Source organism: Methylobacterium sp. CM6257 (genome assembly GCF_054611515.1).
This window is the reverse complement of sequence record NZ_CM137735.1, coordinates 3,682,103-3,739,079: the sequence shown is the minus strand read 5'-3', so window position 1 is coordinate 3,739,079 and position 56,977 is coordinate 3,682,103. Positions and strand designations below refer to the sequence as shown.

Sequence of the window (56,977 nt, the reverse complement as noted above, 5' to 3'; positions counted from 1 at the left end):
ACCCGCCGATCAGGGAATTTTCGATGCCCATAATTGCGGAGACTTCGGTGCCCGTTGACAGGCAGGCCTGCCTGACCCCACGCAGTATGAGGGCATGCGCGCCGGCCATGAAGGGCGCGCGGCGCAAGGTCGGCGCCGCCCCGACACAAAAGGCCGCCGCCACCGCGGAGGTTCTGGCGGCCCTACTGATGCGCACGCCTGACACCCTGACCGGCAAGCGGGACCGAGCCCTGCTGGCGCTCGGGATCGCGGGCGCCTTTCGCCGGTCCGAGTTGGTCGCTCTCGACGTCGCGGATCTGGTCGAGGATCCCGAGGGCCTGCGGGTGCGGGTCCGCAAGAGCAAGACGGATCTGGAAGGCCGCGGTTCAGAAAAAGCGATCCTGCATGGCCGCTTTAGCCGGCCCGTCGCCCTCGTGCGGGAATGGCACGATGCCGCCGGCATCACGGACGGGCCAGTGTTCCGGCCGGTCTCGCGGTCGGGCAACGTTCGCAGGGGGAGGGCGTGCGACAGACCACCCAAGCCGTGGCCGACATCATCAAGAAGTACACGGCCGCCGGCCTCGACCTTCGGAGCTCACTCGCTGCGGGCCGGGTACATCACGACGGCGGCCGAGCGCGGCGCCGATCTCGCCCGGATCATGGATCAGTCTGGCCACCGGGATCCTCGCACGGTGGTCGGCTACATCCGGAGGGCGAACGCCTTCAAGGGACACTCGGGGAGCGGGTTCCTGTAGCTCGGCTCAAAACCTGAGTTCCACAAGAGCGAAAATCAGGCATCAAAATGCGAACGCCCCCTGAACGGGAAGCTCCTGAAACGTTGCCGACGTCGCGGCCAGTCTGATCGGGCCGGGTAAAGGCTCTACCCCAGCAGCCTATAACTGTCGGTCTTACAGGCGTCAAAGCCGCATTGCAGAAAAACAGACACGACGTTGATGACGCTGAGCATGATAACGTACAGTCCTGTCCAACGAGCGATGCGCACCACTTTCGGGGACAGATCACCGCGTCGTAGCTGCAGCTCGCCGACAACAGCAATCTGTATAGACAGAGCCGAAATTATACTCAGGGCGATCAGCACCGACCAGACCGGCATGTGAAGTCCAAGCACGGCACTTCCGACGTAGCTATGACCCGGCCGTGGGTAGATGTCGATTAGGGTTTGACGCCCCGAGATGAACAGCAAAAAGACAGCAGAGACGAGGGCAAGACCGACGCCCCTTGCCCCGTTTTCCAACTGGAGATGGTGTATCAGGCCAAAGCAGATGCCGAACATGGCGACGCGCTGCAGAAGACAGAGCGCACAGGGGATTTCACCATATCCGTACTGTAGAACCATGGCTGCAGTGAGAATGGCGGCAAGCACTAAGAGCAAGCCGATAAGACCTAGATTGCTCAACTTGGCGATGAGTTTTCCGCCTTTGATATTAGGTTGAAGCACCGATGTACCTACCATTGCAGCCATGGCATGCGAAAGCCATGAGATGGGCTGTAGATCTCAAATAAATATAGCCCCAATGACATTAACATACTGATAGCAAATGCGGCTAGAGACGTCCTGCGGCCGCCGCGTTGCAAAATTGATAGCGCCACCATCATGGTGGCGAAGCACAGAACCATCACAACGGACTGCCTTCTCTGGCCCTCGTAGAAGGATGTTGTGGCTCGAGCGGCCGCCTCACCTGGGGTGGAGTTTGGCCCGGTTTCGCAGGATGCACTGCGGCTTAGCAGGGCGAAGCACGACTTATCTACAACGCTCAGTCCTCAGGCGCGACGCAGGTCCCCATAAAAGCCTTCCGTTCTGGCCCTTCCTTGAGCTTCTGATCGTCTGCCCGCTGTCGACAGCGATCTAACACGGCAGGGTCAACAGCCGGTGCAGCCTCCTCGCCGGCAGAGGGCGTGCGTGCAACGGGCTTTCGAAGCAGCTCAGACGTGCTCTGTGCGCCTCCTGCGGTAGGAAGACAGGTGAGGGTGGCCAGAGCGGCGAGGAGCGCGAAGGAGCGTCGCATGGGTGTCCGCGGGTGCTTCGAGTGTCGAGCCAGCATCGTGAGCACTATCTGGCGCAAGGTACAGCCCCCGCCGCCTCGCTCGGATCCTGGATCAGAGCGGCCATCTCGATCTCTCTACGATGGTCGACGATCCCCGGCAGGTGAATGCCTCCAGTGGCCACTCAGTGAGTAGGTTCTTGTAAGAACGTGTCTTGGATGACAGCGTTCCAGAATTTTGCTGCTTTTCTGAACCTACAGCATAAAAATTCCGTCGTATCTGCAGACGCATCCGGCATAGCATATTTTGCGCTGCTGAAAGCCATTTTCAGCCAACGGCTACGCCTGCCTCATCTCACACTTAATCGGCTAATCTATCAGCATCGAAAATCTCGTTCTGGAACGCACAGCGGCGTCGATGTGTTTCAAGCATCTTAGACAGACGGAGCCCGTGATGCGTATCCCTATCGCTGCCATCCTCCTCGTGAGCACGCTCGGCTCGGGCGCGCTCGCCCAAACGACGACGACAGGTTCGCCCGCCTCGCCGGATGCGAAGACCAGCCAGCAATCCGGCGGTCAGCAGAGCGTCACGCGACCCAACACCGACAAGATGACCCCGGACAGCACCGCCCCCGGGAGCACCGCCAACACGAAGCTGGAGAAGGGCGCAAACAGCTTCACGGAAGGCGAGGTCCGGTCGCGGCTCGACAAGGCCGGGTTCAAGGATGCCAAGGACCTCAAAAAGGATGCCGACGGCATTTGGCGCGGCACCGCCACGCATGGCGGCCAGCAGGTGAGCGTCGGCCTCGATTTCAAGGGCAACGTCGCCGCGCAGTGATCCAGAGCTCACCGAGGAGATTTCCCATGGCCCAACAGACCATCACCGCGCTCTTCGACCGCTACGAGGATGCGAGCACCGCCGTCAGCAAACTCGAGGCTGGCGGGATCCCGCACGCTGACATCAGCATCGTCAGCAACAACGAAGGAGACCGCCACAGCCATCTGCTAAGGGGCGACCGTCACCATGTGAGTGACGACACCCGTGAGAAGGCCAAGGATGGTACCGGCACAGGCGCGACGCTCGGAACTGTGGTTGGCGGAGCGGCGGGTCTGCTCGCGGGTCTCGGCCTGATCGCAATCCCCGGTGTCGGGCCGGTTGTCGCCGCAGGCTGGCTCGTCGCCACGCTGACAGGAGCCGGTATCGGTGCAGCAGCTGGCGGCCTCGCTGGCGGACTGACCGGTGCCGGTGTCAGCGAGAAGGATGCCCATGCTTACGGCGAGGGGGTCCGCCGCGGTGGTACGCTCGTCACGGTACGCGCGGACGAGGCACGCGGTCCGATGGTGATGGACATCCTGGAGCAGCATGGTTCGGTCGATCTCGACCAAAAAGCCAGTGCTTGGAGGGCAGAAGGGTGGACGCCGCCGGTTGCGACAGATGCCGGGGCTCCATCTGGTGTGGGTTTGCCCCCCGGCCGGGAGCGTGTTCGCTCCTACCCCAGCGCTGGCGGGTCACTCTGAACTGAGGCTCAAAAACCGTACAGGCTGACCCGTGACACCGTCGCTTCAGAGGCGAGATGCTTCTGATAGCAAACGCCTCAGGAGTACCAGCTCCTGAGGCGCTGCCAACCTCCGGCCAGGATCGGGGGCTTCATAGCTTTTCCGTCTGGATAAAACGACGTGGCATGCACCCGCGCGGGTTTCTGCGGCGTCGATTTGGTGGAAGGCACGTGCCAGGACCGACCTACGCTTCGGCAGCCGCCTTGGCCTTCCGCGGATGACTGGCACGCTTCGGCTTGTCGGAGGTGGTCTCGGAGGCCACAGCAGCCTTCGGAGTTGCCTTCCTGCGCTGCTGACCGAGGCCGAGGCTCTTGGCCAGCGCGGAGCGCGCCTCGGCGTAGCTGGCCGCCACCATCGGGTAGTCGCGCGGCAGATCCCACTTCTCACGGTAAGCTTCGGGTGTGAGGCCCCTGATCGTCAGGTGACGGCGCAGCGTCTTGTAGGGCTTGCCGTCCTCGAAGCTGATCAGCGCGTCGTGCCTGATCGACTTACTGATTTGAGCCGGCGTCAGGTTTAGGGCGGCCCGGGCTTCGGTCGCACCGCCTTCTCCGAGCCCGGTGAGCGCCGCGTGAACGCTGCTAAGTAGCTCCGGGACGTCGACAGGCCGGACGGAATTGTTCGACACGTAGGCGGGGACGACATTGGACGCCAGCGGGGACGAAGTCGGCGCTCGCCACATCCCAAATTTTATTCATCTCATCTATGCGACACCTACCTAAGTCAGCGTTGGACTATCGATTTACACCAAATCAAAAATGTTGACCGAGATCGACGGCGGCAAAGATCAAAACAGCTTCCCGCCATCACCCTAGGTAGCGGCTGAAGATCGGTACAATTCAGGCAAGCAGCCTAGGCTTAATATTTCGTTAACCATGTTTTCGGCACCTTACTCGTGGTCAGCCCACAGGTGCCGCCATGAACCGAGCCTATCCCGCCAGCGTTGAGGTGTCGGCCAGGGATTGTCCGGTGCCGCTCGATACGCTCCGCCAACTCTATCATGCAGCCCCGAAGGCCCTGCCCGAGCAACTCGACGGCATCCCAGAAGCCACTCGGGCGCGACTGGCCGTCTACCTCTACGGCCGCAGCCACATGCGCCAACTCGGGGTGCGGATCGCGGCTACTTGCGGGGGTGTCAGCCTGCGTCGAGCGGCCGGCTTTGTCGGGAACGCGCTCCACCAGCTCTCCCGGCAGAACCAGAGCGTATGGTTAGACGCGAGTCCTTTGATCGGCGATCGGTGAGGAGCCAGCCTCGCAGGATCACGCATTGGAGTGGCTCGTGCTGGCGCGTGACCTGAGTACCGGGTCCTCCCTTTAACAGACGGCCTCGATGTCCTTTGGCCAGGAGGGGGCTAACTCAGGACATTCCTGAGTATGGCAGCAGACGATTTGTTCGCTGAGGCAGGATGGATAGCCTGCACCTCCCGAGCCGATGATGGCGCGTACTCGGCGCGATAGGTTCGCTCCAGCGTCATCAGTGCACGTAGGGGTGGCTCCGCCAGATCCAGAAGCGTTGCATCGCGCCAGAACAGCTTGGGTCCGCCACCCTTTCGAAGCCAGCGGCGCTTCTCTTCCTCGACCAGCAAGACGACTTTGCCTGACCAGGTTCTGCGGAACCAGAACCGACCTGTGAGAGCCATGGCTGCACTGCCTCCAGGAACACCCCGGAGATAATGCTACGCCGCTCTTGATGCTTTGATTACGGCCAAGGTTAAATCGAGCGGTGTCGCTTCAGTGCTCGGTGACGAACTGCGCGGCCCAATCGTCGTCCGTCATCTCCGGACCAAATCGTCCATAGGACGGTCCGAGAGGAGGACGGCTGGCGCGCCAGTGCGGCGGCCAGCCTCGATGCGGGCGCGCCGCTTGGTCAGGCCTGTGGTTCTCACGTATTTGCCATCCAGAATGCTTCGATGAATGCCCGGGAGCGCTCGCGGACCATCGTGTTGGGCTCGGCAGCCGCGGCGGCGAGAGCAGCACCCCTGGCGCCGGGGCGGGCCAGCATGGCCGCTACCGCGGCATCACGCTCTGCCTTGGCTGGCCGCGAGTGGAGGACAGACTTGGCGCGTCGGCCCCCAATCCTGCGCAGGCGCTCGGTGAGCGTCCTCATGCGGTGGCCTCCGGGCGGGCAAGGCGGTCCTGAACGTCGGTCACTTCGATCCCGCGCAGGACGGTCTCAATCAGCTTACCCAACTCGGCGGTCTCGGGAGGGGGGGTGAGTTCGCCGTCAGCGACCGCGGTCACGAAGGCGGCACTGGCCTTCACGGCATCGGCCACACTGGTGATTGGCGGCAGGGCGAACGGCACATGGCGGTCCCGGCGCGGCGGGCATAACCGGTCAAGGCACAGCCGCATGGCCGGCCCGTCGCCGTCCAGTGAACCGCCCCGAGATTTTCGGAGGCTCCAACTCTTAAGAGACTGGAGCCATGACGAAGCGAACCCCACCGTTTTCCCCTGAGGTCCGCGAACGGGCGGTCCGGCTTATCCGGGAGCAGGAGAGCCAGCACGGCTCGTACTGGGCTGCAATCCAGTCGATCGCGGCCAAGATCGGCGGCTCGGGCGAGACGCTCAGGAGCCGGGTCTGCCAAGCCGAGCGCGACCGGGGCATACGGGTCGGACCAACGACGGACGAGCGCGAGCGGATCAAGGCGCTGGAGCGGGAGAACCGCGAGCTCCGGCAGGCCAACTACACATCTGTTGAACTGGACACGATCACCACGGGCGCCCTGACGTTACATTCAAGCACCTTCGGTTGAGACATCCAGCCCGGATCCGAGGCCGTGCCGCACGGGCACCATGCTGGCCGCTCCTCACCGCCGCACTGCACTCGGCGAGGTGTTGAGCAGCCTCTGTCGGCCCTCACTGTGCACTAAATCGCCACACGTCAGTGGACGCCGCATGATCCTGCTTGCCGCTGAGGCTGAGTCCGGCTACGAACCGCATCCCTAGACAAGAAAAAGCCGCCCTCAAGGAGCGGCCCGAAGTCTAGGGAGGAAACGCCCAAGAAGGGCTGCGGGACGGCGACACGTCGCCGTCCCGCAGTGCATTTCTAGGCTTGGGCGCCGTAGCAAGCAACCTGCTAAGGCTCATTACCTCTCGGAATGAGCGGTGAAGCTTGACTCTCTTGTGCGCTGGCGCACCTGAGTAGTTCCCGATGACCACGGTCCCAGAGCAACTCCCGGAGACCGGCTCGAAGAACGAGGGCGCCAATACCGCGGCTCAAGCCGGCCAGATTGTCGGGCCCTTATCCGGCGACTACAGCTGCACGATGTCAGACAAGCTCCACGCCCTCCTCAAGCGCCAGATCCGGGAACGTGACGGGCGCGGGCGGCCGATTGCCTAAGGATGAGTGCGGCCTGGCGCAGTTGTCGGTATTTTGCCAGAGGCCGATCACGGCCTGCGCTTCTCATAGGGAGTAAAAGGCCTCCTGGCTTAGACAGTCGTCCCGTAGCTCTGCTCGGGAATAGCTGCCTCCTTGCAGGCAAGGGCCAAGCCCTTCCCCTGTGCGATCTGAACCTCGATCTGGCGCAGAATTGCCCCGTGAACGCCCATGGACGTCTCTCGCGCCATCCTGTACTCCCTGGGGCTCCGCGGGCGCCCAGGGGGCCATTTCTCGCGATGCCCTGAGGCCGACAGCTCGGCCACAGGGCCGTTCAGATGACCGCGATATCAAGGTCGACCAAGATAGCCGCGAGCTCCGTGCGGCAATCCACGAGGCGCGGTGTCGCGATGCCCTCGAGCTTGCCGGCCGCCCGCCCGTGGAGGGCGATGCAGCGCTCCTCGTTGAGCCGGGACGGATAGTACACGCCGTCGGGCTGGTCAGAGTGTGCGTAGAAGGCCGCCGAGTAGGCTCGAGCCTCAGTCTGGTCGCGCGCGCCGGCGACGTCCGACGGCACGCCCATCCTCAGCGGACCGTCGCCCGTCAGATCGACCAGTCGGAGAGGCTCCTTCACCCGGATGCTAGCCAACGTGCGGCTGTCAATCTCGGCCTGATCGATGATGCAATCGGCGCCGCGGCCATCGGCACGATCGCGCAGGATGGTCTCGACGAAGCACACCTTCGCGCTCGAACCGAGGTAGATCAGCTCGAACGCTCGACCTGCGGGGTCGCTGAAGCGGCTGAGGCCGGGACCCGTGCCCAGGGGGTCGGGATAGCGGGTCTCGTACAGGCGCCGCCAGACCTGGCCGACGGGAAGCGTTCTCAAGACCAGAGGGCGCCCGGCCAAGGCCGCCCCCGGAAAGGCCGAAGTCGCCGGGGCCGGGGAGACGGCCGGCGCCGGCGGAGCAGACGCCGTCATGTCAGGCGAAGTGGCCGGCGACCTGGTTCCGGGCTGCGCCCAGGACGGCCTCGACTTGCCCCGCCTTCAAGGCTTCAAGCGCCGTGCGACCGCCGAGCTCCGCGTGGGCGGTGCGCAGGAAGCGGTGGACGGTCCAGGGCTGCGGACCTAGGACGGCGAAGAGCTGGGGCAGGCCAGGCAGAGGCAGACCGTCGTCGGTCACCTGCCAGCGCGGATACCGCACGCCGCGGGTCGCGCCTTCCAGCCCAAGGAGCTCGAACCGTTCGCGCTTGACGCGGACAGTCTCGTGGGACGCGCCGATCAGCGGACCGAACTCGCGGGCGGTCAGCATGTCCTCGCCCTTGAGGATCTCGGCGACTTTCGCCTGTCCACGCGCCTTGGCCGCGGCCAGGGCGATGTCGAGCGCGTCGCGCTGCTCGGACGCGGCGATCGTGGGCGCGGCCGCGACGGCCGGTCCCGAGACGGCAGGCCTCGAGACAGCCAGGCCCGCAGCGGCACTCTCCGACAAGTCAACAGGCGCAATCTCGCCGGACGGCAGGACCCGGAGGACCACGGTCGTGGGCTGTCCCGTCCGGACGGCGGTAGCCACGCTGTCGGCGTAGTTCGCCACCAGCTTGCGAAGGTATTGGCTCTTACCAGCGATCCGCTTGAAGCGCGTCTCGGAGACCGGCACCTCGGCGACGTCGGGGTTCGCCTTAGAGGCCGCGGCCTTGCCGGCACTCGTGTGCACCACTATCCGCTTCTGACCGCGCTCACCCTGCGGCGCTGAGGGCCGATCCTGTTCGCGAGCGTGAGCCATCGGTCTCTCCTAGACCCGATATGTGGCCGCTTGTCAAGTTGGTCAAGTTCGTCAAATTCATCAAGGCCGTCGACCGGTCGCAGCCCTGTCCTTTTTCGCGGTCGTCACAGACTCGGCGAGGCTTTGACTGTCGGCACTCGCACGCTGCCTGAGAGCCGATAGGGAAGGGGAGGACAGGGGAAGGGAGGCGCAGCCCGAGGTCTCCTCTTTTATGGCGCCGGCTTGGCCCAGGGCCGCAATCTCTACAGTTCCGCTGGACTTACGTGCTCGAGGGGAGGGCGCCGAATGGTGCCATTCGCACATGCGGCCATGCGCGCATGAGCCAATGCAGCCTCTGGCGCCCCCACGCAACGACCTGCTCGCTTCCACGACCCGTTGAGAGCCGGACCGCTGCAGCGCGGGTCAGTGATTAGCTGCCGCCCGAGGCGCCGTCCCGTGGGCTAGGGTAATCCGGAGGGCGGCCTACGCCACAAGCTATCCCTGGTCCGCCAAGACAGCGGGTGGCCGGCGTTCAGCGAGCGTGCGGAGCCGGAACTTGGCGCTGTCCGTCTCGCGCTTGAAGGAGAACCGCAACTGTTCCAAGCCTGCCCGCCCCCACGTCCAATCCTTACCGCAGGATCCGAGCAGCCACGCGTGAGACAGGCGCTCCGGAATCGTTTCGTCGGTACAGGGGACGATGACGGTGTGAGGGAACTCGGGCGACAACAACTTCACAGCCACTGGTCGACCCTCCCAAGTCGTTGCAGGAAATCTAGAAATCCGCCGCGCCCAACACGGCCTCCGATCCCAAAAGGAAAGTACCATTCTCCTTGAGAAATGCAAGATGGGTTTTTGGCCCTGCAGCGGTCTTTGGCAAGCTGACCTGATCGGGATATTTTGGACCGGGCCGTTTGCGACGCTACTGCATGGTGGCTGTGCCCGTACCTGCTGATGTCGTGGCTGCCGCTGTCAGGTCCGCTTCTCACGTCTGAACAGACCTCAGAACGGCAAGGCGGGAGGTTTTGATGGGGTCAAAGTCTGCCAGCTTTGATGACAAGTGGGTGTATGCCACCCGACAGCCCGACGCGCCGCGCCCCGGGCCGGCTGTCGCGATCGAACTCAACCTCGGTGCATAGGCCTTCCCGCCAGGCCGCTGATGATCGACCGCAGCTGCCATGGCCGCTGTTCTACATTACAATCGCCGCAGCGGAAGGGTCCAAGCAAGCACAGCGTTCACTACAGCGAAGGCTGTGATGGCCAGAAAAGCGGCGGAAAAGCTGTTGGCGATGTCGGCCTCTGCCACGGCGCGTTGTGCCTCGGGCAAGTTCGCCAGGAAGGCGGGGCCGTGTCGCACCGCATCGGTGAACGCATCGGCTATCCCGCCTCGTCGGCCCAGCGTCACAAACAGTACCCCGATCGCCATGGTGACACCAATCGCCGAGCCGACCGACCGCGACAATTGCACGGATGCCGATGCGGCCCCCAGCATGGCGGGTGGGGCCTGGGATTGCATCGTGATCTGAGCGACCGGCATTGCCGAACCCTGGAAAACGGCCACGAGCGCCAGCATCGCCGGCAGACCCCACGGGCCGAGCACCGCGCCGGCGTGGCCGCCTCCAAACGCCACGACCAGCAAGCCCAGCGCCGCCGCCGTCTGCCCGGCCGCAGGGAAGATGGCGACGCGCCCGGTGCGCGAGATCAGTCGCCCGGTGATCAGCGAGCCCAGCCCCACCGTCGTCGTCAGTGGCAGCATCATCAGACCGATCTGGCCGGCCGAGGCGCCATCCACGGCACGCAGATGGATCGGCAGGATCGTTGCTTCGCTGACCATCAATGCGCCAGAGCAGGCGGCCATGGCGTTCGCCCGCCACATGGCGGGGCGGCGGAGCAAGTCCAATGGAAACAGCGGCTGCCTCGCTCGCCGCTCTTGCCGCCCCAGCAAGACGAGGCAGAGCAGTGACAGCCCGATCTCGCCCAGCGCGCGGAGCAGCGTGGTGGGCTCGACGCGTTGCAATTCCTCCAGCGCCAAGAGCAGCGGCACCACCGACCCGGCGAACAGTAGCAGGCCCGGCCAATCGAACCTGCCACGGTCGCCGCTGCCGCCACGTCCGGGTAGCCGCATAGCCAGCAGCATGGCCAGCAACCCGAGCGGCAGGTTCACCAGGAACACCGAACGCCATCCGAAGGCCTGCGTCAGAGCCCCGCCCGCCACCGGCCCGAAAGTGGATGAAGCCACGATAACCGCGGCCATGACGCCTTGAGCCCGGCCGAGCTGGTGGCGCGGTACGTTCTCGGCCAGCAGCGCCTGGCTCAGCACCATCAGGCCACCGCCGCCGAAGCCCTGCAGCACGCGTGCCCCCGTCAGCGACAAGATGCCTTCTGCCGAAGCGCACAGTGCGGACGCCGCGACGAACAGCGCCAGAGCCGTCAGTAGCAGGCGGCGCCGACCGAGGGCGTCTCCAAGCCGGCCGTAGACAGGCGCCGCCACCGTGCTGGCGACTAGGTAGGACACGACCACCCAGGACACCCGCTCCACGTCGCCGAACGCACCGGCCATGGTAGGCAGCGCTGCCGTGACGATGGTGCCGTCCACTACGGCGAGGAAGGTTGGGAGCAGGATGGGCGGAAACACCCGCCGCAGAGGTAGGTCCATCGGCGCCATTCTTAGATCGGACCCACCACGATGGGTACGGCAGGCTGAAACGGTCGGAGGAAACCGGTACACGGGCGTGGCGGGTGGCAATGTCGTGCCGCTGCTCGCCGCGATCGCGCGACGGCATCGCGCTCTGCGGCATATGCGTACTACCCTGTCCTGTGAACCCGAGAGCCCGAGAGAAGGAAGCGCGGCGGGCCGTTTGTCTGATCGGCGCGAACAAGTGCCTCCGGCTGCGCCTCGTGTAGAACGGAACCGAGAAATCACGGGCCTCGGCTTCAAGAGCCCTGAGCAGGTCGCCGCCGGAGCCGGAGCAGCGGCAGGGACGTTGCGCGGCGAGCTCATCGGGATCGTGGCTCAGCCGCGCCTATGCCCTTTGAACCTGGCTTGACCCTGCCAGGCTTCGCCTTCGCGCGGCCCATTGCGGCGGCTTGGAAGAGGCTCACGACGCTTCCCCGGACGCTCCAGCCGCAGCACCGGCTCGATCAGCTCCTGGCGGCTCGATCACTTAAGATCATTCCGTTCCTTTCACTGAGGGAATCAGCGAAATCCAAACTGCACATGGGGTGAAGCCCGATACGAGATGCGGCCGAACCGCGTGTGCCCGGCCGGTGCCAGAACAGCCCATGAGAAACTACAGACGCGCGTTCGGCATGCCGCCCCGCACCTGGATCTTTCGGCCTCGCCTCACCGAGACTGAAGTCTGCCACATCACACCAGCGGATCAAGCATTCAGCCCAACTAATCGAAATTTCCACGCTACGCGCCCAATCTTTTAGGCAAATGCTAGCCAGCATCGATCCCTGCTCATGTTGTCGAGGCACTATCTTATGATTGCCGGGATTCTTGCACGCGCGACGTAACCCGGGTGTGCTAATTATCTTCTAGGGTAGGCAATAATCGAAAGATACGTCATTGGCGTTTTGACCAATTTCGCAGGTCCATGCAAGGCTCCCGAGTCGAACATGAGCGAATCGCCCGGCTCCAGATGGTAATCTTGATTAGCATGTCGGTACACCACTTCCCCCGTTAGCATATAAATGAACTCAACGCCCGAATGGCGGAAGCTGGTGTAGGCCTCAGCGTCTTCTTTCAAGGTAATCAGGTAAGGCTCTATGACAAGCTCACCTCGCAAACTAGCACCAAGCAATTCGTAAACGTGCCCAACTTTCGTTCCGCTGCGCTCTATGACCACACCCTGTTCGCGTTTGACGTAGGAGCAATCCCGATTTTCCTCGAAGGCCGAAAACAAAGCCGTAATGGGTACGTTGAGCGCGCTGGCGATCGCGCTGATCGACGAAAGCGAGGGAGATATTTGCCCATTCTCCATCTTCGAAACCATGCCAGGCGATATGCCGGCCGCCGCGCCCAAATCGGCCACCGAAAGATCGCGCTCACGCCGGAGTAGACGGATTTGATGGCCTAGAGCCTTCTCGAGAGTCCGTCTCTCATCGAGAGGCGCGTTGGACGCGGTGTTCAGCATCTGACTAGTTGGCCCAGCCCACGAAATTGAAGCGAGACTCAAGAGTAGCACTAGGGCGAGGAACCTTAAAGTTCGTAGTTAAGCGCCGGCGAGGAGCTTGACGCTGGCCAGGAGGCCGCCAGGATCCGTGTAGCAACCTGAGACGGTGGCGGGGAAGTGTTTGACCCTGATGAGGAAAGACGCTTGTAGGGGGCGGTACTCGCGGGTAAACAGAATGATGGCGGGCGCGCGAGGTTGGGCGTTTACCTCAGGTTGGCCCACGCACTCTACGCAGCATCTCAGCTCAAAGCGCCAGACTCCGTCCGAGAGGTCGGTCTGAGCGGGCAAGCCGCCTAACGAAGATCAGGACGGCTACGGCGTAGAGGAAGGCTATGAGGCGAGCGTTGCCTTGGGGGCCTTCCAGAGGCGGAGATTACGGCTGATCCAGGCGGGGAACCGCTCGCCCCCCCCCCGCGGATGCAGGGCGAAGCCGACCTGATTGGGCGGCTCGCGCACGATCTCGACGGCGATGATCGTGGCGGTCGCCGGCGTGTCATCGGCATGGCCCGCATCAGTGAACGCCTCGGCGATGATCGGGAAGGTCTAGCGCGACAAGCGCAGTACCGGCACCGCTCCATCCCGATCCTGCAGGTCGGCCGGCTGCGGATCGAAGACGAGTGCGCCCGTCCATGTCCAGAAAATTCAAGTATACATCCGCACTCACTGAGACCGGATGAACGTGCCCGGTCGACGGCGCATGAGTCCACCGACGCCTGACGCATCGAGCTCGGTGGCAGGCCAAACGTGCAGCTGCTTGACGGCCACAAAACTGAGACCGCGTTCAGCGCAATCTGCAAGCAGCGTATTCTGGAGCAAACCACGAGGGCGCCGTTGCGGCCAACACCGAGCGACATGGAACTATCCGTGCATCATGACGGGTCGCCGATACGCGTCCGTTCGTCGCAGGAACGCCGGCTTACCGTTAAGAAACTTCGAGGCCTTCTACTCTCTTATCGACAAGCAGGTTCGCAGAGGTTGCCCATAGGAGCGTTTTCAATCCGCGCACGCTGGCATGCCGGGAAGTAGCTGAGCCATTGAGAGTTCTCGATAGGACACTACGAGGCCAGGCTAGCAGAGCGGCGGCTTTGATGGACGACCGCGCGGGCTGCCACAACGTACGGCCATTGGTCAGGGCACGCGGTGCTCCTAGCTCAAGGCCTTCCCCGGAATGTGTCAGCCAAGAAGAGCATCAGCATGTCGGCCAACCAAGAAGCCACCCATATTGAAGGCGAGCACGCGGACATGCTGCGGGATGCGATATCAGGCTTGATACGTCGGCCGAAAGCGCTTCCGGGAAAATACCTTTGGGATGATGTCGGATCTGATCTTTATGACCAGATATGCCACAATGTAGAATATTATCCCAGTTGCCAGGAAATGGTCTTATTGTCGAATGTAAAATCCGACATCTCGAGCCGTGTTGGACCAGGCGCAACTGTTGTAGAGTTTGGCAGCGGCGCGAGCCGTAAAATCCGCACTCTCTTGGACACTTTGATCCAACCAGACACCTATGTTGCCGTCGACATTTCTCGCGAATATCTAAACGCAGCCGTTCAACAGCTCCAACTTGACTATCCCGGAATTCGGATGATTCCGGTCTGCGCCGATTACACCGACGCTGTTCGTGTCCCGTTGGACCTATCTGGTCGTGCAGTTCTAGGCTTTTACCCCGGCCCGAGCATTGGAAATTTTCATCCTTATGATGCGAGAACCTTCCTCGAGCGTGCAAGAGCAACGCTTGGACCGAGTCTCTTTCTGATTGGTACAGACGGAACCCAGGATCCCGTGCGATTGAAACAGGCCTATGCGGGTGCGGACGGCTTGATGGCCGCCTTTCACCTGAACGTACTCGCACGTTTGAACCGCGAGTGCGGCGCCGATTTTGATGTCGAGAATTTCGAGCACACGATCCGCATTTTTCGCGACCCCAACCGAGTAGAGGCGCACCTTGTGGCACGCACCTCGGCAGAATACCACCTTGGCACGCAATCGATAATCTTTGATGCCGGGGAGAGTATTCTCACCGATGTATCTTACAAGTACACCCCCGAAGATTTTCATGCCCTTTCTTCTCGCGCAGGTTGGACCATCCTCGATTTCTGGCAAGATAACATTGGAAGCTCCTGTTTACATTTACTACAATGCTAGGTGAGATCAGCGTGGTTCTCGCCATGTGAAGTGCACAGTTGGTTCACGGAGGCCGGTTCCAAAGCGTGCGAGAGATAATCTGGGGGGTTGGGCGACGGGCCGGCATTATGATCACCGCAGTAATTTCCGAGACAGGTCCACCCCGGTCGCATTCCACATCGATCAACTCTGGTGATATCTTCGGTCCGAAGGCGGAGAGAATTTTAAAGCCAAGGCTTTCGCACGAGTCGCACGCGTCCTGCAGCATGAGGACTGGGCTAAGGTCGTAGATCCCGGTCTGCGGTTTGGACAGATCCGCCGCAATTCCTGCAGGGTAAAGCACCTAGGCCATGGGCGCGTCGTGTGAGACCGGCACCAACGGCGTGCGCGCGGTCAAGAGCTTCGGCTTCCACCAGACCAGGACAGGGCCGCCGCCTGTATCGCACTACTCCCACCCTGAAGCGACGAGGCGGGCCGAGGAGCGGCTCAACCGCCATAAGCTGCCGCACTCCACCAACAGCTGGGTCGAGCTCGACCTCCTCCGCCAACGCCCTTTCCTCGCTGCCAGCTCGACTGAGGTAGACGATGAAGCAATCCGCTGGCGGATGCACCTCAGGACAGAGGCGATGCGCTTGCCAAACATAAAATCACCGTTGCCATCGTTCCTGCGAGGAATATATATTTCTCATATGCGCCGTTGGGGAGGCCGAAACTGCGGAGTTCCGGGAGCGAACTTCGCAGGTCAGTATAAAACGGCGATCCGTCCGAAGGAATCGTGAAGTTGTTTAGGATAGTATCGCGTCAGCAACCCATAAATTCGGAAATTCGCGATACTTGTTACGCAAGACAGCGGCTTGTAGCAATTTACACATGTCGATAAATTCTGCCGTTGTAATTTAGCACGAGCTTTGATGCGGAAATGTGATGACTTTATGCATTTTATGACGAAAATATCGAGCTATGGTCGTCTGCCAAACGTTCGGCGCAACATAAAACGCGGTTAATCTCGCTTTATACTGTTAGCTCACATTGCCGTGTTGGCTTGAGGTGAGAGGCAGGATTGGAATCGTGCCTGAACATGACCGCATTCTCAGCCTCTTAGGTGAGGCAGAGCTTTTGGACCAGATTGCCGATGCCTTCATGAGGGCGGGCGCAACGAACGCGGTTGAGGGCAGACGGGATTCCGCTCGTAACCTACGGCGCGTAGCCCGTGATCATCGCGTAAAAGCTATGCTGGCTCGCGGGCGCGCCGCTGGGCTATTGGGACATGAGTTGCCCGACCCGGGCGCCTGAATTCGACAGGGCAGATTTGATCCAGGAAGTCCACAGTGAATGGGCGGACGCATCCTGCGGTTTGCAGCTTCTGGCGCCGTCATTCAGCAAAGGCTTTAAAGGTTGTCGTGACGATCTCGACGAGGGCATCAACTATCAAACACGCAGTACTCGTTTCGAGGCTAGTTTGAAGAGGAAGATCTTATGTCAGAGGGATTAGCGGCCCGCACCATCGCGGCGGCCAACGGCGTCGCTCAGGACGCGGCCTTCGGCGCGGTGATCGCGCCGATCCACCTGTCGACCACCTTCAAGTTCCCCGCTTTCGAGCAGCCCGGTCCCTACGATTACTCGCGTCTGGGCAACCCGACCCGCGATGCCCTGGCCGACACGATCGCCAAGCTGGAGGGTGGCGCCCGGGCCGTCATGGTCACGAGCGGCATGGCCGCCCTCGATCTCGCCCTGTCCAGCCTGCGGCCGGGCGATCTCCTGGTCGCCCCGCACGACTGCTACGGCGGGACGCACCGCCTGCTCAGCTTCCGCAGCGCCCGGGGCCATTACCGCGTCGCCTTCATCGACCAGACCGACCCGGACGCGCTGACGGCGGCCCTGGCCGAGAAGCCGAAGGTCGTGCTCGTCGAGACACCGAGCAACCCGCTGATGCGGGTGGTGGACGTCCGTCGCGTCACGGCCGCCGCGAAGGCCGTCGGCGCACTCGCGGTGGTCGACAATACCTTCCTGTCGCCTGCCCTGCAGCAGCCGATCACCCTCGGGGCCGATCTGGTCGTCCATTCCACGACCAAGTTCCTGAACGGCCATTCCGACGTGATCGGCGGCACCGTGATCGCCGCCGACAAGGCGGTCGGCGAGGAACTCGCCGCCTGGGCCAACACGATCGGCGTGACGGGTTCGCCCCTGGACGCCTATCTGACGCTGCGGGGCCTGCGCACCCTGTTCGTGCGCGTGGAGCAGCAGCAGCGGAACGCGGCAGCCCTGGCCGCCTTCCTCGACGCGCACCCGGCCGTGAGCCGCGTCCACTATCCGGGCCTGCCCGCGCATCCGGGCCACGCCCTCGCCAGGGCGCAGCAGGCCGGCTTCGGCGCCATGCTGAGCTTCGAGCTGGCCGGCGGACGCAATGCGGTGCGGACCTTCGTCGAGGCGCTGCGGGTCTTCAGGCTGGCCGAGTCGCTGGGTGGCGTCGAGAGCTTGGTCGCCCATCCGCCGACCATGACGCACGCGGCGATGGACCCGGAGGCGCGCGCCATCGCGGGCATCACCGACGGGCTGCTGCGCCTGTCGGTGGGCCTCGAGGCCGAGGCCGATCTCCTGGCCGACCTGTCCCGGGCCTCGGAGGCGGTCCTCCGCCTCCCGGTTGCTTGAGACACCCCGTTAGCGGACGGTCTCCGCGACAGGGGTGAGGACGATGAGCTCGGATACGAAGGCAGATGCAGGCGCAGTCGGTCCTGGTCGCGGCGGGCGCATGTCCCGGCAGCGCAAGCGGGATGCGGTGCTGCGGCTGCTGCGCGGCGAGGACCTGGAGAGCGTCTCGCGCAGCTTAGGCGTGACGGCCGCGACCTTGTCGGGCTGGCGCGACGCCTTCCTGACGGCGGGCGAGGCCAGTCTCTCCACCCGGTCCCTTGATGCGGACGCGCTGGAGAGCGGGCGACTGAAGGCCAAGCTCGGCGAGATGCTGATCGAGCGCGAGTTGCTGGAGGCCAAGATCGCTGCCCTGGAGGCGCGCGGCCCCGGCCCTTTGGCCCGCAGGAGGTCGCGGCTATGAGCCGGGCCGTCTCGCCTGCCAGCGGCAAAGCTTACGGACTGGCCCGGGTGTGCCGGATCTGGCGCGTGTCGCGCGCCACCGTCCACCGGCACCTCTCACCCGCCCGGCCCGAGCCGTCGCGCCGTCCCGGCCCGGTCGGGCCGATGCCGGATGCGGCGCTACTCACGCAGATCCGCGCCACCCTCACGGACAGCCCCTTTCACGGCGAGGGTCACCGCAAGGTCTGGGCGCGGCTGCGCCACAAGGGCGTGCGCACCTCCAAACGCCGCGTGCTGCGCCTGATGCGCGCCCATGATCTGCTCGCCCCCTCTCGCGTCGGCACACCGCGCGGCCCGCGCAACCACGACGGCACCATCGTCCCGGAGAGGGTGGACACGATGTGGGGCACTGATCTGACCACCACCTGGACGGCTGAGGGGCAGGTCGCGGTGTTCGTGGCCGTCGACCACTGCTCGGCCGAATGCGTGGGCCTCCATGCGGCGCGCCGGGCCACGCGCTTTGAGGCGCTGGAGCCGATCCGCCAGGGTGTGCGGCAGCGCTTCGGCGGCTTTACGGCCGAGATCGCCTCCGGCCTGAGTGTCCGGCACGATCACGGCAGCCAGTACATGTCGGACGATTTCCAGGCGGAGCTGGCGTTCCTGGGTATCGCAAGTTCGCCCGCCTTCGTGCGAGCGCCGGAAGGAAATGGCTGCGCCGAGCGCTTCATCCGCACGCTCAAGGAGAACCTGCTGTGGGTGAAGCACTTCGACACGGTCGAGGACCTGCGCCGCGCGCTGCTGGCGTTTCGCGACCTCTACAATAAGACGTGGCTGATCGAGCGGCACGGGTTCCGACCACCAGCCGCCATTCGCACCGCGCAGCTTCCACCCGCGGCCTTGGCCGCATAGGCTTCAGATCGGTGTCTCACAATCCGCGGGCGGTACAGCGGTCGCCAGCACATGAGGTAATCGAGTGCTGCGGCGGGGCAGGGGGCTCCTGCTAAGCTGGCGGCGGTCATCTTATGGCGGGCAGCAATGACTCGCCGCTCCTCCAGCTTCGCCCAGAGCCGCCCGACGACGTAGTGATCGGCGTAGATCCGGCCTGGACAGCGCATCGGTGCCTGGTTGCACTCGTCCGGGATCACAGGCTTTGCACCGACCTCTCGTATGTGTTGACGGAAGCATGGCTGGAGCAGCCACGATCCACAGCGGCACGCCTGGATCAGCCCGGTGCAATGCCAGCCGGTCACGTCAAAGCTGTCGTCTTGCCTATAGGATCGGGCTGCTTCCCCGCATCGAGCGGCACGGTCATCGACCGCTGCCCCGCAAAGGGCAGAAAAACGCTCCCGACACTTCCGCGTCGGTCATAAGCCGCAACCCCTTTCAGAGAAACCGAAGCCGTTTCAGAAGCTTACCTCGATCCGACCGTAACCGGGGCAGATATCCGGGCGGTGGCGTTTTGCGGTTTGGCCGTGGCGTGATTCAACACCCGGCATGGCGCTGCCGGATCCCGATGGCCTGGATGCCCTCTCGCTGAGCGAACTTCGCGGGCTGGTCGACGCCCTGATCGGTCAGGTCCGCGCCTTGACGGACGAGAACCGGGCTTTGCGCGACGAGGTCGCGCGGCTGAAGGGCTTGCCACCGCGCCCGCCGACGCGGCCAACCCCGTCCGGGATGGAGAAGGCAAGCGAGCGGGCGCAGGCCAAACCGGGCCAGCGGCGGCGTGGGCCCGTGCACGAGCGGCGCGTGATCACGCGCGAGGTGGTGCTCAAGGCTGCCGTTCCGGCGGGCTCGCGCTTCAAGGGCTTTGAGGATGTCGTGGTGCGCGACCTCGTGCTGGAGGCGGTCGTGATCCGCTACCGGCGCGAGCGCTGGTCCACGCCGTCGGGGGCGAGGGTCGTGGCCGCGCTGCCGCCCGGGATCGTCGGCGGGTTCGGGCCGCATCTGCGCCGCTTCCTCCTGGCGGCTCATGTCCAGGGGCAGGTCACGAGCGAGCGCTTGACGGCGATGCTCTCTGGGCTCGGCCTGATGATCTCCAAGCGTCAGGTGGTTCGCCTCCTGAGCGGCCGGCTCGATCCCTTTGTCGCCGAGGAGCAGGCGGTGCTGCGCGCCGGTCTCGCGAGCGCGGCCTGGATCAGCGTCGACGACACCGCCGCCCGGCATGCGCGGACTGACGGCGTGACCACGCAGATCGGCGATGCACGCTTCACCGCCTTCCGCACCACCGCGTCCAAGTCCCGCCTGAACGTCCTCGCGCTGCTGCGGGCTGGCCACGGCGACTTCGTCGTCAACGACGCGGCGCTGGCCTACATGCACACCCGCGCGCTCGCCGGTCCCTTCCTGGCGGCGCTCGCCGCCCACCCGGTCAAGGTCTTTGCCGATACCCCGGCCTGGCAGGCGCATCTCACCGCCCTCGGCTTCGATGCGCGCGCGGTCACGCCCAACCCCGTGCAGATCGCCACCGAAGGCGCGCTGTGGGGGGCGATCCGGCATCACGGCCTGATGCCCGACACGGTCGTGGTCTCCGACGGGGCCGGTCAGTTCCGGGTCGGCCTGCACGCGCTATGCTGGGTTCATGCCGAGCGCCTCGTCCACACGCTGATCCCGACGACCGCGGCTCAGCGCAAAGCTATCGCGCTCACCCGCACCCTGATCTGGTGGTTCTATGCCGACCTGAAGGCCTGGGCTCGCGCCCCTTGCCCCAGACGAGCCCGCGCCCTGCGTGCCCGCTTCGAGCGGATCTTCACACGCGCGACCGGCATGGTGATGCTCGACCGGCTGCTCGCCCGCCTGCACCAGCACAAGGCCGCCTTGCTGCGCGTGCTGGAGCGGCCCGAGATCCCGCTCCACACCAACGGCTCGGAGAACGACATCCGCGCTTGCGTGATCAAGCGGAAGATCTCCGGCGGAACGAAGAGCGAGGCCGGCCGCACCGCCCGCGACGTCATGCTCGGCCTGATGAAGACCTGCGCCAAGCTCGGCGTCTCGTTCTTCCGCTACCTCGGCGACCGCCTCGGGATCCCGGACGGTGACCCGATCCCGCACCTACCGGACCTCGTCAGAAACGCCGCAACAGGCTGACCGCCCGAGAATCTGCCCCGGCTACGATCCGACCAAATTCGCTCGCGGCACCTTGTTTTTCCTCAGGGGCATGCTATTTTCCTGATGGGACTTGCGCGATCGGGCGAGGGTTCCGCCGGTCTCATGGATTCTCCCAAAGACTTAGCTTCGTCGGCTCCGGCCGGCGAAGCTTTTTGTTTGTGCTTCGTCACAGTGGGCAGGGCGTCTCAAGCCGAACGTTCAGTTCCGCCGCTGAAAGCAACGAATTGCAGCCCGTGCAATCGCTTGCGGCTCAATAATATGCGCGGCGGCCGAGACTACAGGCAGGGCAGAGAGAGTTGACAAAACCGATAACAAGCAGGCGCAGCGAAGACCCTCCGCGCAAGCCCGTCGATCACGCATTATCCATGGTAAAACCGACCTTCAGCGTAACTTGATAGTGCTGAACCTTTCCGGCGTCGATGTGCCCGCGCGTCTCCAGCACCTCAAACCAGCGTAAATTGTGCAACGTAATGCTTGCGCGACGTATTGCATTCTGAATTGCCTCCTCAATCGAAACCGCAGAAGATCCGACTAGCTCAGTCACTTTATAAACATGCTCTGACATAGAGAACTCCTCAGAAGCGACCCACTGCGATCATGCGCTCCGACGCTTTGTCGCTCAAGGCCAAATTTATTAACTAGATTTCCGCACATCCGGCGAAGCAACTCGTAAGCCCACGCGGACCCCGCATACTCTTTTGGCGTGGCTTTGTAACCCGGAAGCCCCGCCGACTGAGGAGCGCGTATTGCAGTAAGCATAACCCTTCCGGCATACTGTGACAGTGACCGGCAGAGCGGCGCGCTACGGAGAATTCCGGAGTTCGGTCGTACGGTCCCGAGTCGTGTCGCCTCGGCCGTCGGTCGCGACCATGCAGGCGGATCGGTCAAACTCTGCAGCGTGGTTCAGGTAAGCTGGGTCGAACTCGGCGAAGCCTTTGAGACGTTTGAAGTCAGGGACGGTAAGGCGACCCTGATCGAATACGATCTGGCCGTCGTTCCGCAAAGATCGGAGCACACGGTTGGCGTGCACTGGCGAAATCCCGACTACGTCGGCGATGTCTCCTTGGGTCAGGCCGAGCTCGAAGCCGGTCTCGTCGGCCAGACCTACCGCCCGCAGCCGCACTAGGAGCTCACAGAAGATATGGGCTATCTGCTTGTCGGCTGCTCGCCCGGCACTCGCTAGCCACTCTTGGAATATGCTGAGCTTGACTAACGTCATCCACCAAAAAGCGCGGCCGATGCGAGGGTAGACCTCGATTAGATCCGCTATGGCCTGTTGGGGGATGTCGGCCACCTTGCAGGGGGTGAGCGTCCCAACCGTGTTGCCGAGCATAAAGGGTACGAGCCGGTGTACGTCGCAGAGGTCGCCCGGCAGGATCAGAGAAATAACGCGGCGTGTCCCCCCCCTCCTAAGTTTGTAGCGGCAGGCAATGCCGCTCAGGATTAGATGCACGCTCTGGGGCGTGCCGCCCACGTCGATGTCAGTGCGCTGCGGAACCGCTCGCGCCCGAAAAGGCAGATCGTAGAGCGCCTGTCGCTCCACTTCAGACAATCGGCCGGCCTGCTCCAACCGTGCGACGAAGCGGCCGCGTAGCAGCTCGTCCCCGCCGATCCGACCTCTACCGGCGGCATTCGAGGTATCGTGGTCCATGGAATGGCTACTCGGCCGCAATCTGTGCCCGCTAGATTCCTTTCTAGAAATTTAGTTTCTCATCGGGATCGTCTGGCTGTCAACTCGATCCTCCGGCATAGGACAGCAGGAGCTTCGCAGGCGATCTCTCTTTATGCATGTGGCGCCACGGAGAGATCGAACAAAATAAACAAGGCAAACGAGTTCACACTAGATGCAACCATCATGTCTGGCTGGCCGTCCAAGACCTAACTCTCCAGATATCTCACCGACTACATCTCGTTGTGCATTCGATAGCAGCGACAGATACGCAAATAGACCGAAAATGTTCACGGGGATATTGAGCACAGCTGCTCCGGGCCCTACGTAATCGTGTCTATTTGCCATTCACTCTCGGGCTTAACAACTAAATTGAGGTGACGACCCCCTGGGGAATCTATCCCTGGCCCGGACCGATCTAGGGCTCAAGTGTATTCGCCCAGGGCGAAGTCGATCGTTTGCACGCGAGCCGCAGCAGCTCATATCAACCCATTTGTACGAACCGCCGTTGCCGGATTGCGACACGTCGGAATTGATATGCGGCGAAAGGGTCACCGCCAGGTTTTTCCTCTTGAGCTTAGCCTGTGACTGTGAGGAAATCCGCCGAAGGTCCGGTCGCGCCTGGGCCACGTGCGCATGAAGTCACGAAGGGGGCCTGAAGATGATAATCGTGTCGAAGCGGTCAGGGTGTTCTCTCGGAGCGCTCGCCCTGGTCAGTACGACAGCAGGCGCCGCCGACATCGCGGTCGCTGCGCCCCCCCCTATCGCCGCAGAGCACTGCAAGGCCACGATTTCGACGCCTGTTTACGGTCCAACTATCAAGGCGAATCCGAATCCTGCCTGCCTCGAGACGGCAATCGGCGACATCTATGTCGGCGGTGCCGTGTCCGGCATAGCGTATAACTTCTCGCCCCCTTTTAGCCCACTCTCACCGGTCTTCCCGGTCCCGCTGAACTCGGGACGCGACGAGCAGAATCGGGTCGACTTCACCAATTTGATGGCCACGGTGCAGAAGGCCGATGGTCCGTTCCAGTTCTACGTTCAGGCGGGCCTCTACTCCTTCCCGCTGCTCGGCTTCCCGCTCTACTCCTCGTTCGATCAGAATACGCAGTTTTTCGGGCCGGTGCCGATCGCATTTGGCAAATACCAAATCAACGACGAATGGTCGGTCCAAGGCGGCCGGATGTTCGGAAACATCGGCTCGGAAGGGTTGTTCACGTATCAAAGAATCAACATCTCGGGCGGCCTGCTGTTCAACCAGGAGATTTTCCTCAACCAGGGCGTTCAGCTTAACTATGCGAGCGGTCCGTGGAGCGCCTCGATTGCGGTGACCGATGGCTTCTTTTCCGGTGATCTTAACTGGGTCACCGGCCTCATCACCTACAAGATCGACGATAACAGCACGATCGGCATCAACGGCGGCACCCATTTCCAGAATTTTGACAGTCGTTTCCGCGGCTCAAAGTTTCAGGTCGCGACGCCGATCACACTGCAGAACAGCAGCATCGTCAGTGTGAACTACACTTACACGAACGGTCCATGGACGATCACGCCCTACGGTCAGTTCACGAGCGTTGACCGGGATGCGCGCCTCGGGCTTGCGGGCGCCGAGACCTACGGTGGTGCCCTGCTCGTCGCCTACAACTTCACCGATTGGTTCTCGGTCGGCGGTCGCGTCGAGTACATCGCTCAAAACGGCAGCCGGCTTAACCCCGGCATCACCACCAACTTGCTCTATGGCGCGGGTAGCTCGGCGGCATCTTACACGATCACGCCAACCTTCAACTTCGACCGCTTCTTCGTTCGCGGCGAGTACTCGCACGTTGACCTGTACGGTATCCAGATTGGCGATCTGGCCTCCGGCACGCTCGGCACCGGCTTCGGCCGCACCGGCAACGTGAGAAAGCAGGACCGCTATATGGTCGAGGCCGGCTTCACCTTCTAAGCCGAACAGGCCTTTTCCATGCGTGGTCGCGGAGCGATGCGGTCGCCGGAAGAGTTGCTGGCGGCGGCTGCGCGACCGACAGGGGCAGATTCTGGCCGCCCCTGTATCAGGTGCTGCTGGAACGCCTGCAGGCGGCCGGCGTGATCGACTGGAGCCGAGCAAGCCTGGACAGTGCCTCCGTCCAGCCCGGAAGGGAGCTGTGCCACTAGGCCGGACTCAACGGACTGGCCGGGGCAAATCGGGGACGAAGCGCGACCGCGTCACCGACGCGCGGCATCTGCCTGAATGGGGCCAATCAGCACGGCAACGTGAAAATAGCCGCGACGCTCGACGCCATACCGCGCCTGCGCAAAGGTCGGCATGGACGTCTGCTCCGAGGGCCTGACAAGTGGCACGCTGAAAGCCTACGATGCCAAGACCCGACTCCAGGAGGGCCGGGCCCTGGCATCGTGCCGCGCATCGCTCGGCGCGGCATCGTGAGCAGCGAGAAGCTCGGGCGCAGCCGGTGAGTCGTTGTTTGATCGCGGGCTTGCTTATCAACTCCCTTCCCGGATGCCCTTCAGCTTTGCTGCAGCAGCGCCGCCGGATCGTGGTTGTTGCCGCAGTCGGCCTTGATGGCCGCCACACCATGCCCCTTGAGCAAGCCTAACCATGTGGAGCGCACGGCCCGGCCAACCCAGCCGCAAGACCCACCTCGGGATGGCCTGCGTGACGTCCTGGTGGAGGCGCCTGCATGCGCCTGCGGCGGAACTGTGAACAGAACAGGCCAGGCCGCCACGGCGACGGCTGTACTGGTCCAGGAGGGTAGAAGTTACGGCATTGAGCGGACGAGAGGCGCAGCTGCGGCGGAGCCGGATGATTCCAGTCCCAGCAGTCGTGCACTTCGATACGCGTCGGGGACTGACAGAGCCCAAACGAAAAGACCCGCCGCATGGCGTCCGATAACACCAACGTCCGGCGCAGCGAATTTTGTGGTCAGCCAGGCTCCGACCAGGGTGAAAAATGCGAACCCTAATCCCCGCTGTGCTTTGCCGACGAGGACATGGCCCACACCAGGCAGCAGAATCGCCGCTGCGAGGACAAGGTACGGGTTAGGCTGCGCTGCGCGCACGGACTTCGTCAGGTTCATGGGCTGCGCCTTCACTGATGAGATGTCGCGCCAAGTCGGTGGCCTGGGCGAGCAGTGGCTGCAGGAGCTCCGGACCGACATGCGGGACCGGAAAGCGGTTCTCGCGCAGGAGCAGATAGGCACCGCGCTCGCCCTGGCAGAGCTGAGTCACGATCCGAACCCCTCGAGGCGTGAGCAGCACCTCCTTCACGCGTGGCTCGGCAAGGATTTTCGCGATGGGACCGTCGACGCGGCGGAGCAGATCGTTGGCTCCGCGTGAGCCGCGCACCAGCGTCTCGCCCGGCCAGCCGGGCGGGACAGGATAGCGGGCTAAGAGCTCGGGTCCAGGCGCATAGAACTCGGCGCCGGCTACGCGGCGAAGGACGTCAAGGATTTCCGAACGCCCAGTTGAGTGGTGCACCGAAACGCTGAGCCAGAGCTGCGGTAGACGCCGGAAGGCGAGGGCTTCGGGGATGAGCCTGACCTCGACCGAAAAGCCTGCGAAGCGGCCTTTAAGTGTGCCATAGCCGGTACGATCGCGACCGTAGACCGGTTCCGCTAGGACGGACCCGCAGGGCTGGAGCATCCCCGCCCGCCCTGCCGACGCCGCCAGAGCGCGCCGGTAAAGCGCGTAGCCAGCGGTGCCAAGGATCGGGAGAGCGAGGAACTCGATCATGTCGACCTCAGTAGCCCTTCGGCTTCGGCCAGTGCATCGTGAACTGGTCGCCGCGCCGGACATATTTGTAGCGGTGCAGCACGAACCAAGCTGAAGCTGCGATGTAGAAGGCCATCATCGCGACAAGCTGCGTTCCGTAGCCGAGGAAGACGGCGAGATAGGTCACGCTGCACAGGACCAGTAGCAGCAGGGACGGCAACGGGTGCAGCGGATGAACGTAGCCCCGCTGAATGGTTCCCAGCGGCCATTTGCGGCGGAACAGGATGATGGAAAGCGCCATCAAGGTGTAGCCGAGCAGCCCCGACAAGATCGAGAAGGTGATGGTCTGGTCGAGGGGAGTCGAGACTGCGAACAAGATCGCCACGGGGACGAAGAACACGATCGAGCGGTATGGGGTGTGATAGACCGGGTGCACGGCACCGAACCAGGCCGGCATGTAGCGGTCGCGCCCCATCGCGAACCAGGCTCGCGACGCGTCGTTGATGCAGCCGTTGGCGGAAGCAACGGTGGCGAACAGTGTCCCAAAGAACAGGAAGACCTCAAGCCAGCGGTTCCCCGTGAGTCTGCCCGCATCGTAGAGCGGCGTCACGGCCTGTCCGAGGTATTCCCAGGGCATCAAGCCGGAACAGACGTACCAAGTGGCGGTCGCCGCAATGAGGAGGGTAATCATGCCTGTCATGGTGCCAAGCGGTAGGGCGCGGGCTGGGGAGCGAACCTCTTCGGCGGCTTGGGTCGTCCCCTCAATCCCGAGATAGAACCACAGGCCGAAATGCATGGCCGCAAGGATGCCGAGGTTGCCGTAGGGCAGGCCGACGAGGAGCGCGTCGTGCTGCAGCACCGCGCCCGGGGCCCATGGTTGCGCAGCTACGAATAGAACCACGATGGCGAGGAAAGCCGCCGCCGTGATCAGGAGATTCATGGTGAGCGAGGCGAGCACGCCGCGGTAGTTGAGGAACGCGAGCGCCACGATGGTGAGCACCATGAAGGCGCGCTTGTCGACAGCGCCAGCTACGCCGAGATTGGTCAAGAACGCCTCAATGAGGTCGCCCGTCACGATGGCATTTGAGACCTCGAGCATGGTGTAGGCCATCACGAGATACAGGCCGACGTTGAAGGCAGCGAGCGGCCCGATAATGTGTTTGGCTTGCGCGTACTGGCCCCCTGCAGCGGCCACCGTCGAGGTGATCTCAGAGTCGATCATCGCCACGCAGGTGTAGAGGATGCCAGCGAGCCAGCAGGCAGTGAGTGCCGCGACCGGTCCCCCTTTTCCGACCGCGAAGTTCCAGCCCATGAACTCGCCGACGAGCACGATCCCAACCCCCAGTGCCCAGACGTGACCGGGCCCGAGCACACGAAGGAGCGCAATCTTCTTGGCCGGGGCAGCTGCCACCACCAAAGGGGCTTCTGCCAGTCGAAGGTCAGGGGCGTGAACCCCCGGTTGAGGAGCAACCTGAACGTTCTGCATCACGACCTCGCTGCCGTCTCGCCGACGTCGGCATCCACGATCTCTCCCTCCTCGGAGGAAAGGAGGTAGTCCTCGCTGAAAGCTTTGTTGGTGCGAATAAGATTGACGCCCATCCAGAGCGCGAGCGCACCGGCTATCGCCCAGGCGCTCCAGTTCATGATGTCCACCATCACGGGTATCCTTGCAGGAAGGAAATAAGGCTGGTCCAGATCGCGCCCGCAGCGAGGCTGCGCTCAGCGCGCCTTACGGCGTCGATCGTCGCCGAACCGCTCGGCAATGACGTCGCGATACTCGTGATCGGAGTAACGAAACATAAAAACAAAGTACCCGACGATGATAATCGCAGTGAAAGCCAGAGCTAGCCAGTTAAAACTATAATCAAAGCGAGTTCCGATGATGCTTGCGGCCTTTTCGGCCGAAAATCCGAGCTTCTCCCACTGCGCCGCCATGACAGTGTTCTGCCCGAGCGCCTGCCAGGAGGGATTCGGGTATTCGGTGGTGGTCGTCCCGCCGCCGGCAAGCTTGAGCCAAAGCGGCAGATAGAGTGTAATAAACACTAGAACGAGCATCAACAGCGCATCGAAGATCTGGCCGGCGACGGACTGTGTGGGCGGCTCGTAGGGTAATTTCTTCATTTGCTCACTCCCTTGTTCTCACGCAGATCGCGGAGGTGGTCGAGGTAGAAGATGTCGGTGCCGTAGATCGCTGATTTGTCCTCGGCATAGTGTTTGATCATGGCAGCGATGGAAGCCGTATTGAGCAGAAGAACCACAAACCCGATTGCCGCCATGGGAATCAGAAGATTAGCTCCCTCAAAGACCCGCCACATGCTCCAAAATGTGAATGCATAGAGCAGCCATACTGCCAGCACGGCGCATGTTGCTGCCGCACAATCACGTTTGAACATTGACGAAATTCGGGGATCTTGGTGCAGCATGGCACGCCCTCCGCTAAGAAATTTCTTTCTGGGAACCGCCCGTTCTTTTGCGGAAAGATCCTGCCATAGAGGCTGTGGTGTCAAGGCCCAAAGCGGGTGAGATAAGGCGCGAACACGAATTTTTGTGCCGGTTCAGCGTCGATACCCAAGCGTGACCGACGAACTTCGCGGTCGTGGAGACTGAGTGGGCCGCCATAGTCGCGGCGGCAGATATGCCTCGTTGCCCCCCGAAGCCGCAGCGCACTCTGCTTATAGTCGGGGCTTGACGGCGGCTCGCTTATGGAGAAAATTTGCTTCTCAGCAGGAAGGCACAAGCGCGGCTGAAGCAGGTATACTGACGCAGTTCAGCTAACGTCGCGCACGTCGTCGTAGCTGGGTGATACGCTCGGCCTAAGTTTTGCTTACTGCACTCAGAGTTTACACTAGGGCTTCGTTGTCCAACCGAGGCAACTTCAGCTCCGTTGGCATGTATAGGATTTCACAAGTTCCGCGTCGCCCTCAGCTTTTCTCTTGACCCACTATCCAGCCGCTGACCCAGTTACCCTGCAAGATTCTTTGCAGCAGTTGCGAAGTCGCCGCGGTTATCAGCAAGAGGTGCTTTAGGCCTTCTGAATTATCGCCCCGTTGCGGCATCTCTCGGTCTCACCGCAAACGGCCGCGAGCCGGTTCGTACCCGTCCGGTACCCGCCGACCATGTTTCTCACAAAGAAATTTTTGTGACCCACAGTTGACGCCGGGCGCGGAGTGTGCGAGCAGTAATCCCATCGAGCTGTGACACGGAGAACTTGCGATGTGTGGTATTGTCGGTTTGTTCTTGAAGAACCCCAAACTTGAGCCACAGCTTGGCAGTCTTTTGTCCAATATGCTGGAGACGATGACTGATCGTGGTCCCGACAGCGCGGGCTTCGCAGTGTACGGCTCGGATGCTGCGGGCGTGAAGCTGACATTGCGCGGTCCTGATCAGGCGGCGCTGCGCAAGGCGGTTTCCGGCCTTGAGGAGGTCTTTAAGCGCACCTTCGAGAAGACGGAGCGCGACACGCACACCGTGCTGTCTGTACCGGCCGAGCGCGAAGAGCAGATTCGGTCCTGGCTCGGCGCCAACACGTCCGGCATTGATATCGTCAGCTCGGGTCGCCGTATGGAGATCTACAAGGAGGTCGGTCTGCCGGCTTCTGTCGCCGAGCGCTTCAATCTTGCCGGTATGTCCGGCAGCCACGGCATCGGCCACACCCGTATGGCGACCGAGAGTGCCGTGACCACGAACGGCGCCCACCCGTTCTCCACGGGGTCAGACGAGTGCCTCGTGCACAACGGCTCGCTGTCGAATCACAACGACATGCGCCGGCGCCTTGAGCGTGAGGGCCTGAGCTTCGCAACCAAGAATGACACCGAAGTCGCTGCTGGCTACCTGAGCTGGCGCATGCGGGAGGGCGCGTCGCTCAAAGAAGCCCTCGAGTCGAGCCTGACCGACCTCGACGGCTTCTTCACCTTCGTGGTCGGAACTGAGACCGGCTTCGCGGTCGTGCGCGACCCGATCGCCTGCAAGCCCGCCGTCATGGCGGAAACGGACGATTACGTCGCCTTCGGTTCCGAATACCGCGCCCTCGTCGGCCTGCCTGGCATCGACAAGGCCCGCGTCTTCGAGCCCGAGCCGGCCAAGGTCTACGCCTGGGAGCGCCACTGATGCCGACCTATGACCTGAACAATGCGCCTTTGCGCGAGCTCAACCGTGCGCTTCACGCGCTGCGGCCGGACACCAACGAGACGCATTGGACTGTGCGGGGCCCGGACGGGCGCCACGCCATCGCGGCAGGCCTCGACGCGCCGATCAGCGTCGAGATCGAGGGCAACGTCGGCTACTACTGCGCCGGCATGAACAAGCTCGCGAGCGTGGTCATCAACGGCAACGCGGGGGTGGGTGTCGCCGAGAACATGATTTCTGGCTTCGTCCACGTGCGGGGCGACGCCAGTCAATCGGCGGGCGCCACGGCGCATGGTGGCCTCCTTGTGATCGACGGCAATGCAGGTGCTCGCTGCGGCATCTCGATGAAGGGCGTCGACATCGTCGTGAAGGGCTCAATCGGCCACATGTCGGCCTTTATGGCCCAAGCTGGCACGCTGACCGTGCTGGGCGATGCCGGCGAGGCACTCGGCGACTCACTCTACGAGGCCAAACTGTTCGTTCGTGGCTCGGTAAAGAGCCTCGGCGCCGACTGCATCGAGAAGGAGATGCGCGACGAGCACCGCGAGCAGCTCTACGCCAAACTGAAGCTCGCTGGACTCGCGGGCGAAATCGATCCGTCCGAGTTCAAGCGCTACGGCTCGGCGCGTAACCTCTACCATTTCCACGTCGACAACGCCGGAGCCTACTGATGGCCGAGCATTCGAAGGATCCGCGCGGCACCCCGCGCACCAAGCCGCGCTTCTCCGCGACTTACACGCCCGACGTGATGTCCGAAATCCGTCGCGCTGCGGCCACCGGCATCTATGACATCCGAGGCGCTGGCGCGAAGCGCAAGCTGCCGCACTTCGATGACCTCCTATTCCTCGGCGCCTCGATTAGCCGGTACCCGTTAGAGGGCTACCGCGAGCGCTGCGGCACGGAGGTGGTGCTCGGCTCCCGGTTCGCGAAGAAGCCGATCGAGCTGAAGACTCCGGTCACCATCGCCGGCATGAGCTTCGGCTCACTGTCGGCGAATGCCAAGGAGGCGCTCGGGCGCGGCGCCACGCTCGCGGGCACCTCCACCACCACGGGCGACGGCGGTATGACGCCGGAGGAGCGTGGTCACTCACAGAAGCTCGTGTATCAATACCTGCCCTCGCGTTACGGCATGAATCCGGATGACCTGCGCAGGGCCGACGCGATCGAGGTCGTGATCGGGCAGGGCGCCAAGCCCGGCGGCGGCGGCATGCTGCTTGGCCAGAAGATCACCGAGCGGGTCGCTGGCATGCGCTGCCTGCCGCCAGGGGTCGACCAGCGCTCGGCCTGCCGCCATCCGGACTGGACAGGTCCGGATGATCTTGAGATCAAGATCGAGGAACTGCGGGAGATCACCGACTGGGAAAAGCCGATCTACGTGAAGGTTGGCGCCTCGCGGCCCTATTACGACACCGCGCTTGCAGCGAAGTCGGGCGCCGACGTGGTGGTGCTTGACGGTATGCAGGGCGGCACCGCGGCGACGCAGGATGTCTTCATAGAGCACGTCGGCATCCCGACACTGGCGGCAATCCGCCCCGCCGTACAGGCGCTGCAGGATCTCGGCTTGCATCGGAAGGTGCAACTCGTGGTGTCAGGCGGCATTCGTTCGGGCGCTGACGTGGCCAAGGTTCTGGCATTGGGCGCCGACGCGGTCGCGATCGGCACCGCGGCGCTGATCGCGCTCGGTGACAACGACCCTCGCTGGCAGGCCGAATACGAAGCCTTGGGCACCACGGCTGGCGCCTACGACGACTGGCATGAGGGTAAGGATCCCGCCGGTATCACCACGCAGGACCCGGAGCTTTCGAAGCGCCTCGACCCAGTGCTCGCGGGGCGGCGGCTCGCGAACTACCTCGCGGTCATGACACTGGAGGCGCAAACCATCGCCCGGGCCTGCGGAAAGAGCCACCTGCACAACCTTGAGCCTGAAGATCTGGTGGCGCTCACGATCGAAGCCGCTGCGATGGCCCAAGTGCCGCTCGCTGGCACCGGTTGGGTCCCGGGCAAGACGGCTCTCTAAGAACACTGCAAAGGCCGCTCCCTCACGGGGGCGGCCTTTGCCAATAAGGCACCCTATCCATCTCCGCCCTAGGGAGGGCTTCGCGATGACGCTCGATCTCGAGACCGCCGCTAAAGAGCGCGGCATCAAGTACTTCCTTGTCTCCTATACGGACCTGTTCGGCACCCAGCGCGCCAAGCTCGTACCGGCGGCCGCTATCCGCAGCACTTGCAAGAACGGGGCGGGCTTCGCCGGCTTCGCGACATGGCTCGACATGAGCCCGGCCGATGCGGACCTCCTCGCGGTACCCGATCCGGACGGGCTGATCCAGCTGCCCTGGAAGCCCGAGGTCGGCTGGCTGCCCGCCGACCTCGTGATGGATGGCAAGCCCGTCGAGCAGGGCCCGCGCAACATCCTCAAGCGCCTGATCAAGGACGCCGCCCGTGACGGGCTGCAGATGAAGACCGGGGTCGAGTGCGAGTTCTTCCTGATCACGCCCTGTGGGTCCGAGCCGGCGGATCTGGCCGACAAGCAGATGAAGCCTTGCTACGACCAGTCCGCCCTGATGCGCCGCTACGACGTCATCACCGAGATCTGCGACGCGATGCTCGCGCTCGGTTGGAAGCCGTACCAGAACGACCACGAGGACGCGAACGGCCAGTTTGAGATGAACTGGGACTACGACGACGCGCTCGTCACGGCCGATCGGCACGCCTTCTTCAAATACATGACCCGCTCGATTGCCGAGAAGCACGGGCTTCGAGCGACATTCATGCCCAAGCCTTTCATGGATCTGACGGGCTCAGGCTGTCACGCCCACGTCTCAGTTTGGCGCGACGGGCAAAACATCTTCAGCGACAAATCCGATGAGATCGGCATGTCGAAGGAGGGCTACCACTTCATCGGCGGCCTGATCCATTCGGCCGACGCGCTCGCGGCAATCACCAACCCTTGCGTGAATTCCTACAAGCGCATCAACGCGCCGCGTACCACGTCGGGCGCCACTTGGGCCCCCAACACCGTCACCTACACGGGCAATAACCGCACCCATATGATCCGGATCCCGGACGGCGGCCGTTTCGAGTTTAGGCTCGCGGACGGGGCGGCAAATCCCTACCTCCTCCAGGCTGGGATCCTGGCCGCAGGCCTCGATGGGATGCGCAACCGGCGTGATCCAGGCAAGCGTCTCGACATCAACATGTACACCGACGGTCACACGGTCGAGGGTGTTAAACAGCTGCCGCTGAACATGCTCGATGCGATGCGGGCACTCGACCGCTGCGACGTGCTGAATGACGCGTTCGGCAGCTTCGTACCAAGCTACCTCAAGCTCAAACAGGAAGAGTGGAATTCCTACTGCCGCCATCTAACTCAGTGGGAGCGCGACAACACGCTCGATTGCTGAGGTAATTGCGTCGCCGGGCGGTCGTGCCGCCCGGCGCGACTGATCAAGTTAGCCCAGTACGCAACGACCTGCTCGGTCATAGAACACCTAAAGGCAGCACGCATGAGCGAACGGATCATCCTCCGCGCCGGCGAAGCCCTCGTGGCGGGCGGCCCTCCGAACACGGCCTCCGAGCCGGAAGTCATCATCGGTGAACTCGACGGGCCGGTCGGCACCGCACTCGCGACGCTGACGGGCGACCAAGTGGTGGGCCACAGCCGCGTCTTCGCGCTGCTGAACACCGACATCATGGTCCGCCCGGTGACGCTCTGCGTCTCCAAGGTCAGCGTCACCGAGAGCAAGTACACGTCGATCCTGATGGGCACGGTGCAGTTCGCCATCGCCAACGGCGTGCTCGACGCCGTGCGGGCGGGCTACATCCCGAAGGAGAAGGCCAACGACCTCGGCATCATCTGCTCGGTCTGGCTGAGCCCCGGCGTGATCGAGGCCGAGACGGTCGACCACAAGGCGCTGTTCGAGATCCAGCGCAAGGGCATGACCGAGGCGATCCGCAAGGCCATGACCAACGAGCCGTCGATCGACTGGCTCCTGGAGAACCAGGACAAGATCGTGCACAAGTATTACAAGATGGGCCTCGAAGGGAAAATCTGACTGCATAAACAGCTTTAGCGTCTCACAGTAGATTTGCAGGGCGCAAGTAATCGAGAGAACCTTGCAGCGACGGCCGTCTCGCGTTGGTAGCGGCAACTCTGACATCAGGTTTGAGCCCTCATGCGACCTTCAGAAATCCTGGCCGAGGCCCATTTCGAAAGACGGCTTGAGATAATCTCTGGCTTACTGGCGCGGACACTCGATGCGCATCGGCTCGATGATGAGCTGTGGGCATTGATAGTCACGCGAGTATTTGGCCAGGCAGCTCCTGCTAACGCTTGGCTGCGAGAGGACGATCTTCGCCTCCTCGGCGGCCTCGACTCGAGCATGTGCTTGGCCAGAACCGTCCTTCCAGGTTGGCGGCTCCGACTGATCTGCCGGCCGGGAGAGCGTCCCGTAGCCTATTGCGATCGGTGGGGGTGTTGGCCGGGTCCATCCACGGCAGCAGACGAGCCGCTAGCCGTTTGTGCTGCGCTTTTACGCGCGGTCCTCGCTGAAGCTCGGCATACCTCGAAACGTCGCGACCGCACGTCGTCCACACACTGGCTGGGCGTAGCGTGGGCTAGCCCTCGTGTACTGGCCGAGAAAATGCTGCAGCATTCGCGGCCCGAAGGGTCAAATACCGAACCGTGCCACAGCGCAGTACGTCGAGGATGTATATAATCCTCCGCGAGGACCAACCAGCTGATTGATTATGAGCTTAGTCAAAGCTGAGTTTACGGTGATTTAGCGTCGCCAAACACACAGGCCCGACCCTCCGCTAGTTTATGCCGTTTTTTCTTCTGAGCCTTCCTCCCATAAGTCACCTAAGTCACACATTCCGAGTTCTTGGGGGCGAAGGAGTGTCACCGCACTGCCCGAAAGGCAACTGTACTGCGGTCGTACGGCCGCAAACAAAGGCCCGCCTCAGTCTAGCTGGGCGGGCCACTTCGTATCAGCCGAGCATCGCTCAAAGCCACTTCATCGTCACGCAGCGCGGTGGCGTGAACTCACAAAATTCTCGTTGTTGCAGGAAATCCGATCCCTCGAACTCTGGAGATTGGGAACCGGACGGAGGCTGTCGGCGAGTCGAACAGCAAGTCCAAACCTCGCTGATACAGCAAGGCGGAAGCCGTAGTAGATTGACGCGGTAAGACCGGCACAGATGATATAGTAGAGCAGCAGGGCGGCCATCGGATTTGCCATCTTTTTCTGTTGGTGATCCTTATGTGGCGTCGCACAACGAAAACCGGTAGCGGGGGTTTCACATCTCGGCCATGCTCCATGCGCATGAGTTTAGACGCTGATCCGATCGGGTTGCGTCGGAACCAGCGACGGCGAGATACATCCCTGCATTCGGTGGCCGTGAGCAGGTAAGCTTCGCTCGCTGGCGTCCCGAAGATCTACACGGCAGGAACTACGGTGCCTCCGAGGGTAGCTGTCGGCTTCGAAGGCGACCTCATTCTGAGCTGTCGAGAGCGCGAACAAGCTGAAGGTAGCGCCGGACGCCGCGCAGTAGAACAGCCGTAGCCCGATCACCCCGGTACTTTCGCGAGAATCGCTGACCTCATGTGCTGGTTGAATGTCGAGCCGCGCTGACTCGGGCCAGGGGCTGGCGTCGATACCTCCCGCGCCGGCAGGTGGTATCCTGGTGCACAGTATGAGGGTTCGCTCTCGTGGCGACGGATCTCCATCGGGGGCATAAGTGAACAGGACGACTTTGGCTCAGGAGATTGGCTTCCTCCTCGTTCCAGGTTTTGCACTCCTGTCTTTTGCTGCCGCTTGCGAGCCTTTTCATGCAGCGAATCGCCTCGCTGGATGTTCGCTATACCGATTGCGCTTCTTCGGCGATGAGACTGCGGGCCGCGTCGCTGCTTCGTCCGGAGCGGAGATCCCCGTCGAACCATTACCGTCAGACCGAGGGGCGCTGCACACAGTCTTCGTTTGTGCAGACGGCGAACCGGCAACATGGAAGCAACCGGCTGTTCACGCCGCACTGCGATGTTTGGCTCGCAGTGGAACCCGCATAGGCGGAATATCCGGCGGCACCTACGTGGTGGCGGCGGCAGGACTTCTTGAAAATTCCGATCTCACCATAGGCGGGGAACACGCTGCCGCTTCGATGAAAGAACGTCAGGATGTGACGCCCGATCTCGCCCGCGTTGTTCTTGCTGGAGATCGCGTGACTTGCGCCGGTGGCATTGCCGCTCTCGACCTGATGCACGCGCTTATCGCTGACCGCCTGGGCGAAGACTTTGCAAAGCGAGTTTCAGACTGTCTTCTCCATACCCCAATAGGCGCGCCGGAACACCTGCAGGGCGCCTCTCTCGCTGAGCAATACGGCGTTCACCACCCCGCGCTGATTGCAGCCATCGAAATTATGCACAGGACCGTGGAAGCTCCTCTTAGTCGTGGGGGGATGGCTGCACGCATCGGGCTGAGTGAGCGCCAACTTGACCGGCTCTTCCGTGAGAAGCGGCGATGCAGCTTCTCAGAACAGTACCGGAAGATCCGCCTAGACCACGCCAAACGCCTGCTGCGTCAGAGCTGCCTGCCAATTAGCTCTATTGCCACGGCGACAGGCTTTTCAAGCCTCGCACACTTCTCGCGATGCTACCGAGCCTATTTCAGCTATAGCCCATCAGTAGAACGGCTGCCTGAATCCGCCTTTCCTGTCAGCGCCCGTAAAACTGACTGCGAGGGGAACGAGGATCCGCGCTGATCCCCAGCGAGTCAACCAGCGACGATCCGCTCGTCGAGCTTCCGGTCGACGATCTCGACCGTGCGGTCGATCTCGGCGCTGGGCTCGCCGAGCTGGTGCGCGATCAGTTTCACGAGCAGATCGACCCGCTCGATGTAGGGCGCGCCGTTCGCCACCGCCCGCGCGGCCGAGGACGGCTTCAGCAGGCTCTCGGCGGCCTTGGCGTATTTCTCGAACGGCACCTGATCGGCCGGATCGGCGCCGAGCTTCCGGGCGATTGCGTCGACGTGATCGTAGATCGCCCGCGAGCGCGCCAGATCGCCGTGGACGGCGTCGTGGATCGACTGCGGCTCGCCCGGGGTGATGCAGCGGTAATTGCCGGTCAGCAGCATCGACCACTTCGCCAGCGGCACGAACAGCGAGTCGAACACCTTGAGCTTGACCGGCACGTCCTGCCCGTCGAGGCGCACCGCGTCGATGTCGGCCTCCAGCTCCCGGAGCATCCGGTTGTGCGCCGCGTCCGCGAAGGTCGCAGCCTTGAAGTTCGTCGGCAGCCCGACATGCAGGACGTTGGCCTCCTCCTCGGGCGGCCGGAAGGCCTGCGGGTCGGGGGAGCAGAGCGACATCAGCCCCGGCTCGAACCGGTCCCAGACGCCGGCATTGGTGTAGGCGTCCTCGAGGTCCATGGCGGCCAGCGCCGGGATCCGCTTGAGATAGGGCAGCGGCGGCATGTTCATGATCGACAGGCACGGCAGCCTCGCCGCCGCGATCTTGATCATGAGGACGCGGATCGTGTGGTTGTTGTACTGCGGCTCCTGCATGGCGAGACCGACGAGGTCGTAGCGCGACACGTCGACGTCTTCCGGCGGCATCGCGTCGAGCTTGCCGGGCAGGTCGCGCGACAGGATCGAGCGGTGGTTCGGCTCGTCGCGCAGCTTGATGCGGACCTCGGTGCCCGCCCGGTTGATCAGGTCGGCGGTCTTGCGCCGGCAGACCAGGGTCACGTTGTGACCGGCCATCAGGAGCTTGGTCCCCAGCAGCGAACCGTAGGAAGCTCCTAAAATTAAAATGCGACGTGTCACGGCTACTCCCATAGTTCGTCCTACAAGCTGGTTTCGATGCCAGCAGCTTCCGACCCGGCGCTGCTAATTGGGAGCTGTAATGGGAGCTGGCGCGGCCGCGGCCCCGCAACTAATCTTGGAGACTGGATGTCGACGAGGATGTTGATAGTCGCGCGGCGGCTGCAGTTGTTGCCGGAGGCCAGAATCCTCATTCCGCGGCAGTCCACGGGACTACGTTCCAAATAGCCGATCCGACGCTCCGGGCCGCGCGCAACTTGCCAAATTAAGCCGGACTACGGGGATATATAATGATGGAGAGATATGTCATTGGGGTTCTTATATGCTGGACTGGGCCGTGCAGCCCCGCCGAGTCAAACATCAGCGAGTCACCGGGCCGGAGAAAGTAATCCTGGCCGGAGTGTCTGTAGATTACCTCGCCGGTCAGCATGTAGATGAATTCAATACCGGCGTGGCGGAAACTCGTGTAGGGCTCGGCATCCTCTTCCAGCGTGATCAGATAAGGTTCGACGGCGACGTCGCCTCTCAATGAGGCTCCCAACAGCTCGTAGATATGCCCGGCCTTCGTACCGCCTCTCTCGATCAGAACTCCCTGCCCACCCTTCACAAAGGAACAGTCACGCTTCTCCTCAAAAGTAGAGAATAGAGAGCTGAGTGGCACATTGAGCGCGTTCGCGAGCGCGTTGATCGTCGACAAGGACGGGGATATCTGCCCATTCTCGATTTTCGAAATCATCGCGAGTGAGATGCCCGCGGCTTGTCCGAGTTCCGCAGCGGTGAGATCGCGCTCGCGTCGGAGGATTCTTACCTTATGCCCCAGTGCTTTCTCTAGCGGCCTTGCGCTCTCCTGCGGAGCGCTGGACGCCGTCGTGAGCTCCGCCTCGGGAAGAGTCGAGACTGATCTTACCTGGACACGGGAGTTTGGCGGCACGGGAGATTTGGTGACCTGCGACATGGGCCTGCCTTCGCCTCTTTCCGACAGAACAAGCGACGTTCTGCGCTGGCGTGTCGTGGAGAGCCGCAGCATCTGCTATTCGTGCAGCAGTCTGGCTAAGATGGGCCGCGGTCGGTTAGCGATGCCGGCACCGTAAGGTGCCGGTGAGGCACCTCCGGTGGACATGGGCACCAGCCGCCCCTGGTCCGCTGGCGCACCAGAAGGCGAATCTCTCCATTGCTCCGTCAGATCAGTGCATTGGAGCGTGCTCGACCTCGTAGCCGAACTCCGCCGCAGCGTGAGTTAGCCAAGACCAAAAGCTGCCTGCAAAACTGCGCGCGACGGCGATATCGTAGGTCGGCGCCTCATCCCGCTGCCAGATCTGCGCGTTGATGTGCGCTATGTTCGTTACCGCAGCTTGCCCGGCTCGGAAGGCGCGCGGATGCAGGTCCACCGCCACCCCCTTGGCCAGCATCGCGCGGGCTTGTCGGCCCGAAACGCGCACCAGGGCGCGTCCATCGCTCTGGTCGGTCACTGCCGCCACGCCGCGAAGAATCTCCGCCAGAGCCGCTAAGTCCCGCCGGAACTCGGCCACTGCGAGCCACTGGCCGGGCGCTGACCAGACAAGGCCTTTCTCGCCTTCGATGCTCGTTTTTCCAGCTCTGGGTAAGAGCAAGCCAAGCTGTTCCGCCAAGATCTGCCGGAGCTTGGTCTCCTGGTCATCCGCTACGATGATTGTAGCGAGGCCAATCTCATCCCGGAGTGAGAGCCGGATGCCTGCTTCACCCTGCAAGCGGCCGTGCCGCCCATTGCGGGCGATTCCCGCCCAGGCGCTACGGGGCTGCCACGCGCTCGTCATCACTGCCTCAGACACGCAGCTTCTCCTCTTTCGGGTCCACGAAGGCGGGCGAGCAGATCTCGACTTCGACATCGCCGCCGCGCACGGGATCATAGGCGCGCACGCGCTCCCCGTGGCGCTCAGGTCCGCGCCGGATCAGGCCGATGCCGATCCAGTGGCCGAGGCTGGGCGAGTAGGCGACTGAGGTCATGTAACCCTGGTCACCACTCAGGCTCGGCTCGGCGCCGACCGCGAGGAAGTGGGCGCCGGCACGTAGGCGCTGCTTCGGATCAACCGGGCGGAAGCCCACAAGGACCGGGCGATCAGGATCGGTCAGAGCGGGCCGCTCCTTCATCAGGCGCCCGATGTAGTCCTTCTTCTTGGCGAGCATACCTCCGAGACCGAGGTCGCGCGCGGTGGTCTGCCCGTTGATCTCGGCGCCTGCTGCGTGGCCCTTTTCGATGCGCATCACCGACAGCGCCTCGGAGCCGTAAGCCGTGATCCCATGGCGCGATCCCGCCTGCATGATGGCCCGCCAAGCGGCGTCGCCGTAGGCCGCCGGTACCGCGAGTTCGTAGGCAAGTTCACCCGAGAAGGAGATCCTGAACAGGCGCGCCGGGATGCCTCCGCCCACTGTCACGTCAGCGCAGGCGAGGAACGGGAAGGCCTCGTTGCTGATGTCAAAGCCGGGATCGACGACGCTGCGCAGAGTGTCGCGGGCACGCGGGCCGGCGATGGCGTATTGCGCCCACTGTTCGCTGATCGAGGCAATCTGCACATCGAGCTCTGGCCAGAGCCACTGGCGACAGAACTCGAGGTGCTGCATCACTCTCGCCGCGTTCGCGGTAGAGGCCGTCATGACGTAATGCGTGTCGGCCATACGGGCGATGGTACCATCGTCCATCACGAGGCCGTCCTCGCGCAAGAGCACCGCGTAGCGCGCTTTGCCGACGGGCAGCGTCCCGAATGGGTTGGCGCACACGCGCTCGATGAAAGCTAGCGCGTCGCGACCCTGGATGTCGATCTTGCCGAGTGTGGTGACGTCGCAGACACCGACTTTGCTGCGGACGGTGTTCACCTCGCGGTTGACGGTCTCGAGCCAGTCGGTCTCCCCGGCTTTCGGAAAGTAGGCTGGGCGCAGCCACAGGCCGGTCTCGACGAAGACCGCGCCCTGCTCCTCGCACCAGGCATGCGAGGGTACGTGACGCGTTGCCCGGAACTCCTTACCACGATGATGACCCGCGAAAGCGCCGATCGCCACGGGTGTGAAGGGCGGACGGAACACGGTCGTGCCGACGCTCGGCACCGCCTGGCCCGTCAATTCGGCCATGATGCTCAAGCCGGCCAAATTCGACGTTTTGCCCTGGTCGGTGGCCATGCCGAGAGTGGTGTAGCGCTTGAGGTGCTCGACTGCTCGGAAGCCCTCGCGGTGGGCGAGCTCCACGTCGGAGGCCGCCACATCGTTCTGGAAATCCACGAACGCCTTGCCCTTTGGCTTGGCCACCCGCCAGAGGGGCGTGTGCTCGGTACTCTCCGGATCCGTCTTGAGGCGGTCGGAAGCCGCCGCTTTGAAGCCGCACTCCGTTGCAGCTTCGGCGCCCGCTTGCGCGCCGGTCTCCAGACACTCGGCCAGAGTCAATCTTCCGGCAGCGGCGCCAACCGCGGCCATTCCGGAGGGCAGCGTGGCCGGCACGAAAGCGTGGATGGCTTCGTTCCATACCGGTCGGCGTGACAGGTGCGAGTCGAGATGAACGATGGGATTCCAGCCATTGGCCATCGCGAGGCAGTCACAGGCGATGGTCTCGGAACTGCCATAGGCATCAACGACCTCAACGGCCTCAAGCGCCAGCTTTCCTTTAGTCCCGGAGACGTAGCCACCTGCGACGACCCGTGCCCCTGCGGCTTCGGCCTCACGCCGCAGAACCGGCGATACGGACGACCGAGGGTCAATGACCGCGACGACCTCCCCCCCCGCAGCCCTGACGTCGCTGAGCGTACGCCAGCCATCATCACTGGAGGTGAAAATGGCCACACGCCGACCTGGAAGGACGCCGTAGCGGTTGACGTAGGCCCGTACGGCACCCGCCAGCATCACGCCCGGTCGGTCATTGCCACCGAAGACGTGCGGACGCTCGATCGCGCCGGCAGCGAGTACCGCACGCTTTGCCGTAATACGCCACAGGCGCTGTCGTGGCGCGTGAGCGGCCGGCACGGCCAGATGATCACTGACCCGCTCGACAGCCCCGTAGGCGCCGTGATCATAGACACCGAACAGGGTCGTGCGGCTGAGGATGCGCACTTCCGCCATACTCTGCAGCTCGGCGATCGCTTCCTCTGCCCAATCAACGCCGGAGCCTGACCCGATTTCACGGCGCTCGGAAAGTAGACGACCTCCGAGCTGATAATCCTCATCCACCAGGATCACTCGCGCGCCGGATCGCCCGGCCGCGAGCGCTGCCGACAGGCCGGCCGGGCCGGCTCCGATGACGAGCACGTCGCAGAATGCGTGCTCCCGATCATAGGTGTCCGGATCGGGAGCGTTCGCCGCTCGACCAAGTCCTGCCGCGCGCCGGATCATCGGCTCGTAGAGCTTCTCCCAGAAGGAGGCTGGCCACATGAAGGTCTTGTAGTAGAAGCCTGCCGCGAAGATCGGGCTCAGGAGCGCATTGACTGCCAACGCATCGTGTTTCAGCGAGGGCCAGCGGTTCTGGCTTACTGCCTCAAGCCCTTGGTAGAGCTCGGCCACGGTGGCGCGCGTGTTCGGCTCGCGGCGCGCACCTGTGCGTAACTCAACAATCGCGTTCGGCTCCTCCGAGCCCGCCGAGAGGATACCGCGGGGGCGGTGGTACTTGAACGAGCGCCCGACAAGACGCACACCGTTGGCGAGAAGCGCCGAGGCCAGCGTGTCGCCCTGGAAGCCGGTGTAGCGGGCTCCATCGAAGCTGAAATCGAGGGGGCGACGCCTATCGATCAAGCCGCCGCTCGCGGTGCGAAACGCGTGGGTACGACCAGCGGAAACAGCGGCGACGCCGGCTTCCGAGCGCCTCAGGCTGATGGTGGTCATGCGGCTTCTCCCGTCCGGCGGGTGCGGGCGACGTCGCGAGCGGGCGAAACGTCACTGATTGTATGGGTTCGCGTATCGCGGGTGACGACGAGCCAAGTCCGGCAGCCGGCCGCGTGATACCAGAGCTCGCGGTGCTCGCCCGCGGGATTGTCGCGCAGGTAGACGTAGTCGTGCATGGTGGAGGCGTCCGTCTCCATGCCATCGGGGCGCGTCAGCGTCGCGTCGCCGAAATAGCTGAACTCGCCGTTGTCCCGCTCGCCGCAGTAGGGGCATCGAATGCGCATGATCTGTGACCCTCAGTGCAGGTTCGGCTGGGCACCCATGCCCTTCTCGTCGATGAGGTGGCCCGTGGCGAAGCGGTCCAGGCGGTAGGCTGCAGCGTCCGTGTGGGGTTCGTCACGGGCAATCAGGTGGGCAAAGCAGAACCCGGCCGCCGGCGTCGCCTTGAAGCCGCCGTAGCACCAGCCCGCATTGAGGTAGAGGCCGCGGATGTCGGTCCGGTCGATGATCGGGCTTCCGTCCATCGACATGTCCATGATGCCGCCCCAGTGGCGCAGGAGCCGCAGGCGACCAAGGCCTGGCCAGAGGGCCATGCCTCCCTCCATGACATCCTCGATCGTGGCGAGATTGCCGCGCTGCGCATAGGAGTTGTAGCCGTCGATATCGCCGCCGAACACGAGTCCGCCCTTGTCCGACTGGCTGACGTAGAAGTGGCCCGCCCCGAAGGTCATCACGCAGTCGATGAGAGGCTTTACGCCCTCGCTGACGAAGGCCTGCAACACATGGCTTTCGATGGGCAGCCGCATGTCGACCATGGACGCGAGCAACGAACTGGAGCCGGCCACCGACAACGCGACCTTCTTGGCGCGGATGAAACCACGGCTCGTCTCGACGCCAACCACGTGACCGTTCTCACGTCGGATACCTGTGACAGCGCAGTTCTGCACAATATCGACGCCACGTTGGTCCGCCGCGCGGGCGTATCCCCATGCGACCGCATCGTGCCGCACAGTCCCGCCCCGGCGCTGCAGGAGCCCGCCCTTCACGGGAAACCGCGCGTTGTCGAAATCGATGAAGGGCACCATGGCGCGCACCCCCTCGCGATCGAGGAGTTCAGCGTCGATGCCCGCCATCCGCATAGCATTCCCGCGGCGGGCATAAGCGTCGCGCTGTCCATCCGAATGGTAAAGGTTCAGCACGCCGCGCTGGCTGACCATCGCGTTGTAATTGATGTCCTGCTCCAGTCCTTCCCAGAGCTTCATGGAGTGCTCATAGAAGGGAATGTTGCCGGGCAGCCCGTAGTTCGAGCGCACGATCGTTGTATTGCGACCAACATTGCCCGAGCCAATGTGGCTCTTCTCGAGCACAGCCACATTGGTGATGCCATGCTCCTTGGCCAAGTAATAGGCCGTGGCAACACCGTGCCCGCCACCACCCACGATGACGACATCGTATTCTGTCTTGGGTGCCGCATCGCGCCACTGCGGCTTCCAATCCCGCTGGCCTCGTAAGGCCTGGCCTAAGACGCTGAAGACGGAGTAGCGCATGGATGAAACCGTTTTGCGTGACAGCGGCGTGTTGAAGCCTTGATAACCGCCAACCGGAGAGGCAGGCTGGCAATTTACGACAACCTTCCAGCAAATTCCGCAGAAATGAGTAGCGAAGCTCTGGTCTCCACCCGCACAAAGCCGGGACGCAAAGCACCGAGGGTTGAGGCTCCAGCGACCCTGACGGTCGGCTTCGTACTCGTGCCCGAGTTCCCGTTGATGGCCTACACAGCCGCGATCGAGCCGCTGCGAGCCGCCAACACCCTGTCGGGTTGCCGCCTGTACGATTGGTGGCATGCTGCGCCCGGCGGCGGTGTCGTCAGGGCCTCGAACGGGGTTACGATCCTCTCAGACGTCGAGGTGGGGGCGACAGCACGCGAGGCTGAGCGGATCTTTGTCTGCGCCGGCGGCAACCCGGCCGATTTCGACGATCCCGCTTTGTCGGGGTGGCTGCGTGACCTTGCGCGGCGCGGTGTGACCATGGGCGGAATTTCGGGCGGTCCTTACATCCTAGCCCGGGCTGGGCTCCTCGACGGGCGCCGCTGCACCTTGCACTGGGAGCACGTTCCAGCCTTTGAGGAGCGTTACCCTTCGATCGAGGTCGTGCGCTCCCTCTTCGAGATCCACGGCGATCGCATCACGTGCTCTGGAGGAATTGCAGCCCTGGACCTGATGCTGAACCTGATCGAGCGCGACCATGGCCCTGGGCTCGCCGCAGGCGTCAGTGACTGGTTCCTGCATAACCAAATTCGCGAGGGCTTGAGTCCACAACGAATGGACCTGCGTCAGCGCTTCGGCGTGCGTGACCCGCGGCTGCTTCGTGTGCTCGGGGCGATGGAAGCAAATCTGGAGACACCACTCTCGCGCGCCACGCTGGCAAATCTCGCACGGGTCTCAGTGCGACAGCTGGAACGGCTGTTCCACGATCTCCTTGGCCAAGGGCTCCATCGACATTATCTCAACCTGCGCCTCGACAGAGCGCACCAGCTCGGCCGGGAGAGCTCCTTGAGCAGATCTGAAATTGCGACTGCAACCGGCTTCGCCAACTCCGACGAACTGTCCCGAGCCGAGCGTCGGCGACGATTGCAAGCGGCGGCACCAAATTGAGGTCCACGCAACGAGCGATCTGGCCTCTCTTCGCCTTGAACCGCCGCCCCTGTGTGGCACCTCAAGCACGCTCAAAGTACAGTATCGCTTCGGACCCTCGCCACTGCTCTCTCCCGAGCCCGCAGCCAACAAAAACACTGATCTGGCAGCAGGTGGTCCCGCCGGCCGATCTCGTGTACCCCTGCCTTAAACTCGACTTCGTGACCGGCTATTTCTCCGGTATCTCGTCACATGAACTGGCTTGGCGACGAGTCTCCGCAAACAATATTGAAATCTTGCCGCGCGGAATGAAGCGGGCCACATTGGTCTCGCTTACTGCGGAGGAAAAAACTGGCCAAGTCTTTTGACAAGATAACGTTCGGAAGTGACCTCGGCCTTGCGGTATATTCTTAACTTGCAATTTTTGACACTGCCCTTGCTGATTTTCAATTTCTGAGCAATCTGTCCAGTATTGTCGCCCTTCATAATTAGGCTTAATATTCCCCGTTCTCGCGGAGTGAGCGCCTGAATAATGGCTGCGGCCGCCTCATAGTCGACCGGTGCATCCGCAGAAGCCGATTTCGGCTCAAGTGTGAATATGCGGCCTCCCGGCGCAAGCAGGAAGTTCCGGTCAAATGACTCCGTCCGCAGCAGGAAGTCCCTGGTGGAGATCGTATGAAAGTCTGCATTTCCGTTTATGCTCTCAAGCATAGATTGAATGGACGGATCCGCATTACGCGCAAGCGTCCACGATTCGTTAGCATAAACCTCCGCTCCGTGGCGGTCACGGATCAAGGTCGGCCGCAAAACTAATTCCGCGGACTTTCCAGCATCAGTGCAACGAAGATTGTTGAACAAATGCCCCAGGTGACTCTTGTGGAAACCCTCGAGTGCAGGAAATATGAGCTTCGCGCGCCGGACGTCAGCCGGTGTAAAAAGCCCCTTCTCTCGTTCAAGGAACACTCCAAAACAACAATGCCCGACTGTCGAAAAAATTATTCCCATTTCGTCTGCAATATTAGCGGCCGCGGTGAAAATCTTAGCATAAAGATCCGATTCTTTTCCAGTTCCCGTCAATTCCGCAAGCGTGAGTACACCAGAGCGGCCGAATTTTTTCCAGTAAAGAGAGAACGGATCTATGTATAAACACTTCTTATTATAAAAATCCACGGTGCGTTGAGGCACATTAGAGGTATATAGAACATCCGGCGGCGCAACCCGTGAGTATCTGATAATCCAGGCCGAATCAGTTTGAATGCATCGTGCCAGCAGGTTAAGCAGGCTCTGATGGAAGCCATCAGTACCGATCGAAGCTGCCAGTCTGCCTAGCTCTTTGAACCACTCACCATCAGTGAGCTGCAGCGGCTTTATCCCTGAAATTACGTCACTCATTCCCGGGGTGCCTGCACGATCGCGCCCCCCATTCTCGCTGATGGCGGAGCCTCCTCGGGGCGAACCTATTAGCACTTTCCGGCCTGCTCAAGGTCGTGGCAAGCCGCCCTACCAGGCAGGGAGAGCCTCTCCAAAACGACAGAGCAAATTTACGGCCAGATACGCGTCGTTAAAGTCACAATCTTGCGACCGCCCTCCCGGGTCCCCTGCGGGAAAGCGGTGCCACGGGTCGAGCTGCCGAGATGACGCTGCTTGAGGACCCGCTGTTAAGGCCAGGCCGCCCGCGAGGTAGTTCTTTGTTCCGGCACAAATTCTGCCCCGGCGGACTCCGGGTTGCGAAAGGTACCGGACGTGGGATCACGGCCTCTCTTCAATGCAAAATCGCCGAAGGCGACGCGACCGACTGGAAGGTCGCGGCGCCCTCGGCGATGAAGTCGAAATCGGTGGCTCGTCTTAGCCGATCACGCTGTCCGCTCCTCTACTGGATGCGTCCGCAGCCGCATCGGATCGTAGAAGGGAGTGCGGACGACGTTAGCCGTCAGCCTGCCTTTGTCAGTCTGGACCTCGACCTCCGTGCCGAGCGCGGAGAGCTCCGGCGGCAGATGAGCTAGGCCCAGCGACTTCATAAGATGGCGGCTGTAGGTTGTGCTGTTGACCGTCCCAACCTCCCGACCATCTTTGAAGATCTTGGAACCGGGCGGCACAGCATCATCGTGCAGGATCTCAAGTCCGACCTGCTTGAACCGCTCCTTGCCCTTCTTCATCTGAAGAGCCGCTTTGCCCCGGAAGTCGGGTTTGCCGAGGTCCACCGTCCAATCCGCACCAACCTCCCAGGGCGTCGTGTCTGGCTTAGGCATGTCAAACGGGAAGAACAGAAGCGCTCCTTCGACGCGGACAATATCGAGGCAGTCCCAAGAGGCCGCAACGATGCCGAACGGTTTGCCCGCTTCCATGATCGCGTCCCAAATTCCGATCGCATCCTGCGACGAACAGAAAACCTCGTAACCGCGCTCGGCAGAGTAGCCGCCGCGAGCCAGCGAGACGTCCTTCCCGAACAGCTTTGTTCGGGCGTGCTCAAAGTATTTGAGTTCCGCCAAGTCGAGTGGCGTGTGGGGCTTGAGGATATCGAGTGCGAGAGGCCCCTGCAGAGAGAGGATATGGATATCGTCGTCTCGCGCTGCCTGTACGTTGCGCCCCTCTGTGAACTCGGGCAGCACGTCCTCCAAGCTTCCCCCGCCGTGCGAGATCCGGAAATGCTGCGCTCCATCGCGGTAGACGAGCACGTCGTCGATCAAAGAGCCATTCTCGTCAACGATATTGCTGATCGCTGATTGGCCCGGCGAGAGTCTACTCACGTCGCTCGTGAGCATCGCGTTGAGCATCGCCTCGGCGTCAGGACCGGACACATTGACGATTCGCAATCCCGTCACGTCGAACAGGCCAGCCCGCGAGCGGACGACGGTCGTCTCCTCATAGCGGTCCGTACTGTAGCTCTGAGGGATGGGCATCCCGTTCCACTCTGCGTCAAGCTTAGAGCCGAGAGCAAGGTGGCGCTCATTCAGAACCGACTGGCGCGGGAGATTTTTGTAGCTCATGTGCTTATTCCTTACGGTGTTTCGGCCAGCTAAACCGAGAAGGACGAGAATATCGCGCGCTTAGAGGTTGCCGGGCCAGGCGGTACTGATGTCCCACAGCCGGGCAATGAACCAGTTGCTCGAAGAAGTCAGGATTCTGAGCTAGGGATCTCAGCCGCGAAGCGCTTATGGACACGCTCGGGCATGCGCCAGGTGCCGCGGAAGCCTTTGCGGATCGCGAAGCCGTCTCCGGGCCCGAACTCTTGGACAGCGCCGCTATCCTCATCCGTGACGATGATGCGTCCTTCGATGATGGTCGCCATCTCGTTGAACGGATAATGGGTCAGCCTCATGGTTCCGGGAGTGCAGGTCCAAACTCCGGCGAGGAAGTTACCTTTCTCGTTCGTCATGAAGACATCAAGAACCTGCTCACAGGTGCCCTCGACGATTTCGCCCAGAGTTGCGGGACCTCGCACCTCTTTACCGCTCTTGCTGCCATTTGGGTCTAATTTGACTAGGACCTGCGTCGTCATTGCTCCCCCTAATCTCGCTGCTCGCATGAAACCCAGATCGGTACGACGAGGATCGAATTGCAGAAAAGATTACATTCGTGAAGGCGGCAAGCTTACTCCACCCGCACGGCCGGTTCCTCAGCGGTCTATGAGCCGCCCTTTTCGGCTATGACCTTCCGACTATGAATGCGCCGTATCGCAACCGCGCACTCGCCCTGTTCCTTGCCCTCGGGTGCGTGGCGTCTGCCCTGCACCCTAAAGTGGCGCCGCGTCAGATCGTGAAGAACCAGTTGGATAGCAGCAGGACCACCACACCGGCGACCAGAGCCAGATAGGGCAGGACTCCGGCCTTGCGCTCAGCCATCGCCCGCTCCGTCCCGACATGCAGGTCCTCGAACATCTCTGCCGGGAACTTGCCACCGTCCTGGATGTAGTGCCGGAAGCAGAAGACCGGGATGATCATCGCTGCCGTTATAAGCCCGGCCCAGAGAGCCACCGGATTCCAGACCTTCGCTCCAGCCCCAAGAAAGACGACATTCACGAAGGAGAAGAGCACGCCGAGTCCGAGCACGAATGTCGGTGCCCGATAAGGGCGCGGCACCGCCGCGGAATCTATACGATGGATCCAGGCCGAGTTCAGGTTGAGGAAGTTGAAGATGATGTAGCCGCAGTTAGAGACAGCAAGGATGAAGAAGAAGCTTGTCGCGTCGGCGCAGGCGATGGCGAGGATCACCAGGTTGAAGCACAGATCGGTCCACATGGCGCGGGTCGGAGCCCCGTGGCTGTTGACGTGACTCAGGTAGCGGGGCAGCCAACCGTCGACTGAGCCCTGGTAGAGCGTGCGCGACGAGCCTGCCATCGCCGTCATGATGGACAGAATGAGAGCCAGGATCATCAGCATGACCAAGGCACTCTCGACGATATGGCCGCCACCAACCATGTGGGCGAGTGCGGCCGCAACGCCTGAGCCGTCGGCAATCGAGGGATCAAGCATGCCTTCAACGCCCAGCATGCTCTGGAAAGTGAAGGGCACGAGCGTGAACAGCACAAGGCAGAGCAGGCCAGAGTAGAAGATTGCCTTGAACGTGTCCTTGGCCGGATCCCGGAACTCGCTCGTGTAGCAGATCGCCGTCTCGAACGCGTAAGTCGACCATGCCGCGATGAACATGCCCCCCAGCACCAAGGTCCAGCCAGCGATGTTCCACTCGCCAGACGCCGGTGCGTTCGGCGCTGCCAGCGGTACAAGCGGCGAGAAATTGGACCAGTTCACGCCGTTGATCAAAAGTGGGATAACGCCGACAATGAACATCGGAATGATCACGATCAGGCCGATGTATTTTTGCACGCTGGCTGTGCCGGAGACACCACGATGCTGGATTGCAAACACGGCGAGCATCAGAGCAGCGCCGATGAAGAAGGCAGCGTTGAGCGACAAGGAAACTGGACCAAAGCTGGTCTGGAACAGCGACCAAGTCCGGATGCCGGGCGACAGCGCGGCAATTGCAGCAGCCGTCTTGTCGGCATCCGACATCTGCAGACTCGCGCCATGGGTCGCAAGCCAGTCTACCACCGCGGCCGAGGTCGCTGCCGGTTGAGGCGCGAACGCATTGAGGATGTAGGCAGCTGCGATCGAACATCCGAGAGAGAGCACGGGCGACCATGCTACCCAGTTACACCAGACAGACAGGGGGGCAGTGAGCTTCGAGTACCGCACCCATGCGGCCGCTCCATATACAGAAGCGCCGCCTGACTTGTTCGGAAATAAGCCGGCGATCTCTGCGTAGGTAAACGACTGAAGAAATCCCATGATCATGGACAACGTCCAGATCAGAAAGGCAAGCTTGCCAGTGTTACCAGCAATACCTCCGACGGAGAACAGGACGAGGGCCGGCACACCGCTAGCAACCCAGAATGCGCCGGTCCAGTTGATCGAGCGGTGAAGCTTACGGTCCTCCGACGAATGTATTGTAGAAGCGGTGTTGATCAATGTGGGACTGGCCGTCCCGGACGATACCGTGTTCATAGGGATACTCCTTGGTCTTGTTTCCCGCACCTTAGGCTGTGCTATTTTCTTGCTTCTCCCGTGATGCGCTCACGACGCTGACACGCTGTGTTCGGCCGGCTGGACAGCCATGCTGAAATCGTGGATCGAGTCGGGGGCGCAGATTCTCTCCACCGACCACTGTCAATCCCGATCCGGCAAACTCTGCAGATTTTATTGGCGGTTATGGCCAATAGTCGTAGCTATCTTTGTGAGATGCCGCATTATTTCTGCCCCGGTCTCTTCCGGCAACTTAACTTCGCTTACCGCTCGTGCCATGCAGTCGAGCCATAGCGTCCGCAGGGAAGGCCCGATCTCGATGTGCTCGTGGATCCGCGTTAGGTTAGCATGCCCGAATTTCTCGACGTACAGCTTGGGCCCTCCGAAAAATCCCGACAAGAACCTAAATTGTTCGGCCCTGGAATGGCCGATGCCGTGGCCACGCAAATGAAGAAGGTGCAACTTCTCGGCCGCCGGGTCTTGCTCGACGATGTCGTAGAATTTGCCCACTAGGAGGCGGAGCTTATCCTCGCCTATCTCGTTATAGAGATTCCGCATGGCCCAAACTCCAAGCAAATTCGCCTAGCGCGATCCCGCCCGTCGATCTCCGATCGTAAACTGTCGTCTGGGGCGCGCCTGATGATTTGAAGTGCTCCTCATGATTAGTCTGCTCGTCTAAATTCCCGTTTGGGCGGAAGCGGACCAAGCATGTACTGGGGCCGTTCGCCTCTTCTCACGGGGGATCTAGGTGGGATCCCCTTGCGCACTCGATCGCGATTGCGCCGCCCCCTTGTGAGCGCCGCCCTTAGCAACCGCCCGCTGCAGTGATCATTGCCCATCATTTGCGTCAGGCTGCACTCGCGGTTCCGCATCTTAAGTAGGCAACGAAGGCTGGTCGGGCTGAATTCCGAGCGATAACGGGGCGCCGTCGTCGGTCGCTTCCAGACGCGAGATGACGTGGGCCACATACCGTGTCAGGCCTTTATACTCCGCCAACTCTGGCGGAAGACCTTTCAGGACACGATGAAGGCGCTTGCGCCACTTCTCAACTCGTTCTATGTCCTTGAGGCTGATTAGGTAACACCGAATACCGAAAAGGATGGCATTTGACCGAGGCAGCCGGAAGAGAGTCTGCAGCTCAACGCGGAGGTGAACCTTCTGAGCCACGTTCTCGGGCGTCACCGTTGTGCGATCAGGTCCCCAGTCTGGATAGTTCTCCGGTGACGTGTCGAGGCGCGGGTTGATCGTCATCGTCCAGTTCAGGCGACGCACAGGATGACCGTACTGTAGCCGGAGCAGGTACTGCAGCGCGCGGTCGAACACGCCGATGTCGTGGGCGAGCGGCACGGGCCCATGCCACTCGTGGAAGCTCATGCCGATGTCAAATTCAAGCGACCAGTCCGCTTGGGTCGTCACCATACCGCCGTCGACGTAGAGATTGTTATCTCTCTGGTCCTGCAGTGTGAAATCGCCCTGCGCCTGCCGTGTAATATACTCGAACGGCTCGCAAGGAAGCGTGCTGGCATCGCCGAAGACAAAGCGCTGGTCTATACCCAACGGGCGGTTGACCCAGTGCCAGTTGGACCCGGCTTTATTTAGCGTGAAGTGCTCGGGATAATCCGCCGCCAAGCTTTCCATGATGAGCTCGAGCGTATCCCACTGAGCTGGCATCATGTGCGGCAGCACTTGGCAGCGCTTAGGGTCATTTTCCAACACTATCGCGCGCTCGCGGCATTCGGCCACGTAATGTTCATCAACATCGAATGCATGATCGAAGACGGGACTTCCACCGCCCTTGACATGCGGCTCGATGTTTACCGAGTACATGTATTTGTCTTCAGAAAACGGAAATGGAAATCGGAGAACGGCTGAGTCGCTGTTTTTGTAGGTAAAATCGTCGCGGAAAGTCTCGTTGGGTTTGAATTGGATACCCATATTTACCTCCTCAGAGATCAAGTACTAGGGACCCAGATTTTGCTCTTGAGACGCATGTCGCTATCAAGCGTCCCTCCGCCTTCTCTGCGTCAGAGAGAACATGATCTCGATGGTCAGGTTCGCCGTCTATTACGGGCAGGAGGCAGACGCCGCATGCCCCGCCGCGACAGAGGCAGGGCGCCTCAATGCCGGCACTCTCGAGAGCTTCAAGTATGCTCTGCGTCTCGCTGACGTGGATCGTCTTCTGGGATTGGCTCAGCCGGACGGTGAAAGGCTCTCCTCCGGCGGCGGCCCCGAAACTCTCCTGATGGATCGCGTTGTCCGGCCAGCCAAGCTGGCGCGCCGTTCGGGTCGCAGCATTCATCAGTCCCTCGGGGCCGCAGGTGTAAACGTGCGTTCCGAGTGGCTGGAAGGAGAGAATTTCCTCAAGCGAGGGTCGCGCGTGCGAGCCGTGCACTCGGACTTGGCGGTCGTCACCAAGGAGGCTTCTGAAAGCGTCAACCTCGTCTGCGGAGCAGAACTGGTGGAGCTCGAACGTCGCCGAACGGGCCTTGAGCACAGGCAGATAAGACAGGAACGGCGTCAGGCCGATGCCACCGCCAATCAGAATATGTTTGCGGGCCAGCGAGGCGATCGGAAACAAGCTTGCGGGAGCGCTAATTTCGACCTTCTCCCCGCCTTGAATAATATCATGCAAGAAGTGCGAGCCGCCGCGAGATTCCTGCGCCCGGCGGACGATGATCGCGTATTGGTCGCGATAATCGGGCGGCGTCACGAGCGAGTAGGCGTTCTTCCAAACGCGATCGCGGCCTTTAAGGGTGATCAGAATATGCGCGCCGGGTGCCGCTGTGGGGAATTCACGGCCGTTCTCCGGTGCGAACCGGAACCGCTTGAGCGTTGGGCTAATGCGCTCAACACCAACCACACGCGCCGACAGATTGCCTTCGAGGATCATAGATAGGCCTGTTCTGCGGAAGGAACATCGCCGGGAACTTCTGCGTCGACTTTCACGCCCATGAAGGCTGACAGCCGACGCGAGAAATGATCACGCACGAACAGATTGGCGCCGCAGCCGTTGCAGCGGACGATTGTCGTGGTCACGCGTTCGTTGAAGGTTCGGCAGTGAACACAATGGACTCGACGCGCTTGCGACCCGAAATGGGTCAGAAAGATCTCTCGCTTGCCCATTCCGGCGCGTTGCGCAATCCCATGGACATCCCAAAGAAATCCTTCTTGCCCGGCTGCATACAGCCGCAAACCCATCTGCTCGTGCTCTAAGCGCTGCGCGAGCCGGTCGAGCATCTGTTGGACAGACCGGAAGTTGCGGCCTTTTTCCGTCATAGGCCTTGCGGCAATACCCTCATTTTCCTGGGAGCCAACACTCCAGACCTCCAACCCCTGCGCACCTGCCACGAACGGGTCGGAGAGAAAGGCGGGCGCCTCGGCCACCAGGAGGTGGCGTAGGCCTGTGGGATCAATCGTGAGCCGCTCGTAGATGGGGCGGCTTTTGATGCCCTGATCGATCATGCGTCAGGTCTCCAAAACAGGTTCCCGAAGCCCGAGCAACGCCTGCAGGAGGCGTCTGCAAGGAACCGTCCCGCGGCTCGGCCCGTCAAATGTTGGGGGAGTCGGGTCTTTCCTCGGGAGAAATTTTCATTGGAGTGAGGAACATGCGCAATGGTGACTGTTGGCACCATTCCGCCAAATTGCCTGCGATTCGGCGGCCTAGGTTGAAAATTAATGCAACCTGCCCGCTTCGTAGGCGCCGCGGTGCGTCCACGCCGAAGCCCAGCTGTTCACGGGATTTGCTGCTCGCGACATGCAGCGGTTGAGTGTACCCCGAAACGTCACGATCACAGGGCCACGCGGCGCCTCAACGGTGATTCGCAGTCCGAGCGCGCTGCCATTGGCAATCTGTGGAAGCTAACTGGCGCGGCTGAGCGCGCGGTGGGACGGACGAGTTGGCAAAGCCGCCCAACCCTGCGCAGATCATTGCCAAGCTGCAGCATGTGCAGGCGCTTGATCTGAACGCGGAGCCGCCTGCCGACCGAGTAGCGAGATGCAACCCTCCTGCACGGGCGAGCACGTTTGGCCTGCTGTCCGACGGCGTCTTGGCTAATGCTCAGGTAGCGGCGTGCTCTTCGACAGCTGCCGGTTACGAGCCCTGACGGCGGCCAGTGCCTTCGCGCGCGACGCTCTGACCATCGAGGTCGACCCGAGTATCGATGCGTTCCGAAGTGTTCCCGGCCTATGCCGCGGCAAGCCCCCACTTCGACTCGGAACTTGCCTCGCTCGACCTCGTCCGTTCAACTCAGCAAGCTCTATCGAAGCGTCGTCTCGGGACCTCGGAACGTGGCGCTCCGACAGAAGGATTGATGGCGCGTGAGCGCAATCGGGGGAAAGCTATCAGTTTCCTGGAACAGCCCTGCCTGCACCTTTGCTGCCGAGTGTAGCCCATGAATTCGGCCCAACCCTCAAGCAGCCGTTGGCCGGCAGTGTCGGAGATCGTGACAGGAAGCTGCACGGCTTTGCTGCCCCTATGTTGGGGGTCCGCGGTCTGATTGAGCTGGGCTTATGAGATGAAGGCAACGCTCACGCGCGCGCCCGCGCCTCGTAGCCTGTCTCGGAACAGCGAGAGTGGGTGTCAAGCGGCCAACCGAAGTTGGCGCTGCCTGGACCTAAGAACCGGGCTTCCGCGATGCCGGCTTCGGAGATGCTCTCGAAGCCCGCTGGATGACCGCAATGGGCGCAAAGCCGAAAGTCCGGTTTGAGGAAGTGACGGCCGAAGCCATATCGACGAGGCTGCCACTAACTAGGCGCGCGCAGGAAGGGGGTCCTCCGCCTCCCGGTTGCTTGAGACACCCCGTTAGCGGACGGTCTCCGCGACAGGGGTGAGGACGATGAGCTCGGATACGAAGGCAGATGCAGGCGCAGTCGGTCCTGGTCGCGGCGGGCGCATGTCCCGGCAGCGCAAGCGGGATGCGGTGCTGCGGCTGCTGCGCGGCGAGGACCTGGAGAGCGTCTCGCGCAGCTTAGGCGTGACGGCCGCGACCTTGTCGGGCTGGCGCGACGCCTTCCTGACGGCGGGCGAGGCCAGTCTCTCCACCCGGTCCCTTGATGCGGACGCGCTGGAGAGCGGGCGACTGAAGGCCAAGCTCGGCGAGATGCTGATCGAGCGCGAGTTGCTGGAGGCCAAGATCGCTGCCCTGGAGGCGCGCGGCCCCGGCCCTTTGGCCCGCAGGAGGTCGCGGCTATGAGCCGGGCCGTCTCGCCTGCCAGCGGCAAAGCTTACGGACTGGCCCGGGTGTGCCGGATCTGGCGCGTGTCGCGCGCCACCGTCCACCGGCACCTCTCACCCGCCCGGCCCGAGCCGTCGCGCCGTCCCGGCCCGGTCGGGCCGATGCCGGATGCGGCGCTACTCACGCAGATCCGCGCCACCCTCACGGACAGCCCCTTTCACGGCGAGGGTCACCGCAAGGTCTGGGCGCGGCTGCGCCACAAGGGCGTGCGCACCTCCAAACGCCGCGTGCTGCGCCTGATGCGCGCCCATGATCTGCTCGCCCCCTCTCGCGTCGGCACACCGCGCGGCCCGCGCAACCACGACGGCACCATCGTCCCGGAGAGGGTGGACACGATGTGGGGCACTGATCTGACCACCACCTGGACGGCTGAGGGGCAGGTCGCGGTGTTCGTGGCCGTCG

48 protein-coding genes and 4 pseudogenes (1 of these 52 only partly in view) are annotated in these 56,977 nt (G+C 62.4%); 20 read left to right on the top strand and 32 right to left on the bottom strand.

From position 1 onward, the window contains the following. The first annotated feature begins 47 nt into the window (after positions 1–47). Positions 48–734 (top strand): site-specific integrase, encoded by a 687-nt coding sequence (locus ACYCO6_RS18345; protein ID WP_459761954.1) that lies wholly within the window; start codon positions 48–50, stop codon positions 732–734. Between the two features lie 125 nt (positions 735–859). Here the strand turns inward: ACYCO6_RS18345 and ACYCO6_RS18340 are convergent, their stop codons facing one another. After that, on the bottom strand, positions 860–1,462 hold the full coding sequence (locus ACYCO6_RS18340) for a disulfide bond formation protein B (protein WP_459761952.1): 603 nt from the start codon (positions 1,460–1,462) through the stop codon (positions 860–862). A 974-nt stretch (positions 1,463–2,436) separates the two neighbouring features. On the opposite strand from ACYCO6_RS18340, the gene ACYCO6_RS18335 reads away from it, so the two are divergent. Then, positions 2,437–2,820, top strand: coding sequence for a hypothetical protein (locus ACYCO6_RS18335; protein WP_459761950.1), 384 nt, complete (start codon positions 2,437–2,439; stop codon positions 2,818–2,820). Positions 2,821–2,846: 26 nt separating this feature from the next. After that, a complete protein-coding gene (locus ACYCO6_RS18330; RefSeq protein WP_459761948.1) occupies positions 2,847–3,500 on the top strand; it encodes a hypothetical protein in 654 nt (217 codons plus the stop codon). Positions 3,501–3,723: 223 nt separating this feature from the next. Here ACYCO6_RS18330 and ACYCO6_RS18325 read toward each other — a convergent pair whose 3' ends face one another. After that, a complete protein-coding gene (locus tag ACYCO6_RS18325; RefSeq protein ID WP_459761946.1) occupies positions 3,724–4,218 on the bottom strand; it encodes a Ros/MucR family transcriptional regulator in 495 nt (164 codons plus the stop codon). 287 nt (positions 4,219–4,505) lie between these two features. Here ACYCO6_RS18325 and ACYCO6_RS18320 point away from each other — a divergent pair, with 287 nt between their 5' ends. Further along, positions 4,506–4,778 carry a hypothetical protein gene (locus ACYCO6_RS18320; protein WP_459761944.1) on the top strand — a complete coding sequence of 91 codons (273 nt, stop codon included), beginning with the start codon at positions 4,506–4,508 and terminating at the stop codon, positions 4,776–4,778. A gap of 640 nt (positions 4,779–5,418) precedes the next feature. Here ACYCO6_RS18320 and ACYCO6_RS18315 read toward each other — a convergent pair. Then, positions 5,419–5,643 (bottom strand): hypothetical protein, encoded by a 225-nt coding sequence (locus ACYCO6_RS18315; RefSeq protein WP_459761942.1) that lies wholly within the window; start codon positions 5,641–5,643, stop codon positions 5,419–5,421. Beyond that, a complete protein-coding gene (locus ACYCO6_RS18310) occupies positions 5,640–5,840 on the bottom strand; it encodes a hypothetical protein (protein WP_459761940.1) in 201 nt (66 codons plus the stop codon). The genes ACYCO6_RS18315 and ACYCO6_RS18310 overlap by 4 nt, the downstream gene beginning before the upstream one ends. Positions 5,841–5,959: 119 nt before the next feature. Here ACYCO6_RS18310 and ACYCO6_RS18305 point away from each other — a divergent pair. Together ACYCO6_RS18305 and ACYCO6_RS18300 are read left to right on the top strand one after the other, a co-directional pair. Next, positions 5,960–6,220, top strand: a pseudogene (locus ACYCO6_RS18305) (transposase); the annotation flags it as partial. A 467-nt stretch (positions 6,221–6,687) separates the two neighbouring features. Next, the gene (locus ACYCO6_RS18300; RefSeq protein WP_459773889.1) at positions 6,688–6,876 is read left to right on the top strand and encodes a hypothetical protein; all 189 of its coding nucleotides are present in this window, start codon (positions 6,688–6,690) and stop codon (positions 6,874–6,876) included. Here the strand turns inward: ACYCO6_RS18300 and ACYCO6_RS18295 are convergent. From ACYCO6_RS18295 to ACYCO6_RS18265, 7 genes and pseudogenes are all read right to left on the bottom strand, one after another. Then, a pseudogene (locus ACYCO6_RS18295) lies at positions 6,805–6,987 on the bottom strand (integrase core domain-containing protein); the annotation flags it as partial. The gene ACYCO6_RS18300 and the pseudogene ACYCO6_RS18295 sit on opposite strands and share 72 nt — an antisense overlap. Continuing rightward, entirely contained in the window at positions 6,966–7,103 is a 138-nt protein-coding gene (locus tag ACYCO6_RS18290; protein WP_459773888.1) for a hypothetical protein, read from the bottom strand. The pseudogene ACYCO6_RS18295 and the gene ACYCO6_RS18290, both read right to left, overlap by 22 nt. 83 nt (positions 7,104–7,186) lie before the next feature. Then, positions 7,187–7,738, bottom strand: coding sequence for an RES family NAD+ phosphorylase (locus ACYCO6_RS18285; RefSeq protein WP_459761938.1), 552 nt, complete (start codon positions 7,736–7,738; stop codon positions 7,187–7,189). 94 nt (positions 7,739–7,832) lie between these two features. Continuing rightward, positions 7,833–8,630 (bottom strand): hypothetical protein, encoded by a 798-nt coding sequence (locus ACYCO6_RS18280; RefSeq protein ID WP_459761936.1) that lies wholly within the window; start codon positions 8,628–8,630, stop codon positions 7,833–7,835. Positions 8,631–9,801: 1,171 nt separating this feature from the next. Beyond that, positions 9,802–11,271, bottom strand: a complete 1,470-nt coding sequence (locus ACYCO6_RS18275) for an MFS transporter (RefSeq protein WP_459761934.1) — start codon at positions 11,269–11,271, stop codon at positions 9,802–9,804. An 868-nt stretch (positions 11,272–12,139) separates the two neighbouring features. Next, positions 12,140–12,745, bottom strand: a complete 606-nt coding sequence (locus tag ACYCO6_RS18270; RefSeq protein ID WP_459761932.1) for a helix-turn-helix domain-containing protein — start codon at positions 12,743–12,745, stop codon at positions 12,140–12,142. 283 nt (positions 12,746–13,028) lie between these two features. Next, a pseudogene (locus ACYCO6_RS18265) lies at positions 13,029–13,405 on the bottom strand (IS5/IS1182 family transposase); the annotation flags it as partial. A gap of 573 nt (positions 13,406–13,978) precedes the next feature. On the opposite strand from ACYCO6_RS18265, the gene egtD reads away from it, so the two are divergent. The 4 genes from egtD (at position 13,979) to ACYCO6_RS18245 (ending at position 21,019) form a co-directional block, all read left to right on the top strand. Further along, on the top strand, positions 13,979–14,932 hold the full coding sequence (gene egtD, locus ACYCO6_RS18260; RefSeq protein ID WP_459761930.1) for an L-histidine N(alpha)-methyltransferase: 954 nt from the start codon (positions 13,979–13,981) through the stop codon (positions 14,930–14,932). A 1,455-nt stretch (positions 14,933–16,387) separates the two neighbouring features. Next, positions 16,388–17,560, top strand: a complete 1,173-nt coding sequence (metB, locus tag ACYCO6_RS18255; RefSeq protein WP_459761928.1) for a cystathionine gamma-synthase — start codon at positions 16,388–16,390, stop codon at positions 17,558–17,560. Positions 17,561–17,603: 43 nt separating this feature from the next. Then, positions 17,604–18,847 (top strand): IS3 family transposase gene (locus tag ACYCO6_RS18250; protein ID WP_459761871.1). Its coding sequence is split into 2 segments (ribosomal slippage): positions 17,604–17,928 and positions 17,928–18,847, totalling 1,245 coding nucleotides; the frame shifts between segments, so codons are not numbered across the junction. Between the two features lie 585 nt (positions 18,848–19,432). Beyond that, entirely contained in the window at positions 19,433–21,019 is a 1,587-nt protein-coding gene (locus ACYCO6_RS18245) for an IS66 family transposase (protein WP_459761926.1), read from the top strand. A gap of 373 nt (positions 21,020–21,392) precedes the next feature. Here the strand turns inward: ACYCO6_RS18245 and ACYCO6_RS18240 are convergent, their stop codons facing one another. Both ACYCO6_RS18240 and ACYCO6_RS18235 read right to left on the bottom strand, forming a co-directional pair. Continuing rightward, on the bottom strand, positions 21,393–21,605 hold the full coding sequence (locus ACYCO6_RS18240; protein WP_459761924.1) for a dodecin: 213 nt from the start codon (positions 21,603–21,605) through the stop codon (positions 21,393–21,395). 237 nt (positions 21,606–21,842) lie between these two features. Further along, positions 21,843–22,691 carry a Crp/Fnr family transcriptional regulator gene (locus tag ACYCO6_RS18235; RefSeq protein WP_459761922.1) on the bottom strand — a complete coding sequence of 283 codons (849 nt, stop codon included), beginning with the start codon at positions 22,689–22,691 and terminating at the stop codon, positions 21,843–21,845. Between the two features lie 679 nt (positions 22,692–23,370). Here ACYCO6_RS18235 and ACYCO6_RS18230 point away from each other — a divergent pair. Together ACYCO6_RS18230 and ACYCO6_RS18225 are read left to right on the top strand one after the other, a co-directional pair. Continuing rightward, a complete protein-coding gene (locus ACYCO6_RS18230) occupies positions 23,371–24,654 on the top strand; it encodes an outer membrane beta-barrel protein (RefSeq protein WP_459761920.1) in 1,284 nt (427 codons plus the stop codon). 10 nt (positions 24,655–24,664) lie between these two features. Then, a pseudogene (locus ACYCO6_RS18225) lies at positions 24,665–25,160 on the top strand (IS5/IS1182 family transposase); the annotation flags it as partial. A 585-nt stretch (positions 25,161–25,745) separates the two neighbouring features. On the opposite strand, the gene ACYCO6_RS18220 reads toward ACYCO6_RS18225, so the two are convergent. The 5 genes from ACYCO6_RS18220 to ACYCO6_RS18200 all read right to left on the bottom strand — a co-directional run bounded on the left by ACYCO6_RS18220 (position 25,746) and on the right by ACYCO6_RS18200 (position 28,840). Then, entirely contained in the window at positions 25,746–26,438 is a 693-nt protein-coding gene (locus ACYCO6_RS18220) for a hypothetical protein (RefSeq protein ID WP_459761918.1), read from the bottom strand. A gap of 7 nt (positions 26,439–26,445) precedes the next feature. Further along, on the bottom strand, positions 26,446–27,903 hold the full coding sequence (locus ACYCO6_RS18215) for an APC family permease (protein ID WP_459761916.1): 1,458 nt from the start codon (positions 27,901–27,903) through the stop codon (positions 26,446–26,448). After that, the gene (locus ACYCO6_RS18210) at positions 27,903–28,073 is read right to left on the bottom strand and encodes a hypothetical protein (protein WP_459761914.1); all 171 of its coding nucleotides are present in this window, start codon (positions 28,071–28,073) and stop codon (positions 27,903–27,905) included. The genes ACYCO6_RS18215 and ACYCO6_RS18210 overlap by 1 nt, the downstream gene beginning before the upstream one ends. 63 nt (positions 28,074–28,136) lie before the next feature. Continuing rightward, complete coding sequence (locus ACYCO6_RS18205) at positions 28,137–28,538, bottom strand: hypothetical protein (RefSeq protein WP_459761912.1); 402 nt, start codon at positions 28,536–28,538, stop codon at positions 28,137–28,139. Continuing rightward, the gene (locus tag ACYCO6_RS18200) at positions 28,535–28,840 is read right to left on the bottom strand and encodes a hypothetical protein (RefSeq protein ID WP_459761910.1); all 306 of its coding nucleotides are present in this window, start codon (positions 28,838–28,840) and stop codon (positions 28,535–28,537) included. The genes ACYCO6_RS18205 and ACYCO6_RS18200 overlap by 4 nt, the downstream gene beginning before the upstream one ends. A gap of 790 nt (positions 28,841–29,630) precedes the next feature. On the opposite strand from ACYCO6_RS18200, the gene ACYCO6_RS18195 reads away from it, so the two are divergent. The 6 genes from ACYCO6_RS18195 (at position 29,631) to ACYCO6_RS18170 (ending at position 37,295) form a co-directional block, all read left to right on the top strand. Next, positions 29,631–30,524, top strand: a complete 894-nt coding sequence (locus ACYCO6_RS18195; protein WP_459761908.1) for a class II glutamine amidotransferase — start codon at positions 29,631–29,633, stop codon at positions 30,522–30,524. Further along, the gene (locus ACYCO6_RS18190) at positions 30,524–31,213 is read left to right on the top strand and encodes a GltB/FmdC/FwdC-like GXGXG domain-containing protein (protein WP_127992405.1); all 690 of its coding nucleotides are present in this window, start codon (positions 30,524–30,526) and stop codon (positions 31,211–31,213) included. Before ACYCO6_RS18195 ends, ACYCO6_RS18190 begins: the two co-directional genes overlap by 1 nt. Then, positions 31,213–32,559, top strand: a complete 1,347-nt coding sequence (locus ACYCO6_RS18185) for an FMN-binding glutamate synthase family protein (RefSeq protein ID WP_127992406.1) — start codon at positions 31,213–31,215, stop codon at positions 32,557–32,559. The genes ACYCO6_RS18190 and ACYCO6_RS18185 overlap by 1 nt, the downstream gene beginning before the upstream one ends. An 85-nt stretch (positions 32,560–32,644) precedes the next feature. Then, positions 32,645–33,943 (top strand): type III glutamate--ammonia ligase, encoded by a 1,299-nt coding sequence (gene glnT / locus ACYCO6_RS18180; protein ID WP_459761905.1) that lies wholly within the window; start codon positions 32,645–32,647, stop codon positions 33,941–33,943. Between the two features lie 102 nt (positions 33,944–34,045). Then, positions 34,046–34,594 carry a formaldehyde-activating enzyme gene (locus ACYCO6_RS18175; RefSeq protein WP_305539148.1) on the top strand — a complete coding sequence of 183 codons (549 nt, stop codon included), beginning with the start codon at positions 34,046–34,048 and terminating at the stop codon, positions 34,592–34,594. A gap of 1,699 nt (positions 34,595–36,293) precedes the next feature. Beyond that, the gene (locus ACYCO6_RS18170; protein ID WP_459761902.1) at positions 36,294–37,295 is read left to right on the top strand and encodes a GlxA family transcriptional regulator; all 1,002 of its coding nucleotides are present in this window, start codon (positions 36,294–36,296) and stop codon (positions 37,293–37,295) included. 11 nt (positions 37,296–37,306) lie between these two features. Here the strand turns inward: ACYCO6_RS18170 and ACYCO6_RS18165 are convergent, their stop codons facing one another. From ACYCO6_RS18165 to ACYCO6_RS18140, 6 genes are all read right to left on the bottom strand, one after another. Continuing rightward, positions 37,307–38,356 (bottom strand): ketopantoate reductase family protein, encoded by a 1,050-nt coding sequence (locus tag ACYCO6_RS18165; protein WP_459761900.1) that lies wholly within the window; start codon positions 38,354–38,356, stop codon positions 37,307–37,309. A 262-nt stretch (positions 38,357–38,618) separates the two neighbouring features. Further along, positions 38,619–39,308, bottom strand: a complete 690-nt coding sequence (locus tag ACYCO6_RS18160) for a helix-turn-helix domain-containing protein (protein ID WP_459761898.1) — start codon at positions 39,306–39,308, stop codon at positions 38,619–38,621. A 229-nt stretch (positions 39,309–39,537) separates the two neighbouring features. Further along, the gene (locus ACYCO6_RS18155; protein ID WP_459761896.1) at positions 39,538–40,161 is read right to left on the bottom strand and encodes a sarcosine oxidase subunit gamma; all 624 of its coding nucleotides are present in this window, start codon (positions 40,159–40,161) and stop codon (positions 39,538–39,540) included. Further along, positions 40,154–43,189, bottom strand: a complete 3,036-nt coding sequence (locus tag ACYCO6_RS18150) for a sarcosine oxidase subunit alpha family protein (RefSeq protein ID WP_459761894.1) — start codon at positions 43,187–43,189, stop codon at positions 40,154–40,156. Before ACYCO6_RS18150 ends, ACYCO6_RS18155 begins: the two co-directional genes overlap by 8 nt. Further along, positions 43,186–43,473 (bottom strand): sarcosine oxidase subunit delta, encoded by a 288-nt coding sequence (locus tag ACYCO6_RS18145; protein WP_459761892.1) that lies wholly within the window; start codon positions 43,471–43,473, stop codon positions 43,186–43,188. Before ACYCO6_RS18145 ends, ACYCO6_RS18150 begins: the two co-directional genes overlap by 4 nt. Before the next feature lie 12 nt (positions 43,474–43,485). Beyond that, positions 43,486–44,736 carry a sarcosine oxidase subunit beta family protein gene (locus ACYCO6_RS18140; RefSeq protein ID WP_459761890.1) on the bottom strand — a complete coding sequence of 417 codons (1,251 nt, stop codon included), beginning with the start codon at positions 44,734–44,736 and terminating at the stop codon, positions 43,486–43,488. A 105-nt stretch (positions 44,737–44,841) separates the two neighbouring features. On the opposite strand from ACYCO6_RS18140, the gene ACYCO6_RS18135 reads away from it, so the two are divergent. Beyond that, the gene (locus tag ACYCO6_RS18135) at positions 44,842–45,843 is read left to right on the top strand and encodes a GlxA family transcriptional regulator (RefSeq protein WP_459761888.1); all 1,002 of its coding nucleotides are present in this window, start codon (positions 44,842–44,844) and stop codon (positions 45,841–45,843) included. Positions 45,844–46,155: 312 nt separating this feature from the next. On the opposite strand, the gene ACYCO6_RS18130 is transcribed toward ACYCO6_RS18135, so the two are convergent. The 8 genes from ACYCO6_RS18130 to ACYCO6_RS18095 all read right to left on the bottom strand — a co-directional run bounded on the left by ACYCO6_RS18130 (position 46,156) and on the right by ACYCO6_RS18095 (position 54,803). Further along, on the bottom strand, positions 46,156–47,214 hold the full coding sequence (locus tag ACYCO6_RS18130; RefSeq protein WP_459761886.1) for a helix-turn-helix transcriptional regulator: 1,059 nt from the start codon (positions 47,212–47,214) through the stop codon (positions 46,156–46,158). Positions 47,215–47,675: 461 nt separating this feature from the next. Further along, a complete protein-coding gene (locus ACYCO6_RS18125; RefSeq protein ID WP_459761884.1) occupies positions 47,676–48,809 on the bottom strand; it encodes an aminomethyltransferase family protein in 1,134 nt (377 codons plus the stop codon). A gap of 128 nt (positions 48,810–48,937) precedes the next feature. Then, positions 48,938–49,321, bottom strand: coding sequence for a cupin domain-containing protein (locus ACYCO6_RS18120; RefSeq protein ID WP_127992419.1), 384 nt, complete (start codon positions 49,319–49,321; stop codon positions 48,938–48,940). Between the two features lie 250 nt (positions 49,322–49,571). After that, the gene (locus ACYCO6_RS18115) at positions 49,572–51,323 is read right to left on the bottom strand and encodes an APC family permease (RefSeq protein ID WP_459761881.1); all 1,752 of its coding nucleotides are present in this window, start codon (positions 51,321–51,323) and stop codon (positions 49,572–49,574) included. A gap of 192 nt (positions 51,324–51,515) precedes the next feature. Further along, on the bottom strand, positions 51,516–51,899 hold the full coding sequence (locus ACYCO6_RS18110; protein ID WP_459761879.1) for a group II truncated hemoglobin: 384 nt from the start codon (positions 51,897–51,899) through the stop codon (positions 51,516–51,518). A 315-nt stretch (positions 51,900–52,214) separates the two neighbouring features. Next, positions 52,215–53,276 carry a heme-dependent oxidative N-demethylase family protein gene (locus ACYCO6_RS18105; RefSeq protein WP_459761877.1) on the bottom strand — a complete coding sequence of 354 codons (1,062 nt, stop codon included), beginning with the start codon at positions 53,274–53,276 and terminating at the stop codon, positions 52,215–52,217. A 10-nt stretch (positions 53,277–53,286) separates the two neighbouring features. Then, the gene (locus ACYCO6_RS18100) at positions 53,287–54,231 is read right to left on the bottom strand and encodes a PDR/VanB family oxidoreductase (RefSeq protein ID WP_459761875.1); all 945 of its coding nucleotides are present in this window, start codon (positions 54,229–54,231) and stop codon (positions 53,287–53,289) included. Next, positions 54,228–54,803 (bottom strand): dimethylamine monooxygenase subunit DmmA family protein, encoded by a 576-nt coding sequence (locus tag ACYCO6_RS18095; RefSeq protein WP_459761873.1) that lies wholly within the window; start codon positions 54,801–54,803, stop codon positions 54,228–54,230. Before ACYCO6_RS18095 ends, ACYCO6_RS18100 begins: the two co-directional genes overlap by 4 nt. Before the next feature lie 1,373 nt (positions 54,804–56,176). On the opposite strand from ACYCO6_RS18095, the gene ACYCO6_RS18090 reads away from it, so the two are divergent. Next, positions 56,177–56,977, top strand: a protein-coding gene (locus ACYCO6_RS18090; RefSeq protein WP_459761871.1) for an IS3 family transposase whose coding sequence is annotated in 2 segments (ribosomal slippage) — positions 56,177–56,501 and positions 56,501–56,977 — 1,245 coding nt in all; it runs 443 nt beyond the window's last position. Because the reading frame shifts where the segments join, the coding sequence is not laid out codon by codon here.

What these genes read in the sequence shown, in the direction of transcription:
- ACYCO6_RS18230 (WP_459761920.1), top strand. Translation starts at nt 23,371, where the DNA reads ATGATAATCGTGTCGAAGCGGTCAGGGTGTTCTCTCGGAGCGCTCGCC.
- ACYCO6_RS18205 (WP_459761912.1), bottom strand. Translation starts at nt 28,538, where the DNA reads ATGAAGAAATTACCCTACGAGCCGCCCACACAGTCCGTCGCCGGCCAG.
- ACYCO6_RS18340 (WP_459761952.1), bottom strand. Translation starts at nt 1,462, where the DNA reads ATGGCTGCAATGGTAGGTACATCGGTGCTTCAACCTAATATCAAAGGC.
- ACYCO6_RS18210 (WP_459761914.1), bottom strand. Translation starts at nt 28,073, where the DNA reads ATGGTGGACATCATGAACTGGAGCGCCTGGGCGATAGCCGGTGCGCTC.
- ACYCO6_RS18160 (WP_459761898.1), bottom strand. Translation starts at nt 39,308, where the DNA reads ATGTCGCAGGTCACCAAATCTCCCGTGCCGCCAAACTCCCGTGTCCAG.
- ACYCO6_RS18275 (WP_459761934.1), bottom strand. Translation starts at nt 11,271, where the DNA reads ATGGCGCCGATGGACCTACCTCTGCGGCGGGTGTTTCCGCCCATCCTG.
- ACYCO6_RS18120 (WP_127992419.1), bottom strand. Translation starts at nt 49,321, where the DNA reads ATGACGACGCAGGTCCTAGTCAAATTAGACCCAAATGGCAGCAAGAGC.
- glnT (WP_459761905.1), top strand. Translation starts at nt 32,645, where the DNA reads ATGACGCTCGATCTCGAGACCGCCGCTAAAGAGCGCGGCATCAAGTAC.
- ACYCO6_RS18175 (WP_305539148.1), top strand. Translation starts at nt 34,046, where the DNA reads ATGAGCGAACGGATCATCCTCCGCGCCGGCGAAGCCCTCGTGGCGGGC.
- ACYCO6_RS18100 (WP_459761875.1), bottom strand. Translation starts at nt 54,231, where the DNA reads ATGATCCTCGAAGGCAATCTGTCGGCGCGTGTGGTTGGTGTTGAGCGC.
- ACYCO6_RS18110 (WP_459761879.1), bottom strand. Translation starts at nt 51,899, where the DNA reads ATGCGGAATCTCTATAACGAGATAGGCGAGGATAAGCTCCGCCTCCTA.
- ACYCO6_RS18315 (WP_459761942.1), bottom strand. Translation starts at nt 5,643, where the DNA reads ATGAGGACGCTCACCGAGCGCCTGCGCAGGATTGGGGGCCGACGCGCC.
- ACYCO6_RS18335 (WP_459761950.1), top strand. Translation starts at nt 2,437, where the DNA reads ATGCGTATCCCTATCGCTGCCATCCTCCTCGTGAGCACGCTCGGCTCG.
- ACYCO6_RS18280 (WP_459761936.1), bottom strand. Translation starts at nt 8,630, where the DNA reads ATGGCTCACGCTCGCGAACAGGATCGGCCCTCAGCGCCGCAGGGTGAG.
- ACYCO6_RS18330 (WP_459761948.1), top strand. Translation starts at nt 2,847, where the DNA reads ATGGCCCAACAGACCATCACCGCGCTCTTCGACCGCTACGAGGATGCG.
- ACYCO6_RS18105 (WP_459761877.1), bottom strand. Translation starts at nt 53,276, where the DNA reads ATGGGTATCCAATTCAAACCCAACGAGACTTTCCGCGACGATTTTACC.
- egtD (WP_459761930.1), top strand. Translation starts at nt 13,979, where the DNA reads ATGTCGGCCAACCAAGAAGCCACCCATATTGAAGGCGAGCACGCGGAC.
- ACYCO6_RS18235 (WP_459761922.1), bottom strand. Translation starts at nt 22,691, where the DNA reads ATGGACCACGATACCTCGAATGCCGCCGGTAGAGGTCGGATCGGCGGG.
- ACYCO6_RS18150 (WP_459761894.1), bottom strand. Translation starts at nt 43,189, where the DNA reads ATGACCACCATCAGCCTGAGGCGCTCGGAAGCCGGCGTCGCCGCTGTT.
- ACYCO6_RS18130 (WP_459761886.1), bottom strand. Translation starts at nt 47,214, where the DNA reads ATGAGTGACGTAATTTCAGGGATAAAGCCGCTGCAGCTCACTGATGGT.
- ACYCO6_RS18185 (WP_127992406.1), top strand. Translation starts at nt 31,213, where the DNA reads ATGGCCGAGCATTCGAAGGATCCGCGCGGCACCCCGCGCACCAAGCCG.
- ACYCO6_RS18220 (WP_459761918.1), bottom strand. Translation starts at nt 26,438, where the DNA reads ATGATCGAGTTCCTCGCTCTCCCGATCCTTGGCACCGCTGGCTACGCG.
- ACYCO6_RS18190 (WP_127992405.1), top strand. Translation starts at nt 30,524, where the DNA reads ATGCCGACCTATGACCTGAACAATGCGCCTTTGCGCGAGCTCAACCGT.
- ACYCO6_RS18125 (WP_459761884.1), bottom strand. Translation starts at nt 48,809, where the DNA reads ATGAGCTACAAAAATCTCCCGCGCCAGTCGGTTCTGAATGAGCGCCAC.
- ACYCO6_RS18200 (WP_459761910.1), bottom strand. Translation starts at nt 28,840, where the DNA reads ATGCTGCACCAAGATCCCCGAATTTCGTCAATGTTCAAACGTGATTGT.
- ACYCO6_RS18270 (WP_459761932.1), bottom strand. Translation starts at nt 12,745, where the DNA reads ATGCTGAACACCGCGTCCAACGCGCCTCTCGATGAGAGACGGACTCTC.
- ACYCO6_RS18325 (WP_459761946.1), bottom strand. Translation starts at nt 4,218, where the DNA reads ATGTGGCGAGCGCCGACTTCGTCCCCGCTGGCGTCCAATGTCGTCCCC.
- ACYCO6_RS18115 (WP_459761881.1), bottom strand. Translation starts at nt 51,323, where the DNA reads ATGAACACGGTATCGTCCGGGACGGCCAGTCCCACATTGATCAACACC.
- ACYCO6_RS18195 (WP_459761908.1), top strand. Translation starts at nt 29,631, where the DNA reads ATGTGTGGTATTGTCGGTTTGTTCTTGAAGAACCCCAAACTTGAGCCA.
- ACYCO6_RS18300 (WP_459773889.1), top strand. Translation starts at nt 6,688, where the DNA reads ATGACCACGGTCCCAGAGCAACTCCCGGAGACCGGCTCGAAGAACGAG.
- ACYCO6_RS18290 (WP_459773888.1), bottom strand. Translation starts at nt 7,103, where the DNA reads ATGGCGCGAGAGACGTCCATGGGCGTTCACGGGGCAATTCTGCGCCAG.
- ACYCO6_RS18140 (WP_459761890.1), bottom strand. Translation starts at nt 44,736, where the DNA reads ATGCGCTACTCCGTCTTCAGCGTCTTAGGCCAGGCCTTACGAGGCCAG.
- ACYCO6_RS18145 (WP_459761892.1), bottom strand. Translation starts at nt 43,473, where the DNA reads ATGCGCATTCGATGCCCCTACTGCGGCGAGCGGGACAACGGCGAGTTC.
- metB (WP_459761928.1), top strand. Translation starts at nt 16,388, where the DNA reads ATGTCAGAGGGATTAGCGGCCCGCACCATCGCGGCGGCCAACGGCGTC.
- ACYCO6_RS18215 (WP_459761916.1), bottom strand. Translation starts at nt 27,903, where the DNA reads ATGCAGAACGTTCAGGTTGCTCCTCAACCGGGGGTTCACGCCCCTGAC.
- ACYCO6_RS18245 (WP_459761926.1), top strand. Translation starts at nt 19,433, where the DNA reads ATGGCGCTGCCGGATCCCGATGGCCTGGATGCCCTCTCGCTGAGCGAA.
- ACYCO6_RS18135 (WP_459761888.1), top strand. Translation starts at nt 44,842, where the DNA reads ATGAGTAGCGAAGCTCTGGTCTCCACCCGCACAAAGCCGGGACGCAAA.
- ACYCO6_RS18240 (WP_459761924.1), bottom strand. Translation starts at nt 21,605, where the DNA reads ATGTCAGAGCATGTTTATAAAGTGACTGAGCTAGTCGGATCTTCTGCG.
- ACYCO6_RS18095 (WP_459761873.1), bottom strand. Translation starts at nt 54,803, where the DNA reads ATGATCGATCAGGGCATCAAAAGCCGCCCCATCTACGAGCGGCTCACG.